Raw genomic sequence first — 57,671 nt, 5'->3', positions numbered from 1 at the left:
AGTTACACTGGCCGAACTGGCCTTTCTGGGCGTTTACGGAGGAGATATTGATAACACGACCCCAACCCTTTTCGATCATTGGGTTGATGACCAGACGTGTCATGTGGAACATGGAGTCTAGGTTTGCACTCAGAACTTCATCCCACTGTTCCCAGCTCATTTTCTTGAACTGTCCATCACGGGTGATACCCGCATTATTGATCAGCACATCAACAGTGCCACCAGCGACTTCTTGTACGGTCGCGATACACTGAGCGCAGGATTCCGCATCAGTTACATCACCATAAGCGACCAAGATATCGTACCCTGCTTCCTTCTGCTCTGCCTGCCAGGCTTTAGCTTTATCATGGTTACCGCCACTGTTGTATCCCGCTACTACTTTAAAACCGGAATCAACCAATGAACGGCAGATAAAAGTACCCAAACCACCGGTACCGCCTGTTACAAGAGCAATCTTCTGACTCATACTCACATCCCCTTTTTAGTAATTTATCGTGAGTTTACTGGGCTTTGTAATTCTTATTCTGTGTCAAATTCCCTGACTTGCTTCCGATCATAATATCAGCTTGTACAAGAAATAATATGACTTTGGTTGAATTAATTTGCCGACAGCTTATAGGGGTTATATGAAGTGGAAATTACAGAAGCGAAAGGTTTAAGCACCGTACTTCACTTGTGCTTCGTTTTGCAGACGAGCCAGATGACGACGCATCCAGAACCAGGCGGTCAATGCGGTCAGTGCATTGGCGATCACCAGACCACCAAACATGCCCTGCAAGCCATACAGCTCACTGCCTAACCAACCCAACGGCACGTAGAAGACGAACAGGCGGGTAATACTGATACGCATGGCCCGCATCGGCTGGTGCAATGCGTTGAAGCTGGATGCGGTGAGGAAGGTGGCAGCCTGGAAGCCAAAGCCCACCGGTACGATCAGTATCCAGATGCCGATCCAGGACTGGACATCGGCATTGTCGCTGAACACCGCAGCCACATAATCAGACGTCAGGCACAATCCAATATAGATCAGCGCCTGCCAGATCAGTGCAAAACGAATTGCAATGCGATACGCACGCACAACACGCTCGGTTTGAGCCGCCCCAAAGTTCTGACTGATAAACGGCGGCAGGGTCATCGACAACGCCAGACAAGCCAGCAGGGAGAGGGATTCCAAACGGTTACCCACACCAAATGCAGCCACGGCTTCTGCACCGTAGGTTGCTACCATGGCGGTCAAGACACCGTTTGCCACCGGCGTCATCATGTTGGAGAGCGCGGCAGGCAGACCAATCTTCATCACGGCACTCCAGTGCTGCCAGATGCGCACCAGATCGATCGATTGCAGGATCAGCAGGCCACGACGGTGATACAGGATATGCAGCACAATCGCACAGGTAATACCCCAGGCGATGACACTGGCAATCGCTGCACCCTGCACGCCCATGGCAGGTACGGGGCCCCAACCAAAGATCAACAGCGGGTCCAACACCATATTCATCGCTGAAGAGAGCGCCATAATCTTGGCCGGTGTTTTGGTATCACCGCTGGCGCGCATACAGGCGTTGCTCACCATATTCACCACCAGGAATACCGAACCCCAGAACCATACCGACATATAGGAGTTGATATAGGGCAGCAGTTTTTCCGACGCGCCCATCAGGCGAAACAGTGGCTCGATGATCAGCTGACAGCCCAATGCGATCAGCAACGTCAGGCAGGCGGTGCTGAGCAGATTATCGGTAGAGAGCGAACTGGCTTTCTGATGGTCACCCGAGCCGATCAGACGCGCCAAGGTGGCCGATGTACCGATCCCCAACCCGATCGCCAGGCTGGTAATGGAAAAGGTGACCGGGAAGGTAAAGCCCAGTGCCGCCAGCGGTTCAGTGCCCAATTTACCCACAAAATAGATATCTGCCAGGTTAAACAGCATCAGGCTGACGATCCCCATCATCATGGGTACGGTCATTCGCACCAATAAAGGCTGAATCTCATCTTGCAGCAGATCGGGTTTGGCAGACATGGGAATTCCGGAACAGAAGGTGGGGCTAATCCTAACGGGTATTTTGTCCCACGCAAGCAGTAATAACGAAACTCACTGTTTACCACCGTATTGGGAATAACAGCGAATAGGCCATAAAAAGCGTAGGTTGGCCTTCGCAACGCGAAGCCCAACAGATACGGGGCAATTTGGGGTCGACTGTTTGGCATCACTCCGCGATGACCAACCTACAACCGAGTTGATTTCTCTGTCCCACGCTATCTGACAATGAACCATAAAAAAGCCCGGACTGAGTCCGGGCTGAATGAGAGTTACTAGTACATTGAGGAACCTACGAACAAGTCCGAAACGCCTCTGGCATTCAGAGCGATTCGAGATCAAGGCAGTGATTACAGCCATGCTGGTTGCCTGGCGAAAATCACTAACGTAGAGATCGGATTGCTCTGAATGCCCCGAAGGGCGGGCGCTAAAACAGCTTTCTGCTTTGTCAGGAAGCTTGGAAAGGACTCGTCATTCCACTGCGCTCCCTTTCGCGCATTAAGCTGTTTTATCGACCGCAGAGAAAGTATCGGCCTTATTCGCAGGTTCCTTGTCGGATTAACGACCGGAAGCGCGCAGGTTCTGTACGGTGAATTTCTTCGCCGGGTTCAGCTTAGGGTCAACCTGACCTTTAAACTGACCGGTTGTACAGTGGTTCGCCTGCATATCCACCATGGAGAACGCATCGTCGATCGATACACCGGTGCCTTTGTTCTTCGGCAGGTGATGATCAGGATGGGACTGGCCGATCAGCCAGCTCTTCCACATATCCCCCTTACGGTCATAGGTGATGTTACGTGGAATGGTGAAGGTCTGGGCATCGATAAAGTGCTGACGCTTGCTGATCGGATGGTTTGGATCCACCGGATCAGACTCTACAACGTACACCTTACGCAACTGCCAGGTGATATTCGGGAAACAGCCACCTTTTCCGCCGAACGCCACAACCTGATAGCCTTCGTCATCCTTGTGGGTTTCCGCATCCAGCTCCATGTCGTTGTGGTTGTACATCGGCAGCAACATGGTCTTGGTACCTTTATAGGTCCAGTTCATATCACTGATGCGGCCGTTATAGCCTTCGAAGTCCTCGATCATGATGTCGGAGCCGAGGAAGGCATCGGTCACCTGGCCGGTGGACAGACGGCGTACACGACGCTGGAAGCCCAGATAGAGGTAGGCGTTATCGCGCTTCAGGTCGTCTTCGTAACGCTGAATCAACAGTTGGGTGTTCTTCACGTCAAACGGCTCCAGCACCTGTACGTAGATGCCACGGAACAGGTTGGACGGGTTTGGCGTCAGGGCCGGGTACGGCTCCTGGGAGGTACGGTGGGTGAAGTTCAGGAAGTGGAAGTTGAACTTGATGGTACGCTCAACCTTGCCACTCTCCATGTTGCGGTACTTCCAGTAGAACGGGTAGATCGCCGCAGAATCCCCCCAGTTGTAGCCGTACTTGTAGTTCCAGGCCAGCTTCTCGCCAGCACGAGGATCATCCATGGCTGGCTCCTCCAGGAACGGACGACCAGCCACAGAACCGGTGATCACACCTGGTTTATCACCCAGTACCACATCACCTGAGTACTTACGGGTCGCATCAATATAGGACTTATGCAGATCAAAGGAGGTCGTCTCACCCACCTTGATTTCGTAGTCGCCGTTTTTCACAAAGCGGTACATTGCCGGGTCGAGGTAGTCCTTAAAGGTCTCTACGTTGCCTGCGTTCACCACCATACCCGGAGAGATCCCGTCCGCTTTTGGCGCTCCGTTGGTGTATGGGAAAAAGGATTGCTGAATCAGCTCTTCGGACACCTGAGCGGCCTGAGCTGAAACCGATACAGTTGCAGCCACTGCAGCTGAGATCAAAGCGTGTTTAAACATGTGTATTACCTTTCTTATTGTCAGACTTAGAAGCGGTACTGCAGTGTGATCTGGTACTCATCCTCTTCGGAGGCCATACCGATCGGACCGGAACGAAAACGCCCCAGTGGTTCAAAACCAACCAGCCCCTGAGAGCCGGATACGTTGGCATCTGGATGGAACGGGGTCGCAGTCGCTGGTCCAAACGGGTTACAGGTACGGCAGTCATCAGCCGTCTGCGCACCGTCACCAAACTTGATGTTGGCACCCGCCACCAGCTTCCAGTTGTCATCGATCAGCCACTCAACCGACGGGGCTGCGACAGTAGCGCCGCCACGGAAGTCGTGGGCCATGATGATCTGTGGGCTCAAACGGTCGTTCATCCACCAGCCCTTAACCAGCAGGGTGGCGATGTGGTTGCTTGCCCAATCAGCAAAACCGCGTTGCTCGAAGCCCGGTGCGCCCGCCGCCTGCGCTTCGGTAATCTCCTGACGGTGGTCCAGCAGGTGCTGACCGAAGATCTGACCGGAGAACAGGAACGCACGATTACGGTTCAGGAAAGGAATAAAGACGTTTTTATCCGCGCCCACGACGTAACGGAATACATCGGATTCCGAGAACAGGCGTTTGCTGATGGTGTCGGCAAACTCCTCACCCTGGGTATACGCCGCTTCCACGCGGAATACGGTATCCAGGCTTTCGGCGTAATAGTCGAGGGAGCCACCCACCAGGTTCACCCGTGGGAAGTGGATATCGAAGGCGATCAAGTGATCAAACGGCTGGGACTCAACCGCCGCAGTAAACGCGTTATCCGCCGGAATACCACCACGCAGGGAAGGCAGTTGGGAGCGGAAGGTCAACGCGTTCAGGGAGAAGGTCAGGTCGTTGTACACACCTTCCAGTTTCATGCCCAGCTGGGTGTTGCTCAGGCTCCAGCTGGGCAGGTCTGCGTCACGGATACCGATGGTATTTGGTGCAAAATCGGTTGCCGTCATGCCGTCTGCATCCAGGCCTGCGAAGTTGGCCACGGTACCACCGTTATCCCACAGGTTTTTCATGCCACGGAAGAAGCAGGACGCATCCATGATGTTGTAAGCACCGGAACAGCTACCCAGGTTGTGTGGACGGAACTTATCGAAGTTCCACACGGTGGACAGGTTCAGATCCTGGAACGGACCGGTTGGACCCATACGCCACTCAGCCTGCACCATCCACATAGGGATTCGGATATCTTCCAGCTCGTCGTAGATGTTGTGACGGCTGTAATCCACCGGGTTGATCACGTCCAGTACACGGAACAGGTCGGTGCGGCCCCATACGACCTGTTGACGACCCAGGCGAATGTTCAGCTGGTCACCGTTGGCGTAATCGTGCGTGGCGTCAACGTACAGCTCACGCAGGAAGTCGAGACGGTCGTTGAACTCCGGGTGCTTCAGATCGCTCTCATCCGCATCCAGGTAATCGTCGATACAACCACGGCTGTCCACGTCACACGGACGTACCGGCACACCAAAGGCTACGCCGCCGCCCTGGGGATGCAGCCCCTGTCCCAGGAAGATCAAGCCTTCATTGGGGTTGGCGTTAACGGAATCGAAGTCCCCCTGTGGCAGCACAATACCGCCACCATGAGGAACAAAGTCAGCCGCTACCGTGGAACCAGTGTCCTGCAACTGGATAGAACCACCGGCGTTGGCACCAAACTCATCGTCGTTCAGGTCGTACACACCGTCGTACGTTGCACGCAGGGTGCCGTGTACGGAGGCTTCGTTCCAGAAACCGCCGCCGTTTAATGGGCGGCTGAACTCCAGCTGCGCGGTATTGCGGAACTTGGACAGACCCCGTGTTTCACGGTAGTAGGTCGCATTTTCCACAAAACCGGCCACTTCGGTTTCTGTTGCTGAGACAGCGGGCGCAGCCATTGCCGCCGTGGCCGTGGCTACCGCCAGGGCCAGTCGACTGGCGCTTGTTGTTATTGTTTTTGTCATTATTCTTAACCCCTTCGGATTATTGGTCACTTCAGTGTTTGAACTCCTCTGCACCGATCAGGCATGGATGATGCCGTCCTCGTCCGCATAGGCTTCGCAGATAAACTTCGGCTTGAAGACCAGCACCCAGCTCGGCACCAGCAGCATCGCCGCCGCACCGTTAAGCAGAACCATGACGATCAGCAGCAGGGCCGCGTCGGACTGGAAGCGCAGGTCAGATAGGATTACCCACATCACGATGCCGGCGATCAGGGTGATCGCGGTGAAGCTGATGGCGAGGCCCGTGGTGCTGATGGCACGTTTCACGGCAGCACTCAGGTCTTTCAGTGCGACCATCTCGGCGCGGATGCGGTCCATCATGTAGATGGAGTAGTCGATACCAACCCCCACCCCTACGGCGATGATCGGTACGGTGTTGATGTTTATGCCCATCTCGGTCACGCCCATGTAGGCGTAGGTCAGAGTGGTGGCGAACAGCATCGCCATGAACATCATGGTGCCTGCCATCAGGGACTGGTAGAAGAACATCACCATGGCGAAGATCAGGATGAATACCAGCGGCAGTACCCAGAGGTTGGTCTCGTAAGCCGCTTCGTTCATAGATGCGGTCACACCGATGGTGCCACCCGCCAGACGGATGGTCAGGCCTTCCACATCGTTGCCGTGCTCTTCAATCCACTGCTTGGCGGTATGGATGGCGCGACGGATGGTCTCGCCCTGGTGATCCTTGTAGTAGAACACCAGGTTGGCGATGCGCTCGTCAGTATCCACAAACTCTTTCAATGCACCCGGGATCGGACTGGACATCATGTAGGTGAACATCAGTCCCCCCACGTACATTTCATCATTCGGGATCTGCGCCCAGCGCGGATCGTCGTTGTGCAGCAGACGGTTCACCTGCTTCACCAGATCAGGTACACCTTTGGAACCACCCACCTCCGGATCAAGCAGCATGTGAGCCTGCAGATCCGCCAGCGCTTTCAATACTTCAGGGCGCTTGATGCCGCCCTTCTCGTCAGTCTCCGCGACGATGTAGAGTTCTTCCGATCCTGGGAAGCTGTCGTTGACCGCCTTGGAGCTGATGTTGTAGTCGTGATCCTGATAGAGGATCGGACTGCCCGGCTCAGACTCACCGATCACCACCTTGGAACTGAAGTACCAGCCACCCGCCAGCAGGAATGCTGCGAAGAACAGTGCATTCTTAGCCGCACGTTCGCCGCTGATAATGCCCGCGCAGGCGTACCCCACGTTGCGGAAGATATTGTGTTTGATGTCGTGTTTTTTCGGTTTTGGCAGGATCGACAACAGCAGCGGTACTGCCAGCAGCACAGTGATGATGATGGTCAGCGCCCACAGGGAAGCGTAATGAGCCAGCTTGGTGTTGAGCGGAATGGAACCGATGGCGATCAGCAGCAGACCGATGGCGTCGGAGACCACACCCAGGCTGCCGGGACGGAACAGGTTCTCGAAGGTCAGCCGTGCCGCCAGATGGTGGTCAGAGTGGTCATTCAGTTCCAGATAGTAACGCTCCACGATCTGGATACCGTGTGACATGGCGCGCGCCGAGATCAGGAACGGGATTACCAGACCCAGCGGGTCCAGGTTGTAGCCAAACAGGGAGATGATGCCGATCCCCCAGATAGAGGAGACAATCACCGCACCCAGTGGAATCAGCACGCCGTATGCCTTGCGGAAGTAGAACACCAGCAGGGAGATCATGATCAGCGCGGTAAACAGGAAGATCTCGATGATCTGGACCAGGTACTGGTACGCCCAACCCACCAGCATCGGCTGACCGGTTACGTGGATCTTGATACCGGCAGCGGCCTCATCGGCGCGCATCTTCTGGATCTCGTTGAAGGTTTTCTCGTAGTCCAGCTGACCTTCGTTGAGCTGCGCCTTCACCAGCGCCATCTTCATGTCAGGCGACACCAGCGGGCCGTACACACGTGGATCGGCCACCACGTCACTGCGCATCTGGGCCAAAGTCTCCGCATCCATCTCACCACCTTGTGGGTCGTAGTAGGACTTGGAGTTCACGTTGCCCTCCGGAGTCATCCACACCTTACGCGAGTTGCGGTGGGTGACACTGGCCACCAGGTTGTGGTTGATGCCCGGCAAACTGTCCACCGCCAAGGTGATGCGATGGATTTTGGCCAACGCTTCATTGCTGAAGATGTCGCCCTCCTCCACCTCGACCCCCACGATGATCACGTTGGCACCACCGAAGGACTCCTTGATCTCGTTATGCAGCTCGATATAGGGATGGCTCTGCGGCAACAGGTCCGCAAAGTCGGAGTACATCTTCACGCTGGGAATCTGGTACGCGAAGAACAGTGTGATCGCTAGAATCACACTCAGGATCAGTTTCGGGTGACGAAACACCGACTCATCCAGGCTGTGTAGAAAGTGCGTCGCCTTGTGGGCGTCTGCGGATTTTTTATCCATGATGGGTAAAACCTGTTGTTATTATTTGACGTCTACAGTGAACAGCGAGCCCCAACCGCCAGCGACCAGCAGCTGCTTCTCACTTAGCGCCTGTGCATCACGCAGATACACTGGGATCTTCGGGGATTCGATTCGCTTCCAGCCGTTGCCATTCAGCTCAAGCACGTTGCCGTGATCGCCGGTTACAAACAGACGCTCGCCCAGGGCGTGGAAGCTGTAGAGAGGTGATTCGGTAGGGGTTTCCTGGCGCTGCCAGCTGACACCACCATCGGTGGTATGCAGGATCTGACCACTCAGGCCTGCGGCCCAGCCTTCATTGGCCGAGGTAAAGTGGATCCCCTGCGGGTAGAAATCGTTTGGCATGAACTCAGGGGCTGACCAGGTCGCGCCGCCATCGGTGCTTTTCACCACCAGCCCAAACTCACCGGCGATGATCAGGGTGTTCTCATTGATGAACTTCACATCGGTCAGTTGGGAATCCTCTTCCAGCGTGATCTCATTCCAGCTTTCACCCTTGTCGCGCGAGCTGATGATGGTTGAGAAGCTGGCGGTTACCCACACACTGTTGTCTGGCCCACAGGCCAGGGAGAGCACACTTTCCTGGGTGCCGGTGGCTGAAGCACGCCAGTTACTGGCTTTGTTATCGGCAAACCACACCTGACCATCCATCCCCAAAGCGACGAAACTTTGGTCCGGGCAGGTTTCCACATCCACCAGGCTTGGCTGGGATGGGATCAGTTGACGGTTCCAGCTGAGGGTATCGAGAGGGCTGCTTAGCACAATGCCATCACTGCCCACCGCCAGGACGGTGGAATCGTTGGCTGCAACAGCCTGGAATTGATCGGTACGACGAACGGATTTGGCCAGTTCTTTATCCACCCCTTCCAGATTCAGAGGGGCTTCACATCCGGTTAGCGCCAACGGCAATAGCGCTACGGCCAGAGATCCTTTGACAGATTTTGCGCGGGAAGCGTGGGGAGTAACAACAGAACTGTCCACAGCCTCGACGCATGTTTTTTTAATTATTGACGTCATCGCTTACTTCACCAAAAGTCTTGAATTGGGTGTAAAAACACCGCCTCAAGCTGGTGTGAGCAACGGCCGTGCCAGTTTCCTAGATTTCTTGAAATCCTTTACCAAACAGAGCTACACACCGCGCGACGCGGGCGTTACAGCGGGGGTAGGATTTTGAGGATATATCGGAGAACGATCGCGCGTAAGAAACTCCTCACGGTTCGAGCAATGAGATTTAATGATTTCATCAAGCAAATCGTTTAAGCCTTAATCAAATCATCAATCGATAAAGCTATTGAGCAAATCATTAAAAATATGACGAACTCAGATGGAGGATACGGCTCTCATCTGAGTGTGTTACTGCCAGGGTGGGATAGGCGTGAACTGCTCCAGCAGGTAATCGACAAACACTCGGACTTTTGCTGGCAGGTGACGACGGTGGGCATACAGCAGGTGGATCTGCTGTTTATCGATCTCATACTCCTGCAGCAATGGAACCAAACAACCCGATGCGATCGCCTCCCCCACCATAAAGCTGGATAACCGGACGATGCCTCCGCCCAGCAACGCATACTCATACAGCGCTTCGACGTTATCCGTAACAAAGCCTTGGCTGACCTCTACCAGCTCACTTTGCCCTTCACGGAAGAATCGCCAACGGTTAAACGCCTCGTTGGTCGACAGTCGTAGGCACTGATGATGATCCAATTCATTGGGCGTCTGCGGTGTACCAAAACGCTCTAGATAGTCGGGGCTGGCACAGACCAGTCGCTGACTCTCTCCCAGCTTACGGGCAATCAGGCTGGTATCCTCCAGCTCGCCCAGACGGATCGCCACATCGATCCGCTCGCCGATTAGATCGACAGAAAATCCACTGAGCTGCAATTCGATCTCAATCTCCGGATACCGGCTCTTGAATCCGGGTAACAGGGGCAGCAGTTGTTGTCGGGCAAACCCGGGCGAGCTGTTGATACGCAGGATCCCCTTGGGGATCTGTCCAAATCCACTCAACGCATCTTCCGCCGCTTCCACATCCTGCAAAATATCCAGGCAGCGCTGGTAATAAACCTGCCCGCCTTCGGTAAGACTTAAAGTCCGGGTGGTACGGTTCAACAACCTAACCCCCAAGCGGGATTCCATCCGCGAGATCAGTTTGCTCACCGCTGACGGCGAAAGCTCAAGCTCGCGCCCGGCTGCGGAGAAGCTGCCCGACTTCACCGCCGCCACAAACACCTGCATCTCACTCAATTTATCCACCGAAATCACTCCAGCACCACCTATGAATTCAGTTCACAGGTTATATGACAGTTTTGATATTTATCGAAAAATAGCACACGCGTTACGCTAAGAGCTATCCACTCTGTGGCAACTGCCCACGGATGCCATTCCAGGTATCCGGCCCCCATTGCCGGATACCTGTGCTTTTTAGTCCTAACCAAGCCAAAGGGGAATGGACGATGACTCAACCTGTCGACGTCAAACTCTTTTTTAATTTCCGCAGCCCTTACTGTTACCTGGCCAGCAAAACACTCTGGCCGGTGGTAGACGACTTCAACACCAACCTGCTCTGGCGTCCTGTCGGCAGCTGGGATCTGCGTTCACCACCGGACCGGGCAAAAACCAAGATGCCGCTGGCCCGCCAGGATATCGCCCGCTTTGCCAAACGTATGGGTATTCCACTGACACCGCCACCAGCCACCACCGATCCAACACTCGCGGGTATCGGCTCACTTTTTGCCGAAAAACAAGGCATGCTGCGCCCTTACATCGTCGAAGTGATGTGTCAGGAGTGGGCGCACGGTAAGGACATCGGCGAAATCGATGTACTGCTCGAAGTAGCCGAAGACATTGGTCTGAACAAGCGTGAATTCGCAGCTGCTTTGGACTCCACGAACTACCGCGCACAGCTGAAGAAGAACGCTGAAGAAGCCACTGAACTGGGTGTAATCGGTGTGCCCACTTTTGTGATCGGTGACCAGATCTTCTGGGGACAGGACCGCATCGACTTTGTGTTGGACGAGCTACGCGAACTGCGTGCGACCCGCGTCTGATCCCATTACGCCATAAGAAAGCCAGTAGGAGTCTCTCCATGTCTAACCTCCGTCTGTACGATAAACCGGAATGCCCGTTCTGCTGGAAGATACGTCTTGCCCTCTTCGAACTGGGATTAGATGTCGAGCGGATAGACTCCGCCGATCTGGCCACACGCGCTCAATGGCAGGCTCTCACACCCCGCAAGACCGTACCGGTATTGGTCCAGGATGACCTGGTGATCTACGAATCCAACGTCATCCTGGAGTATCTGCAGGATCTGACAGGACAACTGCTACCCAAAAAACCGGACGCTCGTGTGCAGGCACGCCTGATCAACGCATACAGTGACGGAGTGATCGGCGCTGGACTGCGGGAGGTGATCTTTGAGAAACGGGGCAATCCACAAGCAGAGTGGGATATGGAACGCATCGAGCGTGGCACCGCCCAGTTTGAAGCTGCGCTTGGCCATCTTTCAGATCAGCTTGGGGATAAGACGTTTTTTGCAGACAGTTATTCGTTACCTGAGTGTGCGCTAACGGCGCGCTTTGGGCTGGCAGAGGGGTATGGAGTGGAGATCCCGGAGCGCTTTGCAAATCTTCGGGCGTGGTTTGCAAGAATGAAGGAACGAGAGAGTTATCTAATCACTGCGCCAAAGCATTTGATCCTTTGATGCATCAACTCTGCTGACACTATTCCTCATACCGCTCTACAGAGGGATTGATCACCTCAATCCCTTTTATCAAAGCCAGCATCAGAGCCAGATTCAGGGCAGCGCCCCCAGCATAATCTCAACTGTACTTTTGACCAGTTTGTCATCCGCACCCGCTTTAACCATCGTACGTAACCCTCCCATACAGGTCACCAGATAAGCTGCCAACTCAGCGGCGTCACGTTCGGCAGGAATATCTCCTTCACGCTGCGCCTGTTCCACCGCTTCCTGAAATACGCCACGGAAGCGAGTCAGGCTGTCGTTGACCACTTTGGCAATCCCCGGATCGGTTTGACCCAGCTCGCTGGCGGTGTTCATCATAAAGCAGCCACGGGGCACTTCATTATCGATCCGGTCATTCAGCACACCACTCATAACGTTACGCAGGAACGTCATGCCACTCGGCGCTTCTTCCAGCAGATTTGTCATGCGGGCAACGGATCGTTTTTGATAAAGCAGCAGGCAACGGGTAAACAGGGCGTGTCGTCCCCCGAAGGTTTGGTAGATACTGCTTTCAGGCAAGCCGGTGGCCTGAAGCAGTCGCTGCATAGAGCAGGCTTCATAACCGTCGCTCCAGAAGGCGTGCATCGCAGCTTCCAGTGCTGTTTCGGGATCAAATGCAAGCGAAGTATCAACAGTCATGAGATTGAGTATGGACCAACTGGTCAATTTATCCACAACCGTAATCTAGCACTTAGGTATATTTTGATGCTCCGGTGCTGCTGATTTTTTCAGTCTATTAACTCTATGAACGTGCCCCTCCCAAAAAAATGAGGACCCAAAGGTCCCCAAAGTAGAGTGCGCTATTTCCTTAATTTCTTAATTTCCCGCCTATCGCCCCAGCTTCTGAGCAGATTGTCCTGCTATCCCAAAATGCTGTTTAGGCATCTCGTTAATCAGGATACGTACACTCTCAGGCGGCGCATCCAGAGCCCGGACAATCGCGGCGGTCACTTCCTCGATAAGCGCTTCCTTCTGCTCATTCGTGCGACCTTCCATCATGTTGATCTGTGCGATTGGCATAGTGTTTCTCCACATTTGTAGCAGCCCGCTCCGAGGGCGACACAAACATTGAAATGTCGCGCCGGTACCCTACAGGGCATAAAAGCCCGCTGCTACAGGTCAGATTAAACGAACTTACCGCTGATGGTGCCCAGGTCCTGATAGCGAACGCAGAAGGAATCCCCCTTGTTCACCTGCACCGCGGCTGTGATCGCACCGATCATGATGAAGGAGCCTGCTGGCAGTTCTTCACCACGCTCGCCCAGCATATTCGCCAGCATCGCTACAGACGCCGCGGGGTGACCCAGCACTGCTGCACCCGCCCCCACTTCAACCACTTCACCGTTCACTTCCATCACTACACCCAGGTTTTTCAGGTCCAGGTCAGCAACGTCAGCCATACGGCCACCGGTCACAAAGCGGGAGGAGGAAGAGTTGTCCGCGATTACACTCTTCAGGTCGAACTTGAAGTCCTTGTAGCGGGAGTCGATCACTTCCACCGCAGGCATCACGAAGTCGGTAGCACGCAAAACATCACCGATATGTACACCCGGGCCTTTCAGCGGCGCTTTAGTGACAAACGCCAGTTCCGCTTCGATCTTCGGGTGGATCAGTTCGTCGTGTTTGATCTCGCCACCTTCCGGCACGGAGAAGTAATCCGCCAGGAAGCCATAACATGGGTGCTCAACGCCCATCTGTGACATCTTCGCCCAGGAGGTCAGGCCCATCTTCATACCAACGATCTTGTTACCGCGCGCTTCTTTACGACGGCGGATCTCCCACTGGATATCAAACGCGTCTTCGTAAGTCATGTTCGGGAAGTCATCGGTAATCTTGGTGATCTCGTACGCTTCCAGTTCGGCGTTCTCGCAGTGGATCGCCAGTTCTTCGATTTGTGCTTTAGTCAGATTGCCCATCAGATCAGCCCTTTCTCTTTAGCCATGGTCAGCGCCAGGTCTTCAATCATGTCTTCCTGACCACCCACGGTGCCGCGGCGGCCCAGTTCTACCAGCAGGTCACGCGCCTGAATGCCGTATTTGGCTTCTGCGCGCTTGGCGAACAGCAGGAAAGAGGAGTAGACGCCGGCGTAACCCAGGGTCAGTGCGTCGCGGTCTACGCGGATTGGCTGGTCCATCATCGGAACAACGCGGTCTTCCGCTACATCCATGATCTTGTACAGATCGATGCCGTGGTCTGCACCCATGCGTTCCAGTACAGCCACGAATACTTCCAGTGGTGTGTTACCGGCACCGGCACCCAGGCCTGCTACGGAGCCATCGATACGTACTGCTCCGGCTTCAACCGCCGCCAGGGAGTTGGCGATCGCCATGCCCATATTGTGGTGGCCGTGGAAACCGATCTCGGTGGTCGGATTCAGTTCGGAGCGCAGGGCACCGATCTTTTGAGTCACTTCATCCGGCAGCATGTAACCGGCGGAGTCGGTGCAGTAGATGCAGTTAGCACCGTAGGATTCCATCAGTTTGGCCTGCTCGATGATCTGCTCAGGCGTTGCCATGTGCGCCATCATCAGGAAACCTACGGTGTCCATCTCCAGCTTTGCTGCCAGACCGATGTGCTGTTCGGACACGTCCGCTTCAGTACAGTGGGTCGCAACACGGATGGTGCTCACGCCCAGATCTTTGGCCATGCGCAGGTGATCAACAGTACCGATACCTGGTAGCAGCAGCGCAGATACTTTGGCGTTTTTCATCTTAGGGATGACTGCACCCAGGTACTCCTCGTCGGAGTGTGCCGGGAAACCGTAGTTCACAGAGGTACCACCCAGACCGTCACCATGAGTGACTTCGATCAGCGGCATGCCCGCTTCGTCCAGACCGGTGGCGATATCCACCATCTGGTCCACGGTGATCTGGTGACGTTTGGCGTGCATACCGTCACGCAGGCTCATATCGTGGAGTACTACTTTTTTGTCTTTCAAATTCATCGTTTAACCCTCGATGTTCCCGTAAATGTCGCGGTCAGAGCCCGCTGCTACACCAGTTCTTCGCTCTGTAGCAGCCCGCTCCGAGGGCGACGAGATGTCACGGGAAATGCATTCTTATCCGCGCGCTGGCAATGTGATGGTTCCGTTTGCCGCTTCTTCAGCAAACATCTCTGCGGTGCGCAGACCCGCTGCGGTCATGATGTCCAGGTTACCTGCGTACTTCGGCAGGTAGTCGCCCAGGCCTTCCACTTCCAGGAAGACGGAGACACGGTTGCCGTCAAACACAGGGCCGTTTACCAGGCGATAACCCGGTACATACTTCTGAACTTCCTTGATCATGTTGTGCACGGATTCGGTGATCGCCGCTTCGTCCGGAGTATCTTTGGTCAGACAGTGCACGGTGTCGCGCATGATCAGTGGTGGCTCAGCCGGGTTGATAATGATGATCGCCTTACCCTTATCGGCACCGCCCACCTTCTCAACCGCACCGGCGGTGGTACGGGTAAATTCGTCGATGTTTTTACGGGTACCCGGACCTGCAGAACGGGAGGATACGGTGGCGATGATCTCGCCGTACTCGACTGGCTGTACCTGGGATACAGCAGCCACCATCGGGATGGTCGCCTGGCCACCACAAGTCACCATGTTGACGTTCATCTCCAGTTCTTTGGCGTGCTGTTTCAGGTTTACCGGCGGCACGCAGTAGGGACCAATCGCGGCGGGCGTCAGGTCGACCATAATCACACCCTGCTCGTTCAGCTTGCGGCTGTTCTCAGCGTGTACGTAGGCAGAGGTTGCATCGAAGGCTACGCGGATGTCGTCTTCAATTACATGTGGCAGCAGACCATCCACCCCTTCAGCGGTGGTCTTGATGCCCATCTCCTTGGCGCGCTTCAGACCGTCGGATTCCGGGTCGATGCCCACCATCCAGACAGGTTCGATCCACTCGGAGCGGAACATCTTAATCAGCAGGTCGGTGCCGATGTTACCCGGGCCGATAATGGCCGCTTTTAATTTTTTGCTCATTCTTCTCTCACCCTTTAACAGTCATGCGGGGCGATAGGCGCTCTTGGGAGGCGTGTAAAAACTATTGCGACTTGGCTATAGGGCGTTTAAAAGCCACTCAAAATGCTCATTTACTCCAGTAATACCCAATGGGCACACTGACATGCGCTTTTTCGTGTCTTTTTGCCTTCTCTAGCCTGCGCTCATTACGTTTTTTCACACCCTCCATTGGCGTCTATCTGTTATACGAAGCGCACGGAGGCAGAACCGATGCCACCGATGCTGACACTCATGTGGTCACCGGCCTGAACCGGTTCCAGCGGTACCAGAGAACCGGACAGGATCACTTCGCCCGCCTTCAGTGGGATACCGAACTCACCCAGGGTATTGGCCAGCCACGCCACGCAGTTCACCGGGCTGCCCAGTGCTGCTGCGCCCGCACCGGTGGAGATGACGGAACCGTTCTTCTCGACCACCATGCCGCAGGTCGCCAGGTCCACTTTGCGTGGATCTACTGCTTTGTCGCCGAGGATGAACAGACCGCAGGATGCGTTATCCGCCACGGTGTCCTGGATCTTGATCTGCCAGTTTTCGATACGGGAATCGACCACTTCAAAACACGGGATCACACAATCGGTGGCTGCCAACACATCAGCGTTGGTCACACCCGGACCCATCAGGTCTTTTTTCAGGATGAAGGCGATCTCGCCCTCTGCTTTTGGCTGGATCAGCTGCTCGCTGATCGGCATCTCCTGACCCTGGCTGTACGCCATCTTATCCGTCAGGTAACCGAAGTCCGGTTGGTGCACGTTCAGCATGTTCTGAACCGCTTTAGAGGTGACACCGATCTTCTTGCCGATGATGGTTTCGCCCGCTTCTACACGACGCTCGATCATGCGCAGGGAGATGTTGTAAGCGTCTTCAATGGTGATGTCGTCGTAACGTTCGGTGAACGGACGCAGGGTTTGCAGCTGCTGCATCGCTTCGAACAGCTCGTCACCACATTGGATAATTTGTTCTTTGTTCATATCTGGTCTCTTCTCAGTTACCCGTTTTGTTCGGGAAAGCTGGGGTCAGATTCAATCGCGAGCTCTTAGTCCTGATTAATTCACTTGTAGGGCAGGCTTCAGCCTGCCGGCACCCTGAAGGGTGCCCTACAATATGAGGCGGATATTATTAAGCTCGACAAGCATTCGATGTTTTCTAAAGGCCGCCTTACAGCTTGATGCAGACGTTCTTCAGTTCGGTGTAAAACTCCAGGCCATGGATACCACCCTCACGGCCAATGCCGGACTGCTTGGCACCACCAAAGGCGGTACGCAGGTCACGCAGGAACCAGCTATTCACCCACACCAAACCCACATCCATGGATTCCGCGACGCGGGTGGCACGGGAGGTGTTTTCAGTCCACACAGTTGCCGCCAGGCCATACTCGGTGTTGTTGGCCAGTTCGATCACTTCCTCTTCGGTATCGAACGGACGGATGTGGCAGCAAGGGCCAAAGATCTCTTCAGTTACGGTGCGGGAGTCGTCAGCTAGGCCGGTCCAGATGGTCGGTTCAACCCAGGCACCGGCGTTCAGCGCTTCCCCCATATCCGGGATACCACCACCGGTTACAACGGTTGCGCCCTCTTCCACCGCCAGGCGGTAGTAGGACAGCACCTTCTCCTTGTGCTCTTGGGAAACCAGTGGCCCGAAGTCCACGTCGGCATCTTCCGGCACACCCAGCTTCAGCTTCTCAGCCCCCTCTTTCAGGCGCTGAACAAACTCTTCAAAGATCGGACGCTCCACGTACACACGCTCAGTACCCAGGCAGACCTGACCACAGTTCACAAACGCAGAACGCATGGTGCCTTCGATCGCCTTGTCCATATCACAGTCGGCAAAGACGATGCCCGGGTTCTTACCACCACACTCCATGGAGATATTACGCAGACCCACAGACGCGGCACGCATGATGATCTCGCCAGTTTTGGTTTCACCGGTGAAGGTGATCGCATCCACATCTTTGTGCGCTGTCAGGAATGCACCGGCAGAGTCGCCGCCAAACCCGTGCACCACGTTGTACACACCGGCAGGCACGCCACACTCGTTCATCACTTCACCCAGCAGGGTTGCTGTGGCCGGGGTTTCCTCAGACGGTTTAACTACTACGGCATTGCCACAGGCCAGTGCCGGACCCACCTTGAAGGTCATCAGCAGCAGCGGCAGGTTCCACGGGCTGATTACAGCAACCACACCTTTTGGCTTACGGTGGCCGTAGTTCAGTGCGCCTTGGCCATCCGGCGTATCCAGCTTGAAGGCTTCGGTCGGGTGGTTGGCCAAGGTCTCGGAGAACGCCTTGAAGTTCGCCGCACCACGTGGGATATCGATATGAGAGGCGATCTTGCGTGGTTTACCGGTGTCCTTACACTCGGCGTCCAGGAACTCCTCGAAACGCTCATTGATACGATCCGCAACACGGTTCAGCAGCTCGATACGTGCAGCCTGGGTCATCTTGCCCCAAGGTCCGTTCATGGCAGCCTTGGCAGCCGCAACCGCGGCATCCACTTCAGGTTCACCGGCTTCGTGAACCATGCCGATCAGGCTGTTATCAACAGGGTTACGGTTTTCGAAAGACTTACCGTTGGCAGAGCTGACAAACTCCCCGTTGATAAAGTGCTTAAACTCTTTCATTTGAAACTCTCATTCAGATGGCTATCTGGCTATTCACTGGTCTGTGCACAACTCGGCTTTGCCCGGCAACGGCAAAGCCCACGCCAGCTCCAGCCGACGCGGGAAGTGCAACCAGGATCAGGTCAGTACTGTCAGGAATCGATCGTTGAGGGCACGATCGTGGTAGAAGATCGCCTTACCCAGCTCATCAGCGGTCCAGGTCACGGGTTCATGATCCGGGTAGTGATAGTCGCCACCGCAGAACACTTCGGAACGGTTACCGGATGGATCGAAGAAGTAGATGGTTTTACCGTGGGTCAGACCGTGGCGGGTCGGGCCGATATCCAGGGATACGTCTTCCATGGAGATCAGGTCAGCTGCGCGCAGCACGTCTTCCCAGGTATCCAGGAAGAATGAGGCATGGTGCAGTTTGCCCGGCTCAGGACATTCGATAAACGCAACATCGTGAGCTTTCATACCTACTGTCAGGAATAGCGCAGGACGCTTGCCTTCATCGTCAATCACCTGCTCAGCGATATCGAAACCGAGAACTTCCTGGAACATTTTCACTGTGCCTTCGATATTCGGGCCGTACAGCAGACAGTGGTCGAAACGGGTCGCCTTCATGCCTTTCAGGTCACGCGGCCAGGCTTCCGGGTTAACATTTTTTACACCCCATTTGCCGGTCTGCTCTTTCTCGGCGTAGATCTCGAACATGTGTCCGGTTGGAGAATCAAAACGCACGCGACGGCCACAACCGTTCAGTTCACCGGCCGGGATCTCTTCCACCTGGCAACCGTACTCTTTCAGCTCCTGTTCCAGCTGTTCCAGTACCTGATTGTTCAGCACCTTGTAGCCGACAAAGTCCATGCCTGGTTCATCCGCTTCACGCAGCACCACAGAGAACTTATCCACCTCGGTCCAACCTTTCAGGTAGACACGGCCCTGACTGTCGGTTTCGACTTCAATCAGGCCCAGCAGATCACGGTAGTGTTCCAGAGCTTCTTTCATATCCAGCACGCGCAGCTGGATGTGACCTGGGCGCATTACACCTTTTTTCATCTCATTGTCCTCGGTTTTATTATTTTGATTGTCTAGTTGCCGGTTCGTAGTGGTCAGACTCGATCACCATCTCGCTGCGGGGGAAGATGCGGCACGCCAGGGCGTAACCGCTGCTTTCCTCTGCTTCGGAGATATGTGCACGGCTCATCCGCTTGCGCTCGTACTCCCCTTGGAGGACACGAATCTTGCAAACGCCGCAGCCGCCACCACGACAACCGATATCGATGGCATGGGCACCGCGGCGCTCCATGCCCACCAGCAAGGTTTTATCTTCACGGCATTGGTATTCCTCGTTGCGGTTCACCACCTGAACGCGATGAACCTGGATATCCGCTGCCGTTGTCTGAGTGCTCATCTGTCACAACTCGTTATCAGATGCGCTTAAACAACGCAGAACGGGTCTGTTCTTCCGCACCATCTGCGGCGGTGACAAAACGTTCCATGTGGATATCACGTTCGAACAGACGCCCTTGCATCAGGGTGGTGATCGCCGCATCAATCATCGGAGGCGGTCCACACAGGTACGCTTTGTGACCGCTGAATTTGTTATCGAAGTGATCTTTCGCCGCTTCATGCACGAAGCCGGTAAAACCTTCCCAATTATCATCCTCAGTTGGTTCGTTCAGCGCCGGGATGTAATGGAAGTTGTCGTGCTCCGCCGCTAGGCGTTCAAAGATCTCGCGGTTATAAAGTTCAGCCACGTTGCGCGCGCCCTGGAGCAGGTAGATCTGGCGGCTATCGCCCTCTTCCAGCAGCTCCAGAATCATCGACTGCGGACTGGAAAGACCGGATCCACCAGCGATAAAGATCGCACCCTGATCGTCAGACTTACGGGTGAAGAACTGACCGTAGGGACCAGACACATCCAGGGTGTCACCCACCTGCAGCTGTTCATGCAGATAGGTAGTACCGGCGCCGCCTGGCACCAGACGCACATGCAGCTCCAGCGTTTTGCTGTCGGACGGTTTGTTGGCGATGGAGAACGCACGGGTGCCTTCAACGCCTGGAATATGCAGATTGATGTACTGACCCGCCTGGAACTCCATCTCGTCATCCAGCTCGAAGAAGAATCCCTTGATGGTTGGCGACAGGTCACGGATCTCGGTCACAGTACCGACAAAGTCGCGCACCGGGTGACCGGCAAAGTCAGGATCCACATCGATATCCGCTTCGATGGTCACGTCAGATTCCGGCATGGCACAGCAAGCCAGCACCACACCGTCGTCACGTTCGGATTCCATCAGTGCGAACGGGGAAGCTTCCCCCACATCCACATCACCGTCGGTCACGGTGCATTTACAGGTGCCACAGGTGCCGTGACCACATGCGAATGGCAGCCACACGCCCTGACGCAGTGCAGCGTCCAGGATGGTCTGGCCCTCATCGACCTCAATCACTTCACCGGTCGGTTCTACGGTTACTTCGTAAGTCATAACTGGTTACCTCCCGCGATCAGACGCCCGCACCCTGATAACCCTTCAGGTCAGGGGTGCTGAAACGCAGTACGGATTTGTGGTTAATGCCCTGATCTTTCAGCGCCACATCCGCCTGTGGCGTGAATGGATTTCCATCCAGCATCCAGCTCACTTTTTCCCAATCGATCTGTTCATATTCCGGATGCAGACTGAAGGTTTCCGGCATCACTTGCGTACGCAGCGCTTCGAATGTCATCTCCGGCGGGAGTGGATAAGCAAACGGTGCGCAAAACATCAGGTGGTGATCCCACCCCACGTACACCACTTGGTTGCCACCAAAATTCTCTACTTTGTCGAGTACTTCGCCTTTGTAATCAGGCGTAATTGCTTTAACAGCCATGGTCGTTCCTCACTTCGGTCAGGACGCGGGACAAACCCACCGCGTCCGCCTGTTGTTGTTCTTGTTTTGGCTTATGCCACGCCTTTCCACTGCTTCCAGCGCTGCTCGTCCGGCGAGCCCTTCATATCCATGTTGTCGGTGCCAACATTCATGTGATAGAAGTCGCTCAGGATGTCGCCCACGTCCGGACCACCACAGTTACCCTGGAAGATCTGGTGTACCGGCAACCAGGACTGAACGAACTTCTCAGGTTCATCCTCGAAGATGTCCTTACAGCCGTCGGAGCAGAAGTGGTAACGATCGCCGTTGTACTCTGTGTCGCGGTAGGAAGTCTGAGTCGGATCGTCCATCTCGGTGAACAGCATCGGGATCTGACAGGTGGTGCACAGCTGCGGCAGGCCTTTGGTGTAGAAACGTTCACCCTTGGCTTCCATCTCCTTCGCCAGCTCCCAACGTGGGCGGTAGTACTTGTCGAAGGTTTCCGGGTATTTCTCGGACAGCCAGTCCAGCTCTTCGTCGGTTGGAATCCAGGTGTGGAAACCTGCCGCGTGGCCGTGGGTGTAGAAAGTCCACCATGCCTGGTGAGAGATATGCTCTTTCTCTTTCTCGATAATGTCGGAGTACTTCGGCATACGGATGCCGTAACGGGCCAGGTCCTTAAACAGGGCGCCACCCGCTTCCTCGAAGTACACTTCCCAGGCTTCCTTCCAGGACATCACCTTGTTTGGCAGCATGTAGTCCATCATCATCGCCACGATGGTCAGCAGGCGGGAACCACGCCAGAACCACTTGTCGATCCACTTCTGTACGATCTCGACGTTGTCTTCGTGCTGTTCCAACAGGAACTTGATCACTTCCAGACCCAGAGTCATGTGACGCGCTTCGTCAGACTGCGCAGAGAAACCGAAGGTTACGGTTGCCATGTCGCCGTTGTGCGCCGCACCGGACATAAACGGTACGAACAGCAAGTTGGTCAGCACGTATTCGAAGGAGAATCCGATCGCGATCATGAACTCGAACGGACCCGCGGTACGTGCATCGTTGAAGAAGGACTTCGGTACGGACAGGTACCACACACGGTCGTGCATGTGGCTGTATTCCTGGAAGCCGTCGAAGAACTTGTTGAAGTGACTCATCGCGTGGATCTGCGTCTGCACGTGACGCAGCTCATCCAGCGACTGCATCTGGCACGCCACTCTGGCACCCACGCCGCCAAACTGACGGCCGGTGTGGGCAAAGCCCTGGTACGCCTGATACTCCAGCGGAGATACACCGGTCAGGAAGATCTTGATCGCATTGATGTAACGCGGATCAGAGACGTTCAGGTGTGCGTTGTTCTGTGCAAAGGCATCGAAGATCGCGTAGAGCTTTTTCTCTTTCTCAGCCTGGTACTTCCAGTAGGCATCCATGGTCAGGCGGAACGGGTCTTCCCACTTGGACCAATCGGTAATTTTGATGCCTTCGAAATCTTCGTAAGGGAACGCTTCTTTACGATCGGCGTAGGAATACTCCCAGTCCAGATCGCGGGTCAAAAGACGGTATTTGTCTTTAATGTTGAGTTTCTTAGCTGCCATGATTCGTTACCTTATTCTTATTCGTTCCAGTGCAGAGACAGGGAGTCGTCGTCTTCATCAACGTTGCCGCCCAGCGTGATCAGGTTGACGTGCAGCTCCTGCACATCCCAGTCTCGGCCCATCTTGTCTTCGACGGTTTCGCGGTTAACGGTCAGACGACCTTCGTTTTCAATGCGGATCATTGCCGGCATGTGGATAACGGTCACATCCGGGTTATCTTCTTCAATTGCTTCAACGATGTAGCGGGATTCGTCGTTATCCTGCAGAGCGATGTAAACCTTTGACATTGCGTATCTCCTTACTTGAACAGGCCAGCTTTGGTCAGACGCTTGTCCAGTGCTGCAACGGCTTTATCCATCGCTTCAGCATCCAGCATCTCTTCTGCCAGTGGTTTCAGTGCGGCTACAGCTTTCGCTTTCCAGCTGGTTACCCAACCTTCCAACAGCGCTTTGTTGTCTGCGGATTCAACCGCCGCGGTTTTCAGCACAGCATCCGCCCAGCGGGTGTTGTCCTTGCTCCACAGCTGCATAAACTCGGTCAGCATGCCGATATCCTGGCCGCCGTTGTCCGCCAGCCATGCGTCGTACTGGTTGTAAACCAGGTCATACATCAGCGCGTCCATCACCACGTCCTGCGCGATAAACAACTCGAACCAGTCTTTGGTCACAGTGGTTTCTTCACACAGTGCACGCACGCCCTGCCAGATCTCTTCGCTCATCCAGTAGGACTTGGCTTCACCCAGCGCATCGCCGGTGTTGCCGTCGAGGATCAGGCCGATGCGGGACAGGTACTGGGCAATGCCCAGACGGTCCATGCCGTCATACAGGAACGCCTGGGTAATGGCGGTGCCATAGCCCTGGGAGGAGCTGTACATGTTGTTCAGGTTGGCGGTGTGTTCGAAGTGACGCAGAGGGACCAGGTAACGGATCACCTGTTGCTGCAGGTCGTCACTCAGCAGGCGTTTCAAGTCGCGCTTTTCGAAGAAGGCGTAGTTGCTCTCAGCCACTTCCTGCATCTTCGCGCGCTGCTGCACATAAGCGCCGTAGTAGAACTGGCGCGGATCCTTGAAGGCGTACCAGTCTTCCATCACCAGCGCAGTGCGGCGCGGGTCGTTCAGCTCCATCTCCGGTTGCCACAGCGGGCGGTAGTGGAAGTATTTTTCGGACTGAACGTCGTAGGTTGCTTCCTGGTAACGCGTTGCGGGCTTGTCACCAAAACGACGCTCGATATGAGCGAAGGTGTTACGTACCGGCTCTAGCGTCGCGGTTTTGATTTCAATACTCATCGGACATATTCCAGCTTGGTCAGATTATTTTTATTCAGATGCGTAATGTTCGTGGTTATGAGACATCAGGGTGTCCTCGCCGTAGCGCCACTTCTCCATCTCGGCATCGACCTCAGCCATCTGCTCGTTGGTCATGTGCACCACGTCGTTCACTTTGCAAAAGTGCTCGAACGCGCCCTGCGGCATGATCAACTCCACGAACAGACTCGGATCACCAATTGCGAAGTCGAACTCCACGAATCGGGCATCCTGAGGACTACGGACCCTGATGTACTTGGTTAAGCGCTCAAATTTCGGCTTACTCGGATCACTCGACCGGGTATCCAGATTTATCACCTCAGCCATTTCGCCCCCTGCTTGTTTTTCTGATTCAGGTCACTGGGTCTAGAGCAACCGCTGTGCCAGATTTAAATAAAGAAACCGAAAAGAAGCAGAACCAAGCTCGTAACACATTGTTTTAAAAGAAATAAAAAAACAGACCGATCAAACCACTAAACAAAGATCGAATACTTTTTCACCAAAAAGGCCTTGACGAAGGGGAGGGAAAAGATGATGAAATGATTAAAAGGATCAAAAAAAATTGATGATTTGATCAGGAGATCAATCTCCATTTGAGCAACTCATCAACCCTGAATTTGATCTTTTCAGACCGCTTTGGCGGGGGGATTGGGGAGGAGTCCAAGAGCTCCGGACAACAAGCAGCACCAACCAAACATTTAAGCGACATTAGCAACAAATAACCGCTTGATAATAACAATAAAGGCGAAATCTCATGAGCAACCCGGCTCAACCAAAACTACCGGAATCAAAGGACCTGATTTCGCAAATTCACTTTGCCAGTGAGGACGGCAAAATCTGGTTTAACGAGCAGCGCATGCTGCTAATCCACTCGGCGGTGATGGGGTCACTGCGAAAGGAACTGATCGAAACCTTAGGCGTAGAACGCACCCGCGGTTTCCTGATGCGTTTCGGCTATTACTCCGGTCTAAAAGATGCCGAAATGGCACACAAGATCCGACCGGACTTCACCACACAGGAAGCCTTTCTGGCCGGGCCCCAGTTGCACAACATCAAGGGGATGGTGAGGGTTGTTCCCAAGGAACTGCGCTTCGATATAGAGTCTGGCAGCTTCCATGGTGAATTCGACTGGTATGATTCCTACGAGTCCGAAGTCCATCTGGCCGAGTATGGCCGTTCAGATGATCCCATCTGCTGGACGCTGATCGGTTACGCCAGCGGCTTTGCTACCTATTACATGGGCCGCAAAATCATCTTCAAGGAAACCCAGTGCAGTGGCTGCGGCGCAGATCATTGCCATATCGTAGGCAAGCCCGCCGAAGAGTGGGAAGACCAGGAAGAGCTGGAACGCGCGCTATTACCTGATCCAATTATCGAAGAACTGTTCGCCCTGCAACATCAGGTCTCCACCCTGCAGGAACAGTTCCGTACCCCGGAAGAGGAGCAAGACCTGCTCTTCAATTCTGTAGGCCGCTCCGGCGGCTTTAAGAATGTCTGTCAGCTGATCACCAAAGCCTCCAAGAGCAAAGTCACCGTTCTACTATTAGGCGAAACTGGGGTCGGTAAAGAGGTGGTTGCCAAAGGCCTGCATCAGAGCAGTGATCGCTGCGACGGCCAGTTTGTGGCTGTGAACTGTGCCTGTATCCCACCTGACCTGATCGAAGCGGAACTGTTTGGTGTCGAGAAAGGGGCTTACACCGGCGCCACCCAATCCCGCGAAGGTAAATTCGAGCGCGCCCATAAAGGCACTATCTTTTTGGACGAGGTGATCGAACTCTCTCCACGTGCTCAGGCCACTCTACTGCGCGTACTGCAGGAAGGTGAATTGGAACGCGTAGGCGACAACCGTCTACGCCGCATCGATGTGCGCGTGGTTGCCGCCACCAACGAAGATCTGGAGCAGGCCGTCAAAGAGGGGCGCTTCCGTGCCGATCTGTTCTATCGCCTTAACGTCTACCCGGTACATATCCCACCGCTACGTGACCGTACCGAAGATATTCCGCTGCTGATCGAACACTTCCTAGAGAAGTACCACACCCTCTACAACAAACGCACCATGGGTGTTACCGATAAAGCCCTGCAGGCGCTGTTGATGTACAAGTGGCCGGGGAACATTCGTGAACTGGAAAACATGATTGAGCGTGGCGTGATCCTTACCGACAACAACCACAGCATCGATCTCGAGAGTTTCTTCCCGTCGCTGGCAGAACCGACCCATCCTTTAAATGTCATCAATGGACACGGTTTGTTAGATAAGAAGGAGGACGATTCTGGCGTTAATCTCACAGATGACAATTGGATGGATAACCTGTTGGGTGAAGAATTCAGCATCGAGAACCTGGAACACGATCTGATCAAACGTGCTATGAACCAGACCGGAGGCAACGTTTCGAAAGCTGCGCGTCTGCTGGGCCTAACCCGCCCTGCACTGGCATATCGTCTGAAGAAGCTCGACGCCGACGAAGCCTAAATCATCCACTTATCCACTGTTTGGTGAGCGGGGCGCACTGCTATACAATGCGCCCTTTATCGCCAACCAACAGTGCCCTCCAATGAACCTGATCCTGCTCTACACCAGCGATTTTATCGACGAACAGACCGTAGCGATCAGCGACCGTCGATTTCACCATATCCGCGGTGTCCATCAGACGGAGCCCGGTGAGATACTCAAGGTGGGGTTACTTGATGGTGAGCGTGGCACCGGTGAGGTCATCAGCCTGAGCGAGAGCGAAATCCGATTGCGCGTCACGCTGGATCGTGCGGCGCCCACGCCTTTGCCCCTTAAACTGGTCCTGGCGCTGCCCCGTCCAAAGATGATGAAACGCACCCTGCAAACCGTCTCGGCGATGGGTGCCAAAGAGATCTACCTGATCAACTCCTACCGTGTGGATAAGAGTTACTGGTCCAGCCCTCTGCTGCAGCCGGAGAAGATCCGCGAACAGTTGTTGCTCGGCCTTGAGCAGGCCGGTGATACCGTCATGCCTGAGGTCCACTTGCGCAAACGCTTCAAGCCGTTTGTAGAAGACGAGCTTCCGGCGATCTCCCAGGACACCCGCGCTTTGGTTGCCCATCCATATCATGCTGAGCCCTGCCCGGCAGAATCCGCAGAACCAACCACCCTCGCCATCGGCCCGGAAGGTGGCTTTATTGCCTACGAAGTCGAGAAACTGAAAGAGTGCGGCTTTACCGCCATCCATATCGGCGAGCGCATCCTGCGTGTAGAAAACGCGGTGCCGGTGCTGCTGGCCCGGTTATTCCCACTCTAAATAGCAATATAAATAGCCCGAAGCCCCGCCAATTTCCCTTGCCGTAATCCTTGACCGATCTCTATACGGGAAAAGGATTTTAGACTCGTTGACATAGGTCATCTCGACGTTAGCAATATTGATAATAATTTGCGTTAACACTTGACATTCCACACCTAGAAAACAAGAATAATTCGCATTAGCAGAAATATTTAATCAGGTTCAGATACGTCGATGAAAAAGATCCTCTCCGCTGTAGCATTGTCCGCTATTTTCGCAGCACCTGTGGCGCAGGCAGCCGACGAAGTAAATATCTACTCCTTCCGTCAGGCCTTCCTGATCAAACCACTGCTGGAAGCATTCACTGAAGAGACCGGCATCAAAGCAAACGTTGTCTTCTCCAAGAAAGGTCTGCTGGAACGTATCGAACACGAAGGCAAAAACTCCCCGGCTGACGTGCTGCTGACCTCCGACATCGGTCCACTGTACGACGCAGTTGAAAAAGGACTGCTGCAGCCGATCCAGAGCGACGTGCTGAACAGCAACATCCCGGCTAAATACCGTGCGACTGATGGTCAGTGGTACGGCCTGACATCCCGCTCCCGTATCATCTACGCGTCCAAAGACCGTGTGAAAGAGGGCGAGATCAGCAGCTACGAAGATCTGGCAGATCCAAAATGGAAAGGCCGTATCTGTACCCGCAGTGGTAAGCACACCTACAACCTATCTCTGATCGGATCTATGGTTGCCGAACACGGCGAAGCGGAAGCTCAGCAGTGGCTGACATCCGTTAAAGGCAACCTGGCACGTCGCCCACAGGGTAACGACCGTGCACAGGTTAAAGCAGTTAAACAGGGTGAATGTGACCTGGCGCTGGGTAACTCCTACTACTTCGGCAAGATGATCACCAACGACAAGAAGCCGGAACAGATTGAATGGGCACAGTCCGTTAACCTGATCTTCCCGAACCAGGATAACCGCGGTGCGCACATGAACATCTCCGGTGCCGGCGTAACCAAGTACGCTCCGCACAAAGATGCTGCAATTAAACTGATCGAGTTCCTGAGCTCTGAAAAAGCACAGCAGATGTACGCTGAAGTGAACTTCGAATTCCCGGTTCGTGAGGGTACACCACGCTCCGAACTGATCAACAAATACATGGGTGAGTTCAAAGAAGATGGCATCAACCTGCAGCGCGTAGCTGAACTGCGCTCCACTGCAGCCAAGATGGTCGACAAGGTTGGTTTCGATAACTAAGGAGCCTTCGAACAAGTCCGAAACGACTCTGGCTTGAAGGGCGATTCGAGGTCAAGGCAGCGATTACAGCCATACTGGTTGTCTGGCGAAAATCGCTAACGAAGAGATCGGGTCGCCCTTCAAGCCCCGAAGGGCGGCCGCTAAAACAGCTTTCTGCTTTGTCAGGCAGCTTGGAAAGGACCAGTCATACCACTGCACTGCCTTTCGCGCATAAAACTGTTTTATCGGCCGCAGAGAAAGTCTCGGACTTATTCGCAGGCTCCCGACTTCGTAGAATCAGGCAGTTAGCGCTGCCTGAACCACTCGACTTTGTATCTCACTAACGGTAGTCTGCGCGGCTACCGTTTTGTCGTTTTAAGGATTAAGGATTTGAACGCAAGGCTCGACGCCGAAATCAACACCAATATCAGTAACCCAACCGGTCTCTGGCGCTGGTTTGGTTCTACCTGGTTGGTTGCGCTGCTGGTCGCCCTGCCTGTCCTTTCCGTGTTCTATCTTGCCCTTTTCCCCAAGGAAAACATCTGGTCTCACCTCGCTGAAACCGTTCTCCCAGTTTACGTTATCACCACATTGGAATTGATGGTCGGCGTGGGCGCTTTGGCCGTCGCCACCGGCGTGGTCACCGCCTGGCTGGTGACCATGTGCCGCTTCCCCGGCAAGAAGTATTTTGAATGGGCGCTGATGCTGCCCTTTGCCGTCCCCGCCTACGTCATCGCTTACGTTTATACCGACCTGCTGGAATACGCAGGCCCCGTACAAACCACTTTGCGTGAGTTTTTCGGCTGGCAAACCGCAAGGGATTACTGGTTCCCTGAGATCCGCAGCCTGGGGGGCGCGATCCTGATGCTGGCCTTTGTGCTGTATCCGTACGTGTATCTGCTGGTGCGTGCCTCTTTCCTGGAGCAATCCAACAGCCTGCGAGATGCCAGCCGTCTGCTGGGCTGCAGTCCGCTGCAAAGTTTCCTCCGTATCTCGCTGCCTATTGCCCGTCCTGCGGTGGCGGTTGGTCTGGCGTTGGTATCGATGGAGACCATCAACGACTTCGGTACTGTGGATTTCTTCGCCGTCAAAAGCATGAGCGCAGGCATCTACGATACCTGGCTGAACATGGGCAACCTGGGTGGTTCTGCACAGATCGCCAGCCTGATGATGTTCTTCGTGGTGACACTGATCCTACTGGAGCGTCTGGCACGCGCACGCCAGAAACAGTTCAACAGCAGCGACCGTTTTAAGGCGATCGACACCTATAAACTCACCGGTTGGAAAGCGGCCTTCGCCTGGTCTGTCTGTGCGCTGCCAATTCTGTTGGGCTTCCTGATTCCAGTACTTATCCTGGGCAGCTACGCGATTCAGCATCTTGATCAGCTCGATCAGGAGGACTTCCTCACCTACGCCGGTAACAGTTTCTTCCTGTCGGCAGCCGCTGCACTGATCACCATCCTAATCGCCCTGCTGCTGGCCTACAGTAAACGCCTCTACCGCTATAAGAGCCTGACCGCAGCTGCAAACTTCGCCAGCCTGGGTTACGCCATGCCGGGTGCAGTACTGGCCATCGGTGTAATCATCCCACTGGCCGCGTTTGATAACGTGGTCGACGACTTCATGCGCAGCACCTTTGATATATCCACAGGTCTGCTGCTGAGTGGCACCACTTTCGCGATTATCTTCGCATACTCCGTACGCTTCCTGGCGGTATCTACCGGCGCGGTGGAATCCAGTCTGAACAAGATCACCCCAACTATGGATATGGCATCCCGTTCGCTGGGCCTGAATCCACTGCAAACCCTGATGCGTGTGCACCTTCCACTGATCAAAGGTGGCATTGTTTCGGCTGGTTTGGTGGTGTTTGTGGATTGTATGAAGGAGCTGCCTGCGACGCTGATTCTGCGCCCGTTTAACTACGATACGCTGGCAACTTTTGTGTATCAGTTTGCATCAGACGAGATGCTGGAGGAGTGTTCTCTGGCAGCTCTGCTGATCGTTGCGGTGGGGATTATTCCGGTGATTCTGCTTACCCGCACCATTACGTCTACGCGGGAAGAGAGCTAAGGCGCTTTTGTAGGTTGGCCACCGCAACGCGGTGCCCAACGAATTCCTTAAATGGCATATTGCACTGTAGGGTCGGCTTTAGCCGACCGGTAGGCTGAAGGCCTACCCTACAACCACTACGCCATAAGCATCGAATCCTGATGATTAAAAAACAATCGGCTTGTGCACGGATACTTCAACACCCACCGTGTCACCCGTGTCGATCTTGAGGGGCTCACGCGCCATTGCTTCGATATTGCGACCGTTATTCAGCTGCAATTGGTAGCGTGTAGCGTCGCCCAGGAATTCAAAGGATCTCACGGACGCTGTTTTGCCACCTACAACGGGTTTCAGGTCATTAGGGCGAATAAACAGACTGATCTCATCACCCGCTGTTGCACAACACGGTTCAGCAAATTCCAGCGTACCCAGCTCTGTCTCAACGCAGAACTCGTTCAGGCAACGGCCGCTAAACAGCTCACCTTTGCCTACAAAACCCGCGACCATAGCGTTCACTGGGTGATGGTATAGCTCCTGCGGTGAGCCCCACTGCTGCAGCTCACCATCCGCCAGAATGCCTACCTTATCGCCAATTGCAAAGGCTTCCTGTTGATCGTGGGTTACCACAATCGCAGCGATGCCCTGCTGCTTGAGGATATCTTTCACTTCCAACGACAGCTGCTGGCGCAGGTCGGTATCGAGGTTAGAGAAAGGTTCGTCCATCAACAACAGCTTAGGCTGAGGAGCCAAAGCTCGCGCCAATGCTACACGCTGCTGCTGTCCGCCAGACAGCTCGTGTGGATAACGTTTGGAGAGATCCGGCAAGCGTACCAGATCCAGCATCTCAACAATTCGCTGCTTCTGGTTTCTGCCAGCGGTTTTACCAAGACCGAAGCGAATGTTCTCACCAACGGTCAGGTGCGGAAACAGCGCATAGTCTTGAAACACCATGCCCATGCCACGCTTTTCAGGCACCAGTGTGAACTCTGCGGAGGAGATCGTTTTTCCTTCCAGGCTGATCTCACCACCGAATACAGGACTGAATCCCGCAACGGCACGCAGTACCGTGGTTTTACCACAACCACTTGGCCCCAGAAGACACGCAATTTCACCCTCTCCTACTGAAAAATCCAGGGAGCTGACAATCACCTGATTCTGATATCCACAGCTCAGTGAGCGTACATCCAGCAGAGAACTCATGGGTGTTAACCGGCCTTCAATAAAAACGACACAAATTAGAGGGAGAAGAATTATAAATGAAAACTATTATCGATCACATAGTGATCTTTGCCGCAGGTCACTGTTGCTGCCCTATACCTTCACGAAATCGCAGCCAGTCAAAGCAAGGACCTGGATCGGTTTTACGCCCCGGTGCGATATCAGAATGGCCGGCAATCCGATCACTCTTGATCTCAGGATAGGCCAACTGAATTGCCTGAGTCAGTTCAGCCAGGACAACATACTGGGTATCAGTGAAGGGCTGATCGTCCGTGCCTTCAAGCTCAATACCTATTGAGAAGTCATTGCACTGGTCACGCCCATCAAACTGAGATAAGCCCGCATGCCAGGCACGTGCATTGAGATTCACAAACTGAGTGACTACACCGTCGCGCGCAATTAACAAGTGAGCAGAGACCTGCAGATCTTTAATCTCAGCAAAATACGGGTGTTCATCCACCGGCAATTGGTTCTGGAAGAAACGCTCTACATATCCGCCACCGAACTGCCCCGGTGGTAAACTGATGTTATGCAGCACCAACAGTGAAACCGTTTCGTTTTCAGGCCGGTCATTAAAGTTTGGTGAAGGCACCTGCAGCGCCCCACTTACAACGCCCGAATCAATTGAAAACTTCTGTTTCATCCCTATTCGCCTACATATGTTTTCGTTAGAATTGGTGCCCATCTTATCACTAATCAACCTGATCACCGGCACGCTATGCTATTGCGCGAAGAACTTGAGAAAGATATTCAGATTACCGTCACCAATGCCCTGAACGAAGACATTGGCGCTGGGGATATTACCGCCCAACTGATCCCTGCTGAAAACGAAGCAACCGCGCGTATTATCAGCCGCCAGACAGCGGTGGTATGTGGCACAGACTGGGTGAACGAAGTTTTTCGCCAGGTCGATCCAGAGCTAAAGCTGGACTGGCAGGTAAAAGATGGCGATCTGGTTGAACGTGACCAGGTACTGTTTACCGTAACAGGTTCTGCCCGCAACATGCTCACCGCCGAGCGTACCGCGCTGAACTTCCTTCAGACCCTGTCCGGCACAGCAACCACCAGCTACAACTACTCTCAAAAGGTAGCAGGTACCGGCGTTAAGCTGCTGGATACCCGTAAAACCATTCCAGGCCTGCGTACCGCTCAGAAATACGCGGTAACCTGCGGCGGTTGCTTCAACCACCGTATCGGTCTGTACGACGCGTTCCTGATCAAGGAAAACCACATTATGGGTTGTGGTGGTATCGAAGCAGCCATTCAGACAGCACAGAGCAACGAGCCTGGTAAACCGGTCGAGATTGAAGTGGAAACCTTTGAAGAGCTGCAGGCCGCGCTGATTGCAGGTGCGGATATCATCATGTTGGACAACTTCACACTGGAAGAGATGCGTGAAGCGGTTGAGATGGTAGCAGGTAAGGCAAAGCTGGAAGCATCCGGCAATATTACTGATGCAACTCTGCGCCCGATTGCAGAAACTGGCGTGGACTACATTTCCATCGGTGCCCTGACCAAGCACTGTCAGGCCGTTGACCTTTCCATGCGATTTGTCTAACAACCAGTTCGTGTGACACAACAACCGACCGAATGACCGCCCATCCTGTAGGGTCGGCTCGTCGTCATCGAAGGCGATCAGCCGACCGGCATCCTGAAGGGATGCCCTACAAAATTACCTCGGAAATATTGGTCACCATATAGCGGTGACCAACCTCCTTACAGCTGTTTACAATTGGCTTTCCCGATCAGCGTCCATTCGTCACTCTGCTGAATCTGCAGAATATCGTACGCCTCAACTTTCAGATCAGTCACACCAAACTTCGCCGCAACACTGCAAGCTTTCTTGGCGTCTGCATCGTGGTTGTCCTGCTTTTTCACCACACCAATCGCCAGCAGGCCATCATCTTCCCACCAAACAGGACGGGCTGGGAATTCAGGCAGTTCCAGCAACGCATTTTCAATCTGGCTTTTTACTTCTGGTTCAAGCAAGGTTTTGGTTGAGTTGATATATACAGTCACCGCTACGGATGCAGCGATCAGGAGAATAATAATATTGCGTTTCATAATGCCCGCTAGATCCCTTTAGAATCGGTTAGGGCACCCATAATAACGGATTGGGGGGAGGATGCTAGTTGTGCTTAAGTGGCGTGTGTTTCTGGGAGAGGAATGTTCCCACGCAAAGCGTGGGAACTAAAAAGCTTAGTTACAAATCCCCTCTGCATAGCACTCGGAGTTCGCAGTATCAAGTGCCCAAGTTACACCACCATTAGTTGGTGTACCGTTTAGCACGTAGTTTGCGTCAGTACCATCACCATCAGTATCCAAAGTACTTGTAGCTGTAACAACAAAGCCATCACCAGCAGCATTCGCAGCTAACGCAACTCCAGACACATATGTACCTACAGAAGCCTGGGCACTAGTAACACCAACTTCACCAAGGTTATCACAGCTAGCTACCGTAGCTTTTGTTTGGTAGCAAACCTCTACAGCACTTTTGACGGTACTTGTTGCCAAAGTCACTTCTGAAAACTTTGCTTTGTTCGTATATGTCTGATACGCAGGCAGTGCAATTGCAGCCAAAATACCGATGATCGCCACAACGATCATCAATTCAATCAGGGTAAAACCCTGCTGTTTAGTTTTGATCATTTCTGTTTTTTTCATGTCTTTTCTCCAGCGAAAGAGAGTTCCATTTGTTCAAAGCCGTAGAACGATAATAGCGCAATTCAGATGACATGCCAGTGAAGATTTGCCAAAAAGCGCAGATTTTCAAACATCCGCTTAAATGCTATGTTAGCCGTTGATCCATGTCATAATTTACAGGTGCAGGACAAGCCCGTGGCCCAAGCATTTCAACCGTTAAGCGGTCTGGCAAAGCGACTAGTTAACGAAGGTATTTTTTCCGCAGAAGTTGCCATGGAGGCGGCGCAGGAAGCCCGCGATAATAAACAGACCTTTATCGCCCACATTATCGAAAAGCGCCTGGTAAGCGCAGCTCGTGCCGCTGCTGTAGCTGCCGACGAGTTCGGTATGCCACTGCTAGACCTGGATGCGCTGGACCTCGACACCCTGCCACAAGGTGTGATCGAAGATAAGCTAATTACCAAGCACCACGCCCTCCCGCTGCAGAAGCGGGAAAACCGCCTCTTTGTCGCGATCTCTGACCCAACCAATATTCAGGCTCTGGATGAGTTTAAGTTCCAGTGCGGACTTGCCACCGAAGCGGTTGTGGTAGAAGAGGATAAACTGCGTCGTGCAGTAGACACCTTCCTAGATAAACAGACTTCTGCGCTGGACGACCTGGACGACACAGATCTAGACAATCTGGAAATAGACGAAAGCAGTCCTGACGCTGAGGAAGAGCTCGACAACGACGCGACAAGCGATGCACCAATTGTACGTTTTGTTAATAAGATCCTATTGGATGCTATTAAAGGTGGTGCATCGGATATTCACTTTGAGCCTTACGAAAAAGCCTACCGTATCCGCTGCCGTATTGATGGCATCTTACAGGAAGTATCACGTCCTCCATCTAATTTGGCATCGCGCCTCGCTGCGCGCCTGAAAGTAATGTCCCAAATGGATATCTCTGAACGCCGTGTCCCTCTGGACGGGCGTATCAAGATGAAGATATCCAAAAGCCGCGCCATCGACTTCCGTGTAAACACACTACCTACTCTGTGGGGTGAAAAGATCGTGCTGCGTATCCTCGATCCAAGTAGCGCCAAGATGGGCATCGAAGCACTAGGATTTGATGAGGAACAGCATGATCTTTATATGAAGACCCTGCACAAACCGCAGGGGATGATTCTGGTAACCGGCCCGACTGGTAGCGGTAAGACTGTCAGCCTCTATACCGGATTGAATATTCTGAACACCGAAGAGCGTAATATTTCCACCGCAGAAGACCCAGTAGAGATCAATCTTGAAGGGATCAACCAAGTTCATGTGAATCCGAAGGTCGGGCTTACATTTGCTGAAGCCTTGCGCGCTTTCCTACGACAAGACCCTGACGTAGTTATGGTTGGTGAGATTCGAGACTTGGAAACAGCAGAGATTGCGGTTAAAGCGGCACAAACCGGCCATATGGTACTTTCCACCCTGCACACCAACAGTGCTGCAGAAACCCTCACCCGCATGCGTAATATGGGTGTACCAGCATTCAACATCGCGACGTCAGTTAGCGTAATTATCGCCCAGCGTCTTGCCCGCCGTTTATGTAATAGCTGTAAACGAGCAGTCACCATTCCAGAAACCTCCCTCAAAGAGGAGGGTTTCAGTAAGAAACAACTGAAAGAACTTCACCTTTACGAAGCCAACCCATCTGGTTGTGCCAAATGCAGTAAAGGTTATAAGGGGCGTGTCGGTATCTACGAGATGATGGAGATGACTTCAGAATTAGCTACCATCATCATGGAAAACGGAAGTTCTCTGGATATTTTGGAAACGGCCACCAAAAATGGTTTTAAGCCGTTAAGACAGTCAGGCCTTGCCAAAGTTGCGCAAGGCATCACTAGCCTGGAAGAGATGAACCGCGTTATTAAAACCTGACAAACCTCATACTCAGTAACGAGTTACCTGTAAAGTTCATCTATTTGCGCTATAACATCAAACCGTTTACGCAGTTATTAAGGTTGAGGGGCTATGGCCGCTAAAGAACAACAAGTGATCAGCTTTCACTGGGAAGGCAAAGACAAAAACGGCAATCGCAGTCAGGGTAAGATTGAAGCAGAAAGCCCCTCTGCTGCAAAAGCTCTTCTTCGCAATCAGGGAATAAACCCCCAAAAAATTCGCAAAGAATCTAGCTTGAGTCTTTTCAGTAATGCAAATGCACAGATTAAACCATTAGACATCGCTTTCTTTACTCGCCAAATGGCCACAATGATGAAAGCAGGAGTACCTTTACTACAAGGTCTTGAAATCGTCTCGAATGGTACTGAAAAGAAAAAACTTAAGGAGATGATTAAAAGCTTACGAAACGATGTAAATGGTGGTCTTGATTTGTCTACCGCACTGACTAAATTTCCACAGCATTTTGACCATCTCTATTGCAACTTGGTTGCAGCCGGTGAGAAATCTGGCGCACTGGAACAGATGCTAGACCGTCTTGCAACATACAAAGAGAAAGTTGAAAGCCTGAAGTCTAAGATCAAGAAAGCACTCACTTACCCAACCGCAGTTATCGTGGTGGGATTAATAGTATCTGCCATACTTCTCGTCAAAGTAGTTCCGATGTTTGAAACGATATTTAAAAACTTTGGATCTGACTTACCCGCATTCACAAAGTTTGTTGTCGGCTTATCAGAAGTAGCCCAAGCATGGTGGCATGTGACATTTGTTGGTGTAGGAATTACAGCATATCTCTTTAAAACAGCCAAAACTAAGTCGCAATCGTTTGCCGACTCTGTTGATAGAGCAATGCTAAAAATCCCTGTGATAGGTAAGATCCTTCACAACGCAGCAATCGCCCGTTTTGCCCGTACGCTCGCCACCACCTTTGCCGCAGGTGTACCACTAGTTAACGCTTTAGAATCCGCTGCAGGAGCCGCAGGCAACGTGGTTTACAGAAACGCAATCACACAGATAAAAAACGGCGTATCCACCGGTCAGTCTCTGCAAAACGCTATTAACATGACCGGTGTTTTCCCGAATATGGCTGTACAGATGATCTCCATTGGTGAAGAAGCGGGCTCGCTGGATATGATGCTCGGCAAAGTTGCCGATTACTACGAAGAACAGGTCGATAACGCTGTAGATAACCTCTCCAGCCTGCTGGAACCGATGATTATGGTGATCCTGGGGGTACTGGTTGGTGGCTTGGTTATCGCGATGTATCTGCCAATTTTCCAGCTGGGCTCAGCAATCTAAGGAACGTCCAGAGAAGTAAGGAACAGTACCATTGATTCTATTTGATACTCTGAATGCCTCTCCTGCTTTGACTGTTAGCGTGGCGTTTATCTTTGCCCTGATGATCGGCAGCTTTCTCAACGTGGTGATCTATCGCGTGCCAAAGATGATGGAGCTGGAATGGCAGGCCCAGGTTGACGAACTCCAGGGCAAAGAACCGGAAGAGATCCGTTTTAATCTGGCGGTTCCAGCTTCCAGTTGCCCTAACTGCGGCCATAAGATCCGCTGGTATGAAAACCTGCCCGTGATCAGTTACATGCTACAGAAAGGCAAATGCAACGGCTGCGCAGCGCCTATCTCTAAGCGCTACCCAATCGTTGAGCTTTTTACTGCTCTGATCAGTGCATTTGTGGCTTCGATGTATGGCTTAAACGAGATCGGCCTGGCGGTGATGTTCTTCACCTGGGTACTGATCTGCCTCACCATGATCGATTACGATACCCAGTTACTGCCCGACAACATGACCCTGCCATTGCTCTGGCTAGGTCTATTGGTAAACAGCTTCGGTATGTTTACCAGCCTGCATATGGCAGTGGCAGGCGCGATGCTGGGATACCTTTCCCTCTGGTCAATCTACTGGCTCTTTAAGCTGCTTACCGGCAAGGAAGGCATGGGTTATGGCGATTTCAAGCTGCTGGCTGCGCTGGGCGCCTGGGTGGGGGCTGACCAACTACCGGTGATCATTCTTTTCTCTTCACTGGTTGGGGCAATCTTTGGGATAATGATGATTGTCCTGAAGCGCCATGAACGCCAGAATCCAATTCCTTTTGGACCTTATCTTGCGGTGGCAGGCTGGATCACATTGATCTGGGGACAGGATATTGTTCACAAGTATCTTCAACTGATAAGTGTATAAAGCGATGTTTGTTGTTGGACTGACCGGTGGTATCGGCTGCGGTAAAAGCGCTGTTTCTAACCGCCTTGCAGAAAAAAGCGTTCCCATTATCGATGCAGATGTCGTTGCACGTGAGGTTGTTGCGCCCGGGGAATCCGCACTTGACGCAATTGGTAAGCGATTTGGTGAAGAGGTTCTGCTGGAAGATGGATGCCTGAATCGCCCTAAACTCAGAGAGATTGTTTTCTCTGACGAGAAGCAGCGCGTCTGGCTCGAACAGCTGCTGCACCCAATTATTCGTGATCGTATCCTACAGAAACTGGAAGAACTGGACAGCCTCTACGCAGTGCTGGCGTCACCACTGCTGCTGGAAACCGATCAGCATATGCTGGTTAACCATGTAGTGGTTGTAGATGCGCCGGAAGCACTCCAAATTGAACGTACGGCGTCGCGGGATAACACTTCTGAGGATCAGGTAAGAGCAATCATCGCGGCGCAGATGTCTCGTGAGGAGCGCCTGAAAGGAGCTGATACGGTATTTGATAACAGCGGTGACCAAAGTCAGCTGGATACCAACGTCGCCGCCCTGCACAAGAAGCTAGTTGCACTGGCTGAAGCGGAAACAGAGTAAAGCTGATGAGCAAACGAATGATTGACTGCCCACAGTGTGGCGAGAAAGCAGAATGGAGCGAGAACAACGCGTTCCGCCCCTTCTGCAGTGAACGTTGCCGCCTGATTGATCTGGGCGCCTGGGCGAACGAAGAATACCAGATCGCCGCCAACACCAATCAGGACGAGAACGACTTCAGCACTGGGGATGAGCCCGGCGCCCGGGAAGCTACTCCCACCATGCACTGATTGCTGCAACACCCTGCGCACCGGCATCCCACGCCTGGTGCAGGGTGTGCTCACCCATCCCACCTAATGCATAAACCGGTAAGGTTGTTTCTGCAACCAACTCAGTGAATCGCTCCCAACCCATTGGTGGCGTATCAGGATGTGACGTTGTTACTGCAACCGGTGACAGTGTTACAAAATCAACACCCAGTGCCTGTGCTTTCGCCAGCTCTTCTTCGTTATGACAGGACGCACTCAACCAGCGGCCACTAAACTGTTCCCGAGAGTCCATCGCCATCAGGCGTGCGCTGCTTAGATGCAGTCCATCAACGTCCAGCTCATTTGCCAGCTCAACGCAGGTGTTCAGCGTCAGGAAGATACCCTGCTTGCGGCAGAATTCCTGCATTGATCGGGCGACGTCAATGAAGCTGTCATCTGCCAGATGCTTGGCGCGTAACATCACACCCTCTGCACCGCGACTCACACCTCCCTGGAGAGCTCCAAGATACTGTTCAGCGTTATCGCACTCACCAGTGATCATCAGCCGAGACGGCAGCAGTGCGGCCGCCACAATTGGCTTATTCGCTGCCGGGAATTCATAACCTGCCAGTTCTGAACGATCTACCCAGGCAATTGGCTGCCCTTCCCGCCCATAGGCTTCACCTTCGAAGGCACTTACCTCGTAGACATCAAGCAGTACAGACTTGTCCGGGTAGTGATGGGGGATCTGAATCAACGGGCGTGCCGTGGTGATCTGAATCCCCAACTCCTCATCCAGCTCGCGCGCCAACGCCTCAACTACAGGCTCAGCAGGCTCGACCTTGCCACCTGGAAACTCCCAGAGACCGCCCTGATGTTTATCCTCAGGACGGCGCGCCAGTAGGATCTGCCCCTGTGCATTCAGGATGACTGCAGCGGCAACGTGGATCAGCTTAGCCATCTTACGAGCGGTAGTCTGCGTTGATGCTAACGTATTCCTGAGACAGGTCAGTGGTCCATACTGTCTCTTCTACGTCACCACGGTTCAGTACAACACGGATAGTGATCTCTTCCTGATCCATCACCGCCTGACCTGCTTCTTCGGTGTAGCTCGCCGCACGGCCACCGTTTTCAACAATGCACACATCACCCAGGAAGATTTTCAGAGCTTCCAGGTCCAGGTTTTCCACTCCAGCACGACCAACAACCGCCAGGATACGCCCCCAGTTTGGATCGGAGGCAAACAGTGCAGTCTTCACCAGCGGAGAGTGAGCAATATCAAAGGCTACTGCCAGCGCTTCTTCCTGCTGCGCAGCACTTTCAACTTTTACGGTCACGAACTTGGTTGCACCTTCACCATCACGCACGATTGCATGGGCCAGATCACGCATCACGCGATCCAGTACTTCGGTAAATTTATCCAACAGATCTAGGTCTTCGGAATCAACCTTCACACCAGAAGCACCCGTAGCAACCAGGATGCAGGAGTCGTTGGTTGAAGTGTCGCTATCAACGGTGATGCGGTTGAACGACTGGTTGGTGGAATCAGTCAGCAGGGCCTGCAGCAGGGCCTGATCGATCTCAGCATCAGTTGCAACGTAACCCAGCATGGTCGCCATATTTGGCTTGATCATGCCGGAACCTTTAGAGATACCGGTCACAGTGATGGTTTTGCCGTTGTATTCGAACTGCTCGCTCGCACCCTTAGGGCGGGTATCTGTGGTCAGGATGCCACTGGCCGCATCTTCCCAGCCGTTTTCGCTCAGTGCATCTTTCGCTGCCGGCAGGGCTGCGATAATTTTCTCGACCGGCAGCTTTTCACCAATCACACCGGTGGAGAATGGCAGTACCTCTGCATCGGACACACCCATCATGTCGCCCACGCTTTTGCAGGTCAGGGCCGCGTCGTCCCAACCTTCCTGGCCGGTACCTGCATTGGCATTACCCGTGTTTACAACCAGGTAACGTGCAGACACAAGTTCCATGTGGCGCTTACAGATCTGTACAGGTGCGGCGCAGAAAGCGTTTTTGGTAAATACACCCGCAACAGTCGCTTCAGCAGGAATTTCCATCAGAACCAGATCTTTTCGACCTGGTGTTTTGATACCCGCGGACGCTGTACCCAGTTTAAAACCCGCTACCGGGTGAAATTCAGGAAGAGTGCCAGGACCTACTGCCATCTCAATATCTCCATTCGCAAAGACAAACAAAGCAGCCGAGGCTGCTTTGTTGCTGTTATCACTTACCGGGGAAGTCGCCGATCTGCCACTGCCCCTTTGTTATCAGTACCTGTTATGAAAGCTTGCCGTGGCACTGCTTGTATTTCTTACCGGAACCACACGGACAAGGTTCGTTACGCCCCACCTTCGGCGTTTCACGGGTGAACGGCTGCTCTGAACCGGCAACCTGCTGTTCGCCCTGTTGCGCCTCTTCAGAAGGCTGCCCCATGGCGGTAGTTTCCTCGTGCTGGTAGTTCATCTGCTGACGTTCTGCCTGCTCACGGCGCTGCTGCTCCATCGCTTCAACCTCTTCCGGCTGACGCACCTGAACGTGGCTCAGGATGCGGACAACGTCCTGCTTGATATTTTCAAGCAGCTCCTGGAAGAGCTGGAACGCTTCGCGCTTGTATTCCTGCTTCGGGTTCTTCTGTGCATAGCCACGCAGGTGAATACCCTGACGCAGGTGATCCATGGTCTGCAGATGTTCTTTCCACAGGGTATCCAGCACCTGCAGCATCACCTGCTTCTCAAACATACGCATGGTATCAGCACCCACCAGCTCTTCTTTGGTCTGGTAAGCTTCTTTCACAGATTCCTGAATCTTCTGACGCAGAGTCTCTTCGTGCAGGTTATCGTCTGAATCCAGCCACTCCTGCAGCGGCAGCTTCACAGCGAATTCGCTCTCCAGTGCTTTCTCCAGCCCTGGAACATCCCACTGCTCTTCCAGGCTTTGTGGCGGAATAAAGCCGTCGATGGTGTTTTCCACAACCTCTTCACGCACTGCATTCACGGTTTCGGAGATGTCGTCCACCGCCATCAGCTCGTTACGCTGACCGTAGATCACCGTACGCTGATCGTTAGCTACATCATCGTATTCCAGCAGCGCTTTACGGATATCGAAGTTGCGACCTTCCACCTTACGCTGAGCTTTTTCGATGGCGTTGCTTACCATCTTGTGCTCGATCGCCTCGCCTTTTTCCATACCCAGTGCCTGCATCATCTGACGCACACGGTCAGAGGCGAAGATACGCATCAGGTCATCTTCCAAGGAAAGGAAGAAGCGGGAAGAACCGGCATCACCCTGACGACCCGCACGACCACGCAGCTGGTTGTCGATACGACGGGATTCGTGACGCTCAGTACCGACAATGTGCAGACCACCATTTTCCAGTACCGCATCGTGACGTTTCTGCCACTCAGCCTTAACCTGTTCGATCTGCTCTTCAGATGGGTTTTCCAGCTCCGCCAGATCAGATTCCAGCTTACCGCCCAGCACAATATCGGTACCACGACCGGCCATGTTGGTCGCGATAGTCACCGCCCCGGCACGACCGGCTTCCGCAATGATCTCTGCTTCACGACCGTGGTTTTTCGCGTTCAGTACGTTATGCGCAATGCCCTCTTTCTTCAGCAGGGCGGAGATCAGTTCAGAAGATTCTACAGAAGCAGTACCCACCAGCACCGGACGCTGCTGTTCCTGAGTGCCTCGGATCTCTTTGATGATCGCTTCGTACTTCTCTTCCATGGTGAGGAACACCAAGTCGTTCAGATCTTTACGCGCAACTGGTCTGTTGGTTGGGATTACAACCACGTCCAGACCGTAGATCTGACGCAGCTCGAACGCTTCAGTATCTGCGGTACCGGTCATACCGGACAGTTTCTCGTACAGACGGAAGTAGTTCTGGAAGGTAGTGGATGCCAACGTCTGGCTTTCCTGCTGAACCGCTACACCTTCTTTTGCTTCCACCGCCTGGTGCAGGCCTTCCGACCAGCGACGCCCCGGCATGATACGACCGGTGTGCTCGTCCACGATAACCACCTGGTTGTCCTGAACGATGTAATCTTTATCGCGGATGAAGAGGTTGTGCGCACGCAGACCTGCCAGCACGTGGTGCAGCAGCTGCAGGTTGGTTGGTGCATAGAGACTCTCACCCTCACCCAACAATTCCATCTCGGTCAGCTGTTCTTCAACAAAGCTGTGACCGGCTTCTGTTAGCTCGACGGTGCGGTTTTTCTCATCAACTACAAAGTGCTCGTCGATCACCTGAGTTTCGTCTTTCGGATCGATCTCGCCGTCAAAGCGGGTCAGTTTAGGGATCAGCGTATTGATGCGCATGTACATGGCGGAGCTGTCTTCGGCCGGGCCGGAGATGATCAGCGGTGTACGCGCCTCATCAATCAGGATGGAATCCACCTCATCCACAACCGCGAAGTTAAAGGCACGCTGAACCTTATCTGCCGCGCTGAATGCCATGTTGTCGCGCAGGTAGTCAAAACCAAATTCGTTGTTGGTACCGTAGGTAATATCACACGCGTACGCGGCTCGTTTCGCTTCCTGGTCCTGACCGGACAGGATAACCCCCACAGACAGACCCAACGCTTCATACAGTGGACGCATCCACTCGGCATCACGGCTTGCCAGGTAGTCGTTGACGGTCACAACGTGCACGCCTTCACCCGGCAGTGCATTCAGGTAAACCGGCAGTGTTGCTACCAGGGTTTTACCTTCACCGGTACGCATCTCTGCAACCTTACCTTCGTTCAGGGTCATGCCACCGATCATCTGCACGTCGAAGTGACGCATACCCATCACACGGCGGGACGCTTCACGCACAACCGCAAATGCTTCCGGTAACAGCTGATCCAGCGTTGCCCCCTCTGCCAACCGCTGACGGAACTCATCGGTTTTAGCTTTCAGCGCGTCGTCCGAGAGTTGTTCCAGATCCGCTTCAAGTGCGTTGATCTGTTTAACAACACGACCCATACGCTTGAGTTCACGATCGTTCTTACTTCCAAATACTTTCTTGAACAGTGAGGTCAGCATGTTTTGAGTTTTCAACCTGTCTAATCAAAGGTTTCCGGTAAACTGCGTCCGGCAAATTTAACGCAACATTCTAACTCTATTGGGGCGAGGATTAGAATCTCAAGGGCTAATTATTTCGTGCGATTTACGACTTTGGTCAATAAGCCACAATCCAACAACGGCGGGACCGGTAAATCAGTTGAATGTTTGGTATCCAGACACAAAAAGGCCGAACACTCAGGTTCGGCCTTTTCACAGGAGAGAGTTGCTTTCAGAGACCTAAATCTCAGTTCGCGACAACAGGCTTCTGGTAAGAGATCGGAGACGCCGCGGCTTCCTCTTCGAAGGTTACCAGCTCGTATGCGTCTTCGTTTGCCAGCAATTCGCGCAGCAGCATGTTGTTCAGGTAGTGGCCGGACTTGTGACCAAAGAACTCACCAATCAGGCTCTTACCCAACAGGTACAGGTCACCCACGGCATCCAGAATTTTATGCTTCACGAACTCGTCATCGTAACGCAATCCATCTTCGTTCAGAATGCGGTAATCATCGACCACAATCGCGTTGTCGAAGCTACCACCCAAAACCAGGTTCTGGGAACGCAGATATTCGATGTCGCTCATGAAGCCAAAAGTACGCGCACGGCTGACTTCTTTCACGAAAGAGGTGCTGGAGAAATCCAGGCTGGCTTCCATGTTACGACCTTCAAATGCAGGGTGCTGAAAGTCGATTTTGAAGCCCACTTTAAAGCCATCAAACGGACGAAAGGTCGCGGACTTACCATCACTGGTAACGGTCACTTCTTTCTTGATGCGGATAAACTGTTTTGGCGCTTGCTGCTCTTCGATTCCTGCAGACTGAATCAGGAATACGAACGGCGCAGAACTCCCATCCATGATCGGCACTTCTTCAGCACTGAGTTCAACAAACGCGTTGTCGATGCCCAGGCCCGCCATAGCGGACAGCAAGTGCTCAACGGTTGCTACACGCACGCCATCCTTACCCAGGTTCGTGGACAGCGTGGTATCAGCAACGTTGTGCGCGGCAGCTTCTATTTCGACCACAGGATCCAGATCAACGCGACGGAAAACGATACCGTTATTGATTGGCGCAGGTTTCAGCGTCAGATAAACCTTCTGACCGGAATGCAAACCAATACCCGTAGCCTTGATGCTGTTTTTCAGTGTTCTCTGTTTGATCATATTGTGTGCCGTAACCTACCCTGCGCGCGTTAAATTAACGGGCAATTGTACCAAAGTTATATTTGCAACAGCAACCGCACCCAGCCCGGCGTCAGTCGTTCTGCTTGCGCAGGAACGTTGGGATATCCAGGTAGGATTCCCCGTCTGTGCCGGTCTGTTTAACCGTTTCGCGTTTTGGCTCCGGATCAGCCTTTGCCCCACCGTCGTTCAGGTTTTCCTGACGCTGACGACGCAGCACGGTTGGCAGATCAATCTCGTTCAGATTCAACTCGCCATCCGGCTTTTTCAAGCCAGCTTTCACTTCCAGTGCCGGTTCCTTGGGCTTGTCCAGGCCCGTTGCCACGACAGTGACCTTCAATTCGTCAGTAAGTTCCGAATCAATTACGGTACCCACTACGATTGTGGCATTTTCGTCGGCATATTCCGCAACCAGATCACCCACCTCGGTAAATTCACCCAGGCTCAGATCCATACCACCGGTTACGTTGACCAGGATGCCGCTGGCACCTTTCAGGTCCACGTTATCCAGCAGTGGGCTCTTGATTGCAGCTTCTGCAGCCTGAGTCGCACGGCTTTCACCGGTCCCAACACCGGTACGCATCATCGACATCCCCATTTCAGACATAACGGTACGCACGTCCGCAAAGTCGACGTTGATCATGCCGCCACGGGTGATCAGGTCAGAGATGCCCTGCACCGCACCTTTCAGTACGTCGTTCGCAGCATTGAAGGCGTTCATCAGGGAGCAGTTGCGCCCCATCACCTGCATCAGCTTGGCGTTCGGAATGATGATCAGGGAGTCCACGCAATCGCGCAGCTCACCCAGACCTTCGTTCGCGATCAGCAAACGTTTGCGGCCCTCAAACGGGAACGGTGTAGTCACCACCGCCACAGTCAGAATACCCAGCTCTTTTGCCACCTCGGCCACGATCGGCGCCGCACCGGTACCGGTACCGCCGCCCATGCCTGCGGTGATAAACACCATATCGGTACCCTGCAGCGCTTCCGCGATACGCTCACGGTCTTCCAGCGCTGCTTTACGACCGATCTCAGGGTTGGCACCTGCCCCCAACCCTTTGGTCAGCTCGTTACCGATCTGCAGTACAGAATTACCTGTCATGCCGCTCAGAGCCTGTGCATCGGTGTTGGCGCAGATAAACTCCACACCTTCTAGGGCACTGTTTGCCATGTGCTGGACAGCGTTTCCGCCTCCACCACCGACGCCCACCACCTTGATCACAGCACTCTGTGGAATGCTATCGACCAGTTCAAACATAACTCTCTCCTTCCGGTTTGATACAACCACCCTGCCCTGGCTGTATCCGTTCAGTCTTGCAATGTCGGTGACGCCACTCCAATCACCGTATGTATCGTTCTTTGTTCTGCTTAGAAGTTACCCTGAAACCAGGACTTCATTCGCGTCAGAATATCTGGCTTGTTGCTTTCAATCAGCGCTACCGGCTCTTCCACCGTCACGGCAGCAAAGTCGGTGTCCTGATTGTCTTTTGCGTACAACAGCAGACCGATGCCGGTTGCATAGATCGGACTGCGCAAAATATCTTCCATCCCGCGCACGCCTTTTGGACTGGCCAGTCGCACCGGCATGTGGAAGATCTCTTCCGCCAGCTCAACTGCACCTTCCATCTTCGACGTTCCGCCGGTCAGCACGATGCCTGCCGCGACCAGGTCTTCGAAGCCACTGCGACGCAGTTCAGCCTGAATCAGGGTAAACAGCTCGTCATAACGCGGTTCAACCACCTCTGCCAGTGCCTGACGGGATAGATCCCGTGCCGGACGGTCGCCCACACTTGGCACTTTAATCATCTCTTCCGGGCCAGCCAGCTGAGCCAGTGCACAGGCGTACTTAATCTTGATCTCGTCTGCGCTTGCGGTTGGTGTACGCAACGCCATCGCAATGTCGTTGGTGACCTGATCGCCCGCAATCGGGATCACAGCCGTATGACGGATCGCTCCGGCGGTGAATACTGCGATATCGGTTGTACCTCCACCGATATCTACGATGCAGACACCCAGCTCTTTTTCATCTTCGGTCAGCACGGAGTAGCTGGACGCCAGCTGCTCCAGCACAATATTGTCCACCTCCAGGCCACAACGACGGATACACTTCTCGATGTTGTGTACGGCGTTAATCGCACCGGTTACCAGATGCACCTTGGCTTCCAGGCGCACACCGGACATACCCAGCGGCTCTTTGATCCCTTCCTGCGCGTCAATCACATATTCCTGCGGCAGGATGTGGATAATTTTCTGATCTGCCGGAATCGCCACCGCCTGGGCGGCATCAATTACGCGCTCCAGATCGTAGTCCATCACCTCACGATCCCTCACTGCAACGATACCGTGAGAGCTCAGACTGTTGATATGACTACCGGCAATACCCACTGTGACAGAGTGAATCTTGCAGCCCGCCATCAGCTCGGCTTCTTCAACGGCGCGCTGAATGGAGGTCACGGTCGACTCGATATTCACCACAACGCCACGTTTCAGACCACGGGAGGGGTGACTACCTACGCCGATAATCTCTACCTCGCCATCCAGGCCTACCTCGGCGACCAGGCATACCACCTTGGACGTACCAATATCCAATGCGACAATCATGTTGCTTTCAGCTGTCGAACCCATCTCTTTTAACCCGCGTTCTCTTCGTCTGCCTGTAGCTTCCACTTCACGGAAACCCCGTTTGCGTAGCGAATATCCACTAACTCAATTTGTTCTGCGCGTGCAGCCAGCACCCGCGTGTACAGGTCGAGGAAACGTTCCAGCCGCTCGTTCACCGAGCTGCGCCCTACGACCACTTTTATGTTGTTCTCCAGCACCAGTGTCCAGGCGCCACGCTCTTCAAAGTTGAGTGCGACTACCCGCTGCCCGATCCGTCTGAACATCTGGTTCAGATCGTGGAACTGGGCCATCACCTGTACTGTGTCTTGCGCTGAGCCACTCAGGCGTGGCAACTGCGCGTATTCCTCTTTCAATTCGGGCCAGAAGATCTCACCCTCGTGGTTGAGAAGACCTGATTCACCCCAGCGGGCAACCGGTACTTCCTCCTCCACGCGAATCTCCAGCGTCTGCGGCCAATCCCTCACCACACCGGCGTTCCGTACCCAGGGATGGCTGATCACCTGTTCCCGGATCGCATTAATATCTATTGCCAGCAGTCCCTGCTCCAGATTTGCGGCTACATTGTCCGCCAGGGCCGGTTTATCCAGGTGGCGCACCGCACCAACAACCTTCACATCCTGCACCGGCTTATCCAACCAGCCCCACACCGGCAGATAGAGACTCCACAAGCCGCCGGCGAACATCACCAGGGCGGTCAGGGTCCAGAGCGGTTTCAGCCACCAGTCCTGTTCCCGCTCTAACTGTTCGGCCTCTGGCTCTTCCGTCGATGGCAACGCCTCACGGGTTGCCCCTCGGGGAGTCAGCTCTTCCAACTCATCTTCCGCACCCGATTCCACACCCCGGGAACGAAACCAGTTCATCCGGCCACCGTTGGCCGCAGAATCTCAACCACCAGCTGTTCAAAACAGATCCCTTTTTTGCGCGCTGCCATCGGCACCAAGCTGTGGTCGGTCATGCCAGGCGCGGTATTCACCTCCAGCAACTGGAAGTTACCGTCACCATCCTGCATCAGGTCAACGCGGGACCACCCCTCGCAACCCACGGCATTGAACGCGTCGATCACCAGGCGGTTCAGTTCCGCTTCCTGCTGTTCACTCAAGCCATGCTCAAACAGGTAGCGGGTATCATCCGCTTCATACTTAGCATCGAAATCGTAGAAATCGTGGGTCGTTTCAAGCTTGATCGCCGGTAGCGTCTCACCGTTGAGCACACCCACCGTAAATTCGCTGCCGCTCATCCAACGCTCGGCCAACACCAGGCTGTCCAGCTTGGCCGCGTTTTCGTAAGCCTGATGCAACTCGTCAAGGTTGGTCACTTTAGCGATACCAATGCTTGAACCTTCATGGGCTGGCTTCACAAAAATCGGCCACCCCAGTTTGTCGCCAACCACTGCCAGATCGGTGCTTTCATCGATCACTACGTATTCCGGCGTTGGTAGGCCGGCCCCCGTCCACAGCTGTTTGCAACGCACCTTGTCCATACCCAGCGCGGATGCAGCAACACCACTGCCGGTATACGGCTTACCCAGCATCTCCAGCACCCCCTGCAGAGTGCCATCTTCGCCACCCGGACCGTGCAGGATCAGAAACGCGCGATCAAACTGCGCTTCGCTCAACTGCGCCACCGGGTTCAGATCACCATTCTCACCGCCCAGGTCGATGCCAAACGCATCCACGCCCGCACGCTGTAATCCCGCCAGCACCTCAGCACCACTTCGTAGGGAGACCACGCGCTCTGAAGACAGTCCCCCATAGATCACTGCGACACGTCCAAGCTGACGTGCCTCTTCAGCCGTCACCCTGAACATTGTCATACAGCATTCTCCTCACTAAACAGAGACAGGTTCTTCAGCTTGTGCGCCAGGTGAGTAATGTCACCCGCTCCTTGGGTCAGCAGCAGATCGCCCGGCTCCAGCAGGTCTTTCAGCACATCCTGAATATCGTCCGTGCTCTGTACAAAAATCGGATCGATACGTCCACGCTGACGAATACTGCGGCACATGGAGCGGCTGTCTGCACCCGGGATCGGCTCTTCACCCGCGGCGTACACTTCCAGCAGCAGCATCAGATCCGATTCGGACAAGACTTTTACAAAGTCTTCGTACAGGTCGCGGGTACGGGTATAACGATGTGGTTGGTAAATCATTACTAACCGACGATCCGGCCAACCTTCGCGCACCGCCTTAATGACCGCTTCGACTTCACGCGGGTGATGACCGTAATCATCCACCAGCGTGATCTCACCACCGTTCACCGGCAGTTCACCCAACACCTGGAAACGACGGCCTACACCCTGGAATTTTTTCAGGGCGTCACAGATCGCCTGACCTTCCAACCCCTCTTCGGTCGCAACCGCAATTGCCGCCAGCGCATTTTGTACGTTGTGACGCCCCGGCATGGTCAGGGTCACTTCCAGGTCTTCGTGATCACCCGGACGTGTCACGCGGAAGTGGGTATACATACCTTCCTGACGCAGGTCCGTCGCACGGTAGTCCGCCTCTTCGGAGAAACCATAGGTCACAATCGAACGGCTGATCTCCGGCATCACTTCACATACCACCGGATCATCCACGCACATCACTGCCAGCCCGTAGAACGGTAGGTTGTGCAGGAAATCGATGAAGGTCTTCTTCAGCTTACCGAAGTCACCACCGTAAGTTTCCATGTGGTCGGCGTCGATATTCGTCACGATGGCCACCATCGGCTGCAGATGCAGGAATGACGCATCACTCTCATCCGCCTCAGCCACCAGGTAACGGCTGCCACCCAGCTTGGCGTTGGTACCAGCACTGTTCAGGCGACCACCAATAACAAAGGTTGGATCCAATCCGCCCTCAGCCAGAACGGACGCCACCAGACTGGTGGTGGTTGTTTTCCCGTGGGTACCGGCAACCGCAATACCATGACGGTAGCGCATTAACTCAGCCAGCATCTCTGCACGTCGTACCACTGGGATACGTTTCTCACGCGCCGCTTTCACTTCCGGGTTGGCTTCATTGACCGCGGTGGAAACCACCACAACATCGGCGGTTTCAATATTCTCTTCGCGATGACCGATATGAATCTCGGCACCTGCCGCCGCCAGACGATCAGTGGTGGCAGAGTTTTTGATATCTGAACCGGAGATACGGTAACCCTGGTTGAGCAGTACCTCAGCGATACCACACATACCTACCCCGCCAATACCCACAAAGTGGATACCACGGATACGGCGCATTTCTGGCACCTCAAACAGGTTTGGGTTGCGGATATCGCTCATCTCTTCATTGCCTCCAGGCATACTTCGGCAACACGGGCACCGGCTTCTGGGCGTCCCAGTGCGCGGGCATTGGCTGCCATCTCACCCAGCGTCTCTCGCTGGCTGAATTGTTCTGTTAACAGTTCTTTCAAGTGATCAACCGTCAGCTCAGGCTGCGGGACCAGTTGCGCAGCATCCAACTGCGCCAGATATTTAGCGTTGGCTGTCTGGTGGTCGTCCACCGCAAATGGGAACGGCACCAGGATCGCAGCCACACCGGCAATCGCCAGTTCGCTGACAGTGAGCGCGCCAGCACGACACAACACCAGATCCGCCCAACCGTAGGCTTCATCCATCTGTTCGATGAACGGCACTACGCGTGCTTCCAAACCCAGGTGCTGATACCGCTCCAGCGTCTCTTCATAGGTGCGTTTACCGGTTTGATGCCACACCTCCGGACGTTGCTCCTCCGGCATCTGTGCCAGCACTTCGGGCAACGTCTCGTTGATCGCTTTTGCCCCAAGGCTGCCACCCACAACTAGGAGGCGGATTTTACCGGAACGGTTTCCGTAGCGCTCTCGCGGATCGTTCATCTGCAAGATCGGGCCACGCACTGGGTTGCCTACGGTTTCGGTATCCGTTTCTGACGGGAAGGCATCCTCAAACGCCTCCAGCACCCGCCATGCCATTTTCGAGAGGATCTTATTGGTCATCCCCGCAATGGCATTTTGTTCATGTATCACCAGCGGTTTGCCCAGCAGCTTAGCCGCAACCCCGCCTGGACCGGATGCAAAACCACCCATGCCCAACACTACATCCGGCTTCACCTGACGTAATACAGCCAACGCCTGCCAGATCGCCAGCAACACTTTAAACGGCGCCAATAGCAGGCTTAAACGTCCTTTACCACGCAGCCCCGCCACATCAATGCAATGCAACTTGATACCAGTTTCAGGAATGACCCGTGCTTCGATACCTTTTTGTGTGCCCAGCCATTCCACATGTACACCCTGGCGCTGCAGCTCATGCGCAGTTGCCAGTGCCGGAAAAACATGCCCGCCCGTGCCACCGGCCATAATCAATGCCACCGGTTGTTTAGCCATATGCAGGCTCCTGTACTTCACTTTCCGATTTTTTCTTTACCACCGGTTTTTCATCAGCCCCGGCTAACTGCAGTTTCTTCAATTCCAGATCGATGCGCAGTACCACCGCCAACATCGCGCAACTGACCAGCAGACTACTGCCGCCATAACTCACCAGAGGCAAGGTCAGCCCCTTCGTAGGCAACGCGCCCACGTTCACACCGATGTTGATCAATGCCTGTCCGGCAAAGATCACGGTAAAACCGTAGGTGATATAGGCCATGAAAAACTCTTTTAGTTTCTCGGCCTTACGCCCAATACTAAACATTCGGTAGATCAGCACGGTATACAGGGCTACCAGCGCGAGTACCCCCAGAAAACCCAACTCTTCTGCCAGCACCGAGAACACAAAGTCGGTATGCGCTTCCGGCAGGTAAAACAGTTTCTGAACACTGTTACCGAGGCCAGTACCAAGCCATTCACCACGTCCAAATGCGATCTGTGCTTGGGTCAACTGATAACCTGCACCATAAGGGTCTGCCCAAGGATTCAGGTAGGTTTGTAATCGTTCCAATCGATAGGATTGGGCACCTATCAGCAATCCCAACAGACCTAATGCACCTGCAAGGATCAGGATGAACTGGGAAAAGCGCATCCCCCCCAGAAATATCATCGCCATCACGGTGCCGATTAATACCACCGCGGCACCAAAGTCCGGCTCCATATAAAGCAAAACCACAAAAATACCGAGTGGCAATGCAGGCTTAGCAATCCCGCTCCAACTGGTACGCACCTCGTCCAGGCGACGTACCAGATAGCCGCCCATATAGATCACCATGCAGAACTTGGCGACCTCGGAAGCCTGCAGGTTGATCGGCCCAATTGGTATCCAACGGCTACTACCATTTACCTCTCGACCGATACCCGGTACCAGCACCGCAATCAGCAACACCATGGAGCCCAGCATCCACCAGTGCCCGGTACGCTTCCAGAAGTCGATCGGAATACGCCACACTATGATCGCCCCCACCAGCGCCAGCAGCATAAAGATCGCCTGCCGGATCACGTAAAAATAGGGTGTACCGTTGCGCTCCAGCGCCACATCCATCGATGCCGAGCTGATCATGACAAACCCATACAGCACCAGCGCGCTGGCACAGAACAGCACCCACGGGTCAAATGGCAAGACCCCGTGATTTTGTGCCTGTTCTGGTTGCCGCAACGCGCTCAGCATCAGAGTTTCTCCACCGCCGCGATAAACATATCGCCCCGGACGTTAAAGTTCTTGAACATATCGAAACTGGCACAGGCCGGTGACAGCAAGACGATATCGCCCTCTTCAGCCAGCTCGGAGGCCAGCTTAACCGCCTCTTCCATATCGGACGCATCGCGACACTCTATCGAGCCAACGGCCTCCCGGATACGCGGCGCGTCGGTACCGATTAACACCACGGCACGACCATATCGCGCCACTGGAGCCGCCAGGTCAGCAAACTCTGCACCTTTACCGTCACCCCCGGCAATCAGCACAATCTTGGCATCGTCCAACGTAGGTCCCAATCCGTCTAGCGCAGCAACGGTTGCGCCCACATTGGTGCCTTTCGAATCGTTGAAGTAGCTGATACCCGCTTTGTCAGCAACCCACTGGCAACGGTGTTTCAGTCCGCCGAACACTCGCAGAGCATCCAGCATCGCTTCCAGCGGTAAGCCTGCTGCCTGACCCAGCGCCAGTGCAGCCAGCGCATTGGCGACGTTGTGCTGTCCCCGGATTTTCAGCTCCGATACCGGCAGTAGTTTGTCCTGCCCTACAGCCAGCCATTCGGTGCCCGCTTCGTCCCGAGCAACACCAAACAGATTCAGGTCCGGGCGCCCCAGGTGGAACGCACTGGTGGTTACACCTTTTGGCAGCAACGGACTGGTCAAGGCATCATCACGGTTCACTACCGCATGGCTGCAACCACGGAAGATGCGATGCTTCGCCTGGTAGTAGGCCTGCATATCCGGATAACGGTCCTGATGATCCGGGCTGATATTCAATACGGTTGCAACTTTGGCACGCAGATCGTGGCAGGTCTCCAGCTGGAAGCTGGATAGCTCCAGCACATACAGCGCTTGCTCACCCTTCGCCAGCATATCCAGGACGGGTGTACCCAGGTTGCCGCCGACACCCACATCGATCCCCGCCGCGGCGGCCATCTCACCCACCAGGGTGGTCACCGTGCTTTTGGCGTTGGAACCGGTAATCGCAATCACCGGTGCGGTGATCTCACGGATAAACAGGTCGATATCACCGCACAGGTGCACACCTTTTTCAGCAGCTGTCTGAATCGCCGGATGGCTGATTGCGACCCCCGGGCTTACGATCAGCTCAGTCGCCTGCGCCAGGTACTCAGCATCAAGCTCGCCACAGCGCACATCAACGTCCGGAAAGTCTGCTTTGAAGTCCTCCAGACCAGCAGGATTTTCGCGAGTGTCTACAACGGCGAAAGGCACGCCTTTGCGTGCCAGATGGCGGGCGCAGGAAATACCGGTTGCGCCCAGGCCGATGATGATTCGCCGGTTGTCACTGGCGATTAAGCTCATTCGCTGCTCCTATCGTATCTTCAGACTTGCCAGCCCTATCAGTACCAATACAACCGTGATAATCCAGAAACGGACAATCACGCGGGGTTCGGGCCACCCCTTCAATTCAAAGTGGTGATGGATCGGTGCCATGCGGAATATTCGCCGGCCGGTCAGCTTAAACGATGCCACCTGCAAAATGACCGAGATTGTCTCCATCACAAAGACGCCACCCATAATTACCAGCACCAGTTCCTGGCGCACGATAACGGCAATCACACCCAGAGTCGCACCCAGTGACAGGGCACCCACATCACCCATAAACACCTGGGCCGGATACGTGTTGAACCAGAGAAAACCCAACCCAGCTCCAACAATCGCGCCGCAAATAATGATCAATTCACCGGCACCAGCCACATACGGAATCAGCAGGTAGTCGGCGAAACGGACGTTACCGGTCAGGTAGGCAAACACACCCAGTGCCGCAGCAACCATGACCGTTGGCATGATCGCCAAACCATCCAAACCGTCGGTCAGGTTGACCGCATTGGAACTACCTACAATCACGAAATAGGTAAAGACGATAAAGAAGATCCCCATATCGATCATCACGTCTTTGAAAAACGGTACGATCAGCTCGGTTTCCGCCGGGGTTTGTGCGCTGACATAAAGCAGGATCGCAGCGCCCAGTCCACCAATCGATTGCCAGAAGGATTTCCAGCGTGCAGGCAAGCCGCGAGAGTTTTTCTCTATCACCTTACGGTAGTCGTCTACCCAGCCTACGGCACCAAAGATCAGCATCACCGCCGTGGTGATCAATACAAAACGGTTGGTGATATCCCCCCACAGGAAGGTACTGATCGCGATAGCCAGAATGATCAGAGCACCACCCATCGTTGGGGTGCCAGCTTTGCTCAGATGAGATTGCGGTCCGTCATCACGGACAGCCTGACCAATCTGTTTAACGCGTAATTTCTTAATCAGCAGCGGGCCCAATAACAGCGAAATCGCCAGCGCGGTCAGTACACCCAGAATCCCCCTCAATGTGAGGTACTGAAATACCGCGAAGCCACTGTAGAAGTTGGACAAAAAATCCGCGAGCAGTAAAAGCATTTAGTGGTTTCCTTCAACCAATCCTGCAACAACTTTTTCCATTCCCGCGCTGCGAGACCCCTTGACCAATACGGTCATACCGGGCTCCAGCAAAACACGGACTGCATCAACCATCTGTTCCCTGGTTTCAAAATGCCCTCCCTGCATACCGGTGGCAGCGTTAAACGCCTCCACCGCATGTAACGACAGCGCACCGACCGTCATCAGACGGCCGGTCCCCTTCTGCGCTGCGTAACTGCCAACATCTGCGTGCTGTTCGGCTGCGTCGTCACCGAGCTCTGCCATATCCCCCAGCAGCAACAGATGTTTTCCGGGCAGTGAGGCCAGCAGGTCCACTGCTGCCTTCACTGCACCGGGATTTGCGTTGTAACTGTCATCGATGACAGTTGCGCCGTGTGCACCCATCTGCGGACACATACGACCTTTAACCGGTGTAAACTTTTCCAGGCCAGACACAGCCAGCTGCAGCGGCAAACCGGCCGCCATTATCGCAGCACAAGCCGCCGTCGCATTTGCGACATTATGCTTACCCATTACACCCAGTTGAATTTCAGCTTGCTGCTCGCCTGCCACCAGAAGGAAGCGGTAGCAGCCGTTTTCTGAAATCTCCAAGTTGCGCGCAACCACATCCGCCTGATCGTTTTCGATTCCAATCGTCAGGCGGTTCTGGCCTTCAGTCTTATCGAGCCAGTAATCGGTATGTGGATCATCCCGGTTGATGATCGCCCAGCCGCTATCGGTCAGCGTGTCGAAAATTTCGCCCTTGGCACGTACCACACCTTGCAGAGAACCAAATCCCTCCAGGTGTGCGCCCATCGCATTGGTCAGGATCGCAACATCCGGCAACGTCAGATTTACCGTGTAAGTGATCTCTTTTTCCGCACTCGCGCCCAACTCGATCACCGCGTGCTGATGCTGATCTTCGATCTCCATCAACGTCAGCGGACCGCCGATGTCGTTGTTCAGGTTGCCACGGGTGGCCAACACCTCACCCTGCTGGGCCAGGATCGCCGCCAGCATCTCTTTCACGGTGGTTTTACCGGCACTGCCGGTAACTGCAAACAC

Annotated in this window: 53 protein-coding genes (1 of these 53 running past the window's edge); 13 read left to right on the top strand and 40 right to left on the bottom strand. The window is 54.0% G+C overall.

Features of this window, described 5'->3' with window-relative positions:
- The 6 genes from phbB to ACEQ15_RS05070 form a co-directional block, all read right to left on the bottom strand.
- Nucleotides 1-466 carry the 5' portion of an acetoacetyl-CoA reductase gene (gene phbB, locus ACEQ15_RS05095; RefSeq protein ID WP_370278008.1) on the bottom strand. Its footprint begins 284 nt before the window's first position, so the window shows 466 of its 750 coding nt (coding positions 1-466); it begins with the start codon at nucleotides 464-466; its stop codon lies off the left edge, out of view.
- Nucleotides 467-655: 189 nt separating this feature from the next.
- Nucleotides 656-2,020 (bottom strand): MATE family efflux transporter, encoded by a 1,365-nt coding sequence (locus ACEQ15_RS05090; RefSeq protein ID WP_370278007.1) that lies wholly within the window; start codon nucleotides 2,018-2,020, stop codon nucleotides 656-658.
- Between the two features lie 576 nt (nucleotides 2,021-2,596).
- Nucleotides 2,597-3,913, bottom strand: a complete 1,317-nt coding sequence (locus tag ACEQ15_RS05085; RefSeq protein ID WP_370278006.1) for a DUF1329 domain-containing protein — start codon at nucleotides 3,911-3,913, stop codon at nucleotides 2,597-2,599.
- 26 nt (nucleotides 3,914-3,939) lie between these two features.
- Nucleotides 3,940-5,877, bottom strand: coding sequence for a DUF1302 family protein (locus ACEQ15_RS05080; protein WP_370278005.1), 1,938 nt, complete (start codon nucleotides 5,875-5,877; stop codon nucleotides 3,940-3,942).
- Between the two features lie 57 nt (nucleotides 5,878-5,934).
- The gene (locus ACEQ15_RS05075; RefSeq protein WP_370278004.1) at nucleotides 5,935-8,325 is read right to left on the bottom strand and encodes an RND family transporter; all 2,391 of its coding nucleotides are present in this window, start codon (nucleotides 8,323-8,325) and stop codon (nucleotides 5,935-5,937) included.
- 21 nt (nucleotides 8,326-8,346) lie between these two features.
- On the bottom strand, nucleotides 8,347-9,204 hold the full coding sequence (locus ACEQ15_RS05070; protein WP_370278003.1) for a WD40/YVTN/BNR-like repeat-containing protein: 858 nt from the start codon (nucleotides 9,202-9,204) through the stop codon (nucleotides 8,347-8,349).
- A 70-nt stretch (nucleotides 9,205-9,274) separates the two neighbouring features.
- Between ACEQ15_RS05070 and ACEQ15_RS05065 the strand changes: the two genes are divergently transcribed.
- Nucleotides 9,275-9,517 (top strand): hypothetical protein, encoded by a 243-nt coding sequence (locus ACEQ15_RS05065; RefSeq protein ID WP_370278002.1) that lies wholly within the window; start codon nucleotides 9,275-9,277, stop codon nucleotides 9,515-9,517.
- 179 nt (nucleotides 9,518-9,696) lie between these two features.
- Here ACEQ15_RS05065 and ACEQ15_RS05060 read toward each other — a convergent pair whose 3' ends face one another.
- Nucleotides 9,697-10,596: a LysR family transcriptional regulator gene (locus tag ACEQ15_RS05060; RefSeq protein ID WP_370278001.1), complete on the bottom strand. Its 900-nt coding sequence runs from the start codon at nucleotides 10,594-10,596 to the stop codon at nucleotides 9,697-9,699.
- Between the two features lie 200 nt (nucleotides 10,597-10,796).
- Here ACEQ15_RS05060 and ACEQ15_RS05055 point away from each other — a divergent pair, with 200 nt between their 5' ends.
- Together ACEQ15_RS05055 and ACEQ15_RS05050 are read left to right on the top strand one after the other, a co-directional pair.
- Nucleotides 10,797-11,390: a 2-hydroxychromene-2-carboxylate isomerase gene (locus ACEQ15_RS05055; protein ID WP_370277999.1), complete on the top strand. Its 594-nt coding sequence runs from the start codon at nucleotides 10,797-10,799 to the stop codon at nucleotides 11,388-11,390.
- A gap of 38 nt (nucleotides 11,391-11,428) precedes the next feature.
- On the top strand, nucleotides 11,429-12,043 hold the full coding sequence (locus tag ACEQ15_RS05050) for a glutathione S-transferase family protein (protein ID WP_370277998.1): 615 nt from the start codon (nucleotides 11,429-11,431) through the stop codon (nucleotides 12,041-12,043).
- Nucleotides 12,044-12,136: 93 nt separating this feature from the next.
- Here the strand turns inward: ACEQ15_RS05050 and ACEQ15_RS05045 are convergent, their stop codons facing one another.
- From ACEQ15_RS05045 to ACEQ15_RS04975, 15 genes are all read right to left on the bottom strand, one after another.
- Complete coding sequence (locus ACEQ15_RS05045) at nucleotides 12,137-12,760, bottom strand: TetR/AcrR family transcriptional regulator (RefSeq protein WP_370277997.1); 624 nt, start codon at nucleotides 12,758-12,760, stop codon at nucleotides 12,137-12,139.
- A 153-nt stretch (nucleotides 12,761-12,913) separates the two neighbouring features.
- Nucleotides 12,914-13,105 carry a 2-hydroxymuconate tautomerase gene (locus ACEQ15_RS05040; RefSeq protein ID WP_370277996.1) on the bottom strand — a complete coding sequence of 64 codons (192 nt, stop codon included), beginning with the start codon at nucleotides 13,103-13,105 and terminating at the stop codon, nucleotides 12,914-12,916.
- A 104-nt stretch (nucleotides 13,106-13,209) separates the two neighbouring features.
- Nucleotides 13,210-14,001 (bottom strand): 2-oxo-3-hexenedioate decarboxylase, encoded by a 792-nt coding sequence (gene dmpH / locus ACEQ15_RS05035; protein ID WP_370277995.1) that lies wholly within the window; start codon nucleotides 13,999-14,001, stop codon nucleotides 13,210-13,212.
- Complete coding sequence (gene dmpG, locus ACEQ15_RS05030; RefSeq protein WP_370277994.1) at nucleotides 14,001-15,029, bottom strand: 4-hydroxy-2-oxovalerate aldolase; 1,029 nt, start codon at nucleotides 15,027-15,029, stop codon at nucleotides 14,001-14,003. The genes dmpH and dmpG overlap by 1 nt, the downstream gene beginning before the upstream one ends.
- A 114-nt stretch (nucleotides 15,030-15,143) precedes the next feature.
- Complete coding sequence (locus ACEQ15_RS05025; RefSeq protein WP_370277993.1) at nucleotides 15,144-16,055, bottom strand: acetaldehyde dehydrogenase (acetylating); 912 nt, start codon at nucleotides 16,053-16,055, stop codon at nucleotides 15,144-15,146.
- A gap of 221 nt (nucleotides 16,056-16,276) precedes the next feature.
- Entirely contained in the window at nucleotides 16,277-17,062 is a 786-nt protein-coding gene (gene dmpE, locus ACEQ15_RS05020) for a 2-oxopent-4-enoate hydratase (RefSeq protein WP_370277992.1), read from the bottom strand.
- A gap of 187 nt (nucleotides 17,063-17,249) precedes the next feature.
- Complete coding sequence (locus ACEQ15_RS05015; protein WP_370277991.1) at nucleotides 17,250-18,710, bottom strand: 2-hydroxymuconic semialdehyde dehydrogenase; 1,461 nt, start codon at nucleotides 18,708-18,710, stop codon at nucleotides 17,250-17,252.
- Between the two features lie 117 nt (nucleotides 18,711-18,827).
- The gene (locus tag ACEQ15_RS05010) at nucleotides 18,828-19,751 is read right to left on the bottom strand and encodes a catechol 2,3-dioxygenase (RefSeq protein ID WP_370277990.1); all 924 of its coding nucleotides are present in this window, start codon (nucleotides 19,749-19,751) and stop codon (nucleotides 18,828-18,830) included.
- Nucleotides 19,752-19,770: 19 nt separating this feature from the next.
- Complete coding sequence (locus ACEQ15_RS05005; RefSeq protein ID WP_370277989.1) at nucleotides 19,771-20,106, bottom strand: 2Fe-2S iron-sulfur cluster-binding protein; 336 nt, start codon at nucleotides 20,104-20,106, stop codon at nucleotides 19,771-19,773.
- A gap of 16 nt (nucleotides 20,107-20,122) precedes the next feature.
- Nucleotides 20,123-21,184 carry an NADH:ubiquinone reductase (Na(+)-transporting) subunit F gene (locus tag ACEQ15_RS05000; protein WP_370277988.1) on the bottom strand — a complete coding sequence of 354 codons (1,062 nt, stop codon included), beginning with the start codon at nucleotides 21,182-21,184 and terminating at the stop codon, nucleotides 20,123-20,125.
- A 19-nt stretch (nucleotides 21,185-21,203) separates the two neighbouring features.
- Nucleotides 21,204-21,566 carry a phenol hydroxylase subunit P4 gene (locus ACEQ15_RS04995; protein WP_370277987.1) on the bottom strand — a complete coding sequence of 121 codons (363 nt, stop codon included), beginning with the start codon at nucleotides 21,564-21,566 and terminating at the stop codon, nucleotides 21,204-21,206.
- A gap of 71 nt (nucleotides 21,567-21,637) precedes the next feature.
- On the bottom strand, nucleotides 21,638-23,140 hold the full coding sequence (locus ACEQ15_RS04990; RefSeq protein WP_370277986.1) for an aromatic/alkene/methane monooxygenase hydroxylase/oxygenase subunit alpha: 1,503 nt from the start codon (nucleotides 23,138-23,140) through the stop codon (nucleotides 21,638-21,640).
- 17 nt (nucleotides 23,141-23,157) lie between these two features.
- A complete protein-coding gene (locus ACEQ15_RS04985) occupies nucleotides 23,158-23,427 on the bottom strand; it encodes an MmoB/DmpM family protein (protein WP_370277985.1) in 270 nt (89 codons plus the stop codon).
- A gap of 11 nt (nucleotides 23,428-23,438) precedes the next feature.
- Complete coding sequence (locus ACEQ15_RS04980) at nucleotides 23,439-24,425, bottom strand: aromatic/alkene monooxygenase hydroxylase subunit beta (RefSeq protein ID WP_370277984.1); 987 nt, start codon at nucleotides 24,423-24,425, stop codon at nucleotides 23,439-23,441.
- A gap of 30 nt (nucleotides 24,426-24,455) precedes the next feature.
- Entirely contained in the window at nucleotides 24,456-24,770 is a 315-nt protein-coding gene (locus ACEQ15_RS04975; protein ID WP_282351017.1) for a phenol hydroxylase subunit, read from the bottom strand.
- A gap of 427 nt (nucleotides 24,771-25,197) precedes the next feature.
- Here ACEQ15_RS04975 and ACEQ15_RS04970 point away from each other — a divergent pair, with 427 nt between their 5' ends.
- From ACEQ15_RS04970 to ACEQ15_RS04955, 4 genes are all read left to right on the top strand, one after another.
- Nucleotides 25,198-26,913 (top strand): sigma 54-interacting transcriptional regulator, encoded by a 1,716-nt coding sequence (locus ACEQ15_RS04970; RefSeq protein ID WP_370277983.1) that lies wholly within the window; start codon nucleotides 25,198-25,200, stop codon nucleotides 26,911-26,913.
- A gap of 82 nt (nucleotides 26,914-26,995) precedes the next feature.
- Entirely contained in the window at nucleotides 26,996-27,709 is a 714-nt protein-coding gene (locus ACEQ15_RS04965; RefSeq protein WP_370277982.1) for a 16S rRNA (uracil(1498)-N(3))-methyltransferase, read from the top strand.
- Between the two features lie 213 nt (nucleotides 27,710-27,922).
- Nucleotides 27,923-28,945: a Fe(3+) ABC transporter substrate-binding protein gene (locus ACEQ15_RS04960; RefSeq protein WP_370277981.1), complete on the top strand. Its 1,023-nt coding sequence runs from the start codon at nucleotides 27,923-27,925 to the stop codon at nucleotides 28,943-28,945.
- A gap of 369 nt (nucleotides 28,946-29,314) precedes the next feature.
- On the top strand, nucleotides 29,315-30,994 hold the full coding sequence (locus tag ACEQ15_RS04955; protein WP_370277980.1) for an ABC transporter permease: 1,680 nt from the start codon (nucleotides 29,315-29,317) through the stop codon (nucleotides 30,992-30,994).
- Between the two features lie 144 nt (nucleotides 30,995-31,138).
- On the opposite strand, the gene ACEQ15_RS04950 is transcribed toward ACEQ15_RS04955, so the two are convergent.
- Nucleotides 31,139-32,173, bottom strand: a complete 1,035-nt coding sequence (locus tag ACEQ15_RS04950; RefSeq protein ID WP_370277979.1) for an ABC transporter ATP-binding protein — start codon at nucleotides 32,171-32,173, stop codon at nucleotides 31,139-31,141.
- A gap of 97 nt (nucleotides 32,174-32,270) precedes the next feature.
- Nucleotides 32,271-32,834, bottom strand: a complete 564-nt coding sequence (ampD, locus tag ACEQ15_RS04945; RefSeq protein ID WP_370277977.1) for a 1,6-anhydro-N-acetylmuramyl-L-alanine amidase AmpD — start codon at nucleotides 32,832-32,834, stop codon at nucleotides 32,271-32,273.
- Between the two features lie 75 nt (nucleotides 32,835-32,909).
- Between ampD and nadC the strand changes: the two genes are divergently transcribed.
- Nucleotides 32,910-33,749 (top strand): carboxylating nicotinate-nucleotide diphosphorylase, encoded by an 840-nt coding sequence (gene nadC / locus ACEQ15_RS04940; protein ID WP_370277976.1) that lies wholly within the window; start codon nucleotides 32,910-32,912, stop codon nucleotides 33,747-33,749.
- Nucleotides 33,750-33,907: 158 nt separating this feature from the next.
- Here the strand turns inward: nadC and ACEQ15_RS04935 are convergent, their stop codons facing one another.
- Both ACEQ15_RS04935 and ACEQ15_RS04930 read right to left on the bottom strand, forming a co-directional pair.
- Complete coding sequence (locus tag ACEQ15_RS04935) at nucleotides 33,908-34,255, bottom strand: hypothetical protein (protein WP_370277975.1); 348 nt, start codon at nucleotides 34,253-34,255, stop codon at nucleotides 33,908-33,910.
- Between the two features lie 135 nt (nucleotides 34,256-34,390).
- Complete coding sequence (locus tag ACEQ15_RS04930) at nucleotides 34,391-34,855, bottom strand: prepilin-type N-terminal cleavage/methylation domain-containing protein (protein WP_370277974.1); 465 nt, start codon at nucleotides 34,853-34,855, stop codon at nucleotides 34,391-34,393.
- A gap of 174 nt (nucleotides 34,856-35,029) precedes the next feature.
- Between ACEQ15_RS04930 and pilB the strand changes: the two genes are divergently transcribed.
- From pilB to yacG, 5 genes are all read left to right on the top strand, one after another.
- A complete protein-coding gene (gene pilB / locus ACEQ15_RS04925) occupies nucleotides 35,030-36,742 on the top strand; it encodes a type IV-A pilus assembly ATPase PilB (RefSeq protein ID WP_370277973.1) in 1,713 nt (570 codons plus the stop codon).
- A gap of 93 nt (nucleotides 36,743-36,835) precedes the next feature.
- The gene (locus tag ACEQ15_RS04920; RefSeq protein WP_370277972.1) at nucleotides 36,836-38,059 is read left to right on the top strand and encodes a type II secretion system F family protein; all 1,224 of its coding nucleotides are present in this window, start codon (nucleotides 36,836-36,838) and stop codon (nucleotides 38,057-38,059) included.
- A gap of 31 nt (nucleotides 38,060-38,090) precedes the next feature.
- A complete protein-coding gene (locus tag ACEQ15_RS04915) occupies nucleotides 38,091-38,954 on the top strand; it encodes an A24 family peptidase (protein ID WP_370277971.1) in 864 nt (287 codons plus the stop codon).
- Between the two features lie 4 nt (nucleotides 38,955-38,958).
- Entirely contained in the window at nucleotides 38,959-39,564 is a 606-nt protein-coding gene (gene coaE / locus ACEQ15_RS04910; protein ID WP_370277970.1) for a dephospho-CoA kinase, read from the top strand.
- Between the two features lie 5 nt (nucleotides 39,565-39,569).
- Nucleotides 39,570-39,791: a DNA gyrase inhibitor YacG gene (yacG, locus tag ACEQ15_RS04905; protein WP_370277969.1), complete on the top strand. Its 222-nt coding sequence runs from the start codon at nucleotides 39,570-39,572 to the stop codon at nucleotides 39,789-39,791.
- Here the strand turns inward: yacG and ACEQ15_RS04900 are convergent.
- The 14 genes from ACEQ15_RS04900 to murF form a co-directional block, all read right to left on the bottom strand.
- Nucleotides 39,772-40,710 carry a Nudix family hydrolase gene (locus ACEQ15_RS04900; RefSeq protein ID WP_370277968.1) on the bottom strand — a complete coding sequence of 313 codons (939 nt, stop codon included), beginning with the start codon at nucleotides 40,708-40,710 and terminating at the stop codon, nucleotides 39,772-39,774. The genes yacG and ACEQ15_RS04900 overlap by 20 nt on opposite strands.
- A gap of 1 nt (nucleotide 40,711) precedes the next feature.
- Nucleotides 40,712-41,929 carry a bifunctional glutamate N-acetyltransferase/amino-acid acetyltransferase ArgJ gene (argJ, locus tag ACEQ15_RS04895; protein WP_370277967.1) on the bottom strand — a complete coding sequence of 406 codons (1,218 nt, stop codon included), beginning with the start codon at nucleotides 41,927-41,929 and terminating at the stop codon, nucleotides 40,712-40,714.
- 112 nt (nucleotides 41,930-42,041) lie between these two features.
- Entirely contained in the window at nucleotides 42,042-44,792 is a 2,751-nt protein-coding gene (gene secA / locus ACEQ15_RS04890) for a preprotein translocase subunit SecA (protein ID WP_370277966.1), read from the bottom strand.
- 265 nt (nucleotides 44,793-45,057) lie between these two features.
- A complete protein-coding gene (gene lpxC, locus ACEQ15_RS04885) occupies nucleotides 45,058-45,972 on the bottom strand; it encodes a UDP-3-O-acyl-N-acetylglucosamine deacetylase (RefSeq protein WP_370277965.1) in 915 nt (304 codons plus the stop codon).
- A gap of 91 nt (nucleotides 45,973-46,063) precedes the next feature.
- Entirely contained in the window at nucleotides 46,064-47,248 is a 1,185-nt protein-coding gene (gene ftsZ / locus ACEQ15_RS04880; protein ID WP_370277964.1) for a cell division protein FtsZ, read from the bottom strand.
- 110 nt (nucleotides 47,249-47,358) lie between these two features.
- Nucleotides 47,359-48,615: a cell division protein FtsA gene (gene ftsA, locus ACEQ15_RS04875; RefSeq protein WP_370277963.1), complete on the bottom strand. Its 1,257-nt coding sequence runs from the start codon at nucleotides 48,613-48,615 to the stop codon at nucleotides 47,359-47,361.
- A 5-nt stretch (nucleotides 48,616-48,620) separates the two neighbouring features.
- Complete coding sequence (locus tag ACEQ15_RS04870; RefSeq protein ID WP_370277962.1) at nucleotides 48,621-49,472, bottom strand: cell division protein FtsQ/DivIB; 852 nt, start codon at nucleotides 49,470-49,472, stop codon at nucleotides 48,621-48,623.
- Nucleotides 49,469-50,425, bottom strand: a complete 957-nt coding sequence (locus tag ACEQ15_RS04865; RefSeq protein ID WP_370277961.1) for a D-alanine--D-alanine ligase — start codon at nucleotides 50,423-50,425, stop codon at nucleotides 49,469-49,471. The genes ACEQ15_RS04870 and ACEQ15_RS04865 overlap by 4 nt, the downstream gene beginning before the upstream one ends.
- Nucleotides 50,422-51,870: a UDP-N-acetylmuramate--L-alanine ligase gene (gene murC, locus ACEQ15_RS04860; RefSeq protein WP_370277960.1), complete on the bottom strand. Its 1,449-nt coding sequence runs from the start codon at nucleotides 51,868-51,870 to the stop codon at nucleotides 50,422-50,424. The genes ACEQ15_RS04865 and murC overlap by 4 nt, the downstream gene beginning before the upstream one ends.
- A complete protein-coding gene (gene murG, locus ACEQ15_RS04855) occupies nucleotides 51,867-52,952 on the bottom strand; it encodes an undecaprenyldiphospho-muramoylpentapeptide beta-N-acetylglucosaminyltransferase (protein WP_370277959.1) in 1,086 nt (361 codons plus the stop codon). Before murG ends, murC begins: the two co-directional genes overlap by 4 nt.
- Complete coding sequence (ftsW, locus tag ACEQ15_RS04850; protein WP_370277958.1) at nucleotides 52,945-54,165, bottom strand: putative lipid II flippase FtsW; 1,221 nt, start codon at nucleotides 54,163-54,165, stop codon at nucleotides 52,945-52,947. Before ftsW ends, murG begins: the two co-directional genes overlap by 8 nt.
- Nucleotides 54,165-55,514: a UDP-N-acetylmuramoyl-L-alanine--D-glutamate ligase gene (murD, locus tag ACEQ15_RS04845; RefSeq protein WP_370277956.1), complete on the bottom strand. Its 1,350-nt coding sequence runs from the start codon at nucleotides 55,512-55,514 to the stop codon at nucleotides 54,165-54,167. The genes ftsW and murD overlap by 1 nt, the downstream gene beginning before the upstream one ends.
- Nucleotides 55,515-55,523: 9 nt before the next feature.
- Nucleotides 55,524-56,606, bottom strand: coding sequence for a phospho-N-acetylmuramoyl-pentapeptide-transferase (gene mraY / locus ACEQ15_RS04840; RefSeq protein ID WP_370277955.1), 1,083 nt, complete (start codon nucleotides 56,604-56,606; stop codon nucleotides 55,524-55,526).
- The coding region (murF, locus tag ACEQ15_RS04835; RefSeq protein WP_370277954.1) for a UDP-N-acetylmuramoyl-tripeptide--D-alanyl-D-alanine ligase at nucleotides 56,607-57,671 on the bottom strand (1,065 nt) is incomplete at its 5' end.

It is taken from the genome of Pontibacterium sp. (assembly GCF_964228735.1).
GTDB lineage: Bacteria > Pseudomonadota > Gammaproteobacteria > Pseudomonadales > Balneatricaceae > Pontibacterium.
The sequence above is the reverse complement of the archived record's forward strand: the minus strand, read 5'-3'. Positions and strand labels throughout refer to the sequence as shown.

Bases quoted from the DNA above. Each gene is read 5' to 3' on its own strand.
- ACEQ15_RS04865 (WP_370277961.1), bottom strand. From the start codon at position 50,425: ATGACAATGTTCAGGGTGACGGCTGAAGAGGCACGTCAGCTTGGACGT.
- ACEQ15_RS04870 (WP_370277962.1), bottom strand. From the start codon at position 49,472: ATGAACTGGTTTCGTTCCCGGGGTGTGGAATCGGGTGCGGAAGATGAG.
- murC (WP_370277960.1), bottom strand. From the start codon at position 51,870: ATGAGCGATATCCGCAACCCAAACCTGTTTGAGGTGCCAGAAATGCGC.
- mraY (WP_370277955.1), bottom strand. From the start codon at position 56,606: ATGCTTTTACTGCTCGCGGATTTTTTGTCCAACTTCTACAGTGGCTTC.
- ACEQ15_RS05080 (WP_370278005.1), bottom strand. From the start codon at position 5,877: ATGACAAAAACAATAACAACAAGCGCCAGTCGACTGGCCCTGGCGGTA.
- ACEQ15_RS05075 (WP_370278004.1), bottom strand. From the start codon at position 8,325: ATGGATAAAAAATCCGCAGACGCCCACAAGGCGACGCACTTTCTACAC.
- ACEQ15_RS04960 (WP_370277981.1), top strand. From the start codon at position 27,923: ATGAAAAAGATCCTCTCCGCTGTAGCATTGTCCGCTATTTTCGCAGCA.
- ACEQ15_RS05010 (WP_370277990.1), bottom strand. From the start codon at position 19,751: ATGAAAAAAGGTGTAATGCGCCCAGGTCACATCCAGCTGCGCGTGCTG.
- ACEQ15_RS05025 (WP_370277993.1), bottom strand. From the start codon at position 16,055: ATGAGCAAAAAATTAAAAGCGGCCATTATCGGCCCGGGTAACATCGGC.
- ACEQ15_RS05000 (WP_370277988.1), bottom strand. From the start codon at position 21,184: ATGACTTACGAAGTAACCGTAGAACCGACCGGTGAAGTGATTGAGGTC.
- ACEQ15_RS05085 (WP_370278006.1), bottom strand. From the start codon at position 3,913: ATGTTTAAACACGCTTTGATCTCAGCTGCAGTGGCTGCAACTGTATCG.
- ACEQ15_RS04970 (WP_370277983.1), top strand. From the start codon at position 25,198: ATGAGCAACCCGGCTCAACCAAAACTACCGGAATCAAAGGACCTGATT.
- dmpG (WP_370277994.1), bottom strand. From the start codon at position 15,029: ATGAATTTGAAAGACAAAAAAGTAGTACTCCACGATATGAGCCTGCGT.
- nadC (WP_370277976.1), top strand. From the start codon at position 32,910: ATGCTATTGCGCGAAGAACTTGAGAAAGATATTCAGATTACCGTCACC.
- ACEQ15_RS05005 (WP_370277989.1), bottom strand. From the start codon at position 20,106: ATGAGCACTCAGACAACGGCAGCGGATATCCAGGTTCATCGCGTTCAG.
- ACEQ15_RS04950 (WP_370277979.1), bottom strand. From the start codon at position 32,173: ATGAGTTCTCTGCTGGATGTACGCTCACTGAGCTGTGGATATCAGAAT.
- ACEQ15_RS04975 (WP_282351017.1), bottom strand. From the start codon at position 24,770: ATGGCTGAGGTGATAAATCTGGATACCCGGTCGAGTGATCCGAGTAAG.
- murD (WP_370277956.1), bottom strand. From the start codon at position 55,514: ATGAGCTTAATCGCCAGTGACAACCGGCGAATCATCATCGGCCTGGGC.
- argJ (WP_370277967.1), bottom strand. From the start codon at position 41,929: ATGGCAGTAGGTCCTGGCACTCTTCCTGAATTTCACCCGGTAGCGGGT.
- dmpH (WP_370277995.1), bottom strand. From the start codon at position 14,001: ATGGGCAATCTGACTAAAGCACAAATCGAAGAACTGGCGATCCACTGC.
- ACEQ15_RS05015 (WP_370277991.1), bottom strand. From the start codon at position 18,710: ATGAAAGAGTTTAAGCACTTTATCAACGGGGAGTTTGTCAGCTCTGCC.
- ACEQ15_RS04965 (WP_370277982.1), top strand. From the start codon at position 26,996: ATGAACCTGATCCTGCTCTACACCAGCGATTTTATCGACGAACAGACC.
- ACEQ15_RS05090 (WP_370278007.1), bottom strand. From the start codon at position 2,020: ATGTCTGCCAAACCCGATCTGCTGCAAGATGAGATTCAGCCTTTATTG.
- ampD (WP_370277977.1), bottom strand. From the start codon at position 32,834: ATGAAACAGAAGTTTTCAATTGATTCGGGCGTTGTAAGTGGGGCGCTG.
- ACEQ15_RS05055 (WP_370277999.1), top strand. From the start codon at position 10,797: ATGACTCAACCTGTCGACGTCAAACTCTTTTTTAATTTCCGCAGCCCT.
- ACEQ15_RS04935 (WP_370277975.1), bottom strand. From the start codon at position 34,255: ATGAAACGCAATATTATTATTCTCCTGATCGCTGCATCCGTAGCGGTG.
- secA (WP_370277966.1), bottom strand. From the start codon at position 44,792: ATGCTGACCTCACTGTTCAAGAAAGTATTTGGAAGTAAGAACGATCGT.
- ACEQ15_RS04990 (WP_370277986.1), bottom strand. From the start codon at position 23,140: ATGGCAGCTAAGAAACTCAACATTAAAGACAAATACCGTCTTTTGACC.
- ACEQ15_RS05050 (WP_370277998.1), top strand. From the start codon at position 11,429: ATGTCTAACCTCCGTCTGTACGATAAACCGGAATGCCCGTTCTGCTGG.
- coaE (WP_370277970.1), top strand. From the start codon at position 38,959: ATGTTTGTTGTTGGACTGACCGGTGGTATCGGCTGCGGTAAAAGCGCT.
- ACEQ15_RS04985 (WP_370277985.1), bottom strand. From the start codon at position 23,427: ATGTCAAAGGTTTACATCGCTCTGCAGGATAACGACGAATCCCGCTAC.
- lpxC (WP_370277965.1), bottom strand. From the start codon at position 45,972: ATGATCAAACAGAGAACACTGAAAAACAGCATCAAGGCTACGGGTATT.
- murG (WP_370277959.1), bottom strand. From the start codon at position 52,952: ATGGCTAAACAACCGGTGGCATTGATTATGGCCGGTGGCACGGGCGGG.
- ftsA (WP_370277963.1), bottom strand. From the start codon at position 48,615: ATGGGTTCGACAGCTGAAAGCAACATGATTGTCGCATTGGATATTGGT.
- ftsW (WP_370277958.1), bottom strand. From the start codon at position 54,165: ATGCTGAGCGCGTTGCGGCAACCAGAACAGGCACAAAATCACGGGGTC.
- ACEQ15_RS04995 (WP_370277987.1), bottom strand. From the start codon at position 21,566: ATGGCTGTTAAAGCAATTACGCCTGATTACAAAGGCGAAGTACTCGAC.
- ACEQ15_RS05040 (WP_370277996.1), bottom strand. From the start codon at position 13,105: ATGCCAATCGCACAGATCAACATGATGGAAGGTCGCACGAATGAGCAG.
- dmpE (WP_370277992.1), bottom strand. From the start codon at position 17,062: ATGAACAAAGAACAAATTATCCAATGTGGTGACGAGCTGTTCGAAGCG.
- yacG (WP_370277969.1), top strand. From the start codon at position 39,570: ATGAGCAAACGAATGATTGACTGCCCACAGTGTGGCGAGAAAGCAGAA.
- ftsZ (WP_370277964.1), bottom strand. From the start codon at position 47,248: ATGTTTGAACTGGTCGATAGCATTCCACAGAGTGCTGTGATCAAGGTG.
- ACEQ15_RS04900 (WP_370277968.1), bottom strand. From the start codon at position 40,710: ATGGCTAAGCTGATCCACGTTGCCGCTGCAGTCATCCTGAATGCACAG.
- ACEQ15_RS04920 (WP_370277972.1), top strand. From the start codon at position 36,836: ATGGCCGCTAAAGAACAACAAGTGATCAGCTTTCACTGGGAAGGCAAA.
- ACEQ15_RS04930 (WP_370277974.1), bottom strand. From the start codon at position 34,855: ATGAAAAAAACAGAAATGATCAAAACTAAACAGCAGGGTTTTACCCTG.
- ACEQ15_RS04980 (WP_370277984.1), bottom strand. From the start codon at position 24,425: ATGAGTATTGAAATCAAAACCGCGACGCTAGAGCCGGTACGTAACACC.